Source organism: Leucobacter celer subsp. astrifaciens (genome assembly GCF_001273835.1).
In the GTDB taxonomy this organism is placed as follows: Bacteria; Actinomycetota; Actinomycetes; order Actinomycetales; family Microbacteriaceae; genus Leucobacter; species Leucobacter celer.
This window is the reverse complement of the sequence record NZ_JHEI01000134.1, coordinates 1-57,671: the sequence shown is the minus strand read 5'-3', so window position 1 is coordinate 57,671 and position 57,671 is coordinate 1. Positions and strand designations below refer to the sequence as shown.

Sequence of the window (57,671 nt, the reverse complement as noted above, 5' to 3'; positions counted from 1 at the left end):
CGGCCAAGATCGCCGAGCAGGTCGCGGCCCAGTTCCCCGAACTGTCGGAGAACACCATCGTCGCCTGCGCCGGGGTCAACACGCTCGAGGCCGCTGCGGCGCTCGGCCTGCCGACCGAGGCCGACGATCCCGCGCATCCGCTGTACGCCTCGAAGCGCGCGCTCATCGAGACCGTCGAATCGGTCATCGATCAGAGCGACATGCTCGACTGACGAGTTCCGTCCGAGGGTTCCGCGCTCGCGGGATCAACCAGGGCGACCCCGCGAGCGGAGGCTCGGATCAGTCGCGCACGAGCACGAGGTCCTCGAGGGCGAGACGCGTGCGAGGAGCCGCCTCGCGCTCGCGCAGGGGGTCGGGGAGCTGCTCCAGGTCTCCCAGAGCGCCGATCGCGGTGACGGAGACCGGGCGCAGCCGATCGTCCAGATCGAAGGCGGTTCGGATCGCCTCGCGATCGAAGCCGCCCATCTGGTGGGTGTAGAAGCCCTCAGCGTGCGCCTGCACGCTGAGGTGGGCGACGGCCTGTCCCAGGTCGTACTCGGCCCAGGGACGGGGATTGCCCTCGGCGTCCTCGACCTCGGCGACGTTGACGATGAGGGCCGCGGCCCGTCCCGCCCACTGCTGGTTGAAGCCCATCAGCGCGTCCTCGATGCGCGCGAAGCTCTCGCTGCCGCGACGGGCCACGATGAAACGCCAGGGCTGCGAATTGTTGGCGCTCGGCGCCCAGCGAGCCGCCTCGAGCACCCCGCGCAGGGCACCCTCGGGGAAGGCGTGCTCGGCGTCGAAGGAGCGCGGGCTCCAGCGCTCGGCGAGCGTGTCAAGAACGGGGACGCTGGTCTGTGCGGTGCGCGGGGTCACGGTACTCCTCGGGGTCGTCTGCTGGGATGTTCCGCAGACTTGCAACGCACGTGTTGCGCACGCTATTCCTGGGAGACGGGGTCGAGCGGTGCGACCGCGGCTGCTACCCGAGCAGCCAGGCGACGACCGCGATGACCGGCAGCGAGGCGAATGTGGTCAGAAAGACGGTGTCGCGCACCATGGTCTCGGAGCGGCGGTACGTGGCCGCGTAGTTGTAGACGTTCTGCGCGGTGGGCAGCGCCGCGATGGTGGTGGCGACGAAGGTCTCGTGCGGGCCGAAGCCGAACGCCGTGGCGAGCGCCCAGGCCACGAGGGGCATGATCAGCACCTTCAGTGCGGTGGCCGCGAACACCGCGGCCCGCCCGGTACCGGGCTGCAGCGCGCGCTGGCCGCGCAGCGACATTCCGAAGCTCAGCAGCACCATCGGGATCGCCGCCGCTCCCAGCATGTCGATCGGGCCCATCAGCAGCTGCGGCATCGGCAGGCCGATGAGCGCGACGATCAGGCCGAGCACCGACGCGATGATGATCGGGTTCGAGGCTGCGCGCCCGAGCGCCACGACCGCCCCGCGCTGGTTGCCGCGCGTCGACTCGAGGATCGCCAGGATCCCGGGTGAGAAGATCACCAGCTGCACGAGCAGCAGCGGGGCCACATAGGCGGCATCGCCGAGGATGTAGACCGCCACGGGCAGACCGAGATTGTTCGAGTTGACGTACCCCGAGCAGGTGGCGCCCAGCGTGGTGCCGGCCAGATCCCGGGCGAACCACAGGCGCGACGCGACCACGAACACCGTCGCCACGATGATCGCGGCCGCGCTCGTCACCAGGATGACGGGGGAGAGGATCACACTCGGGTCGCTCTGCCGCAGCACCGAGAACAGCAGGGCCGGCGTCGCAACGAAGAAGGCGACGTTGTTGAGCACACGGCGCTGCTCGCCCTCGACCACGCGGAAGAGCGCTGCGAGGTAGCCCGCACCGATGATCCCGAGGATGAGCGCGAAGCCCTGCAGTACGCCGAGCATCAGCGGGGACCGGGGGTGCCGGATGCTGCGGCGTGCGTCATGGATCCTCCTCGGAGTGCTCCCACCAGCGTAGCGCCGTGCCGCGCTGCATCGCCCGCGTCACCCGAGTGCCGCCGCGGCCTCCTCGACCACGACCGCCGAGAGCGCGTCGAGTGCGGGGGAGCGCAGGTTCCAGCGCTGCCAGTAGAGCGGCAGCTCGATGACGGCACCCGGTGAGAGCTCGACCAGGCGCCCGTCCGAGAGCTCGTCTGCGCACTGCAGCGCCGGAAGCATGCCCCAGCCCATGCCGAGCTCGACCGCGAGTGCGAACTCCGACGACGACGGCACGTAGTGGCGCGGCGGGGTGATGTCGGCGCGGCTGACGCGCCGCAGGAAGCGCTGCTGGAAGATGTCCTGCCGATCGAACTCGATCATCGGAGCCCCGCGCAGCGCTTCCGCGCTCAGGCCGTCGGCGAAGTGGTGCGCCGCGAACCCCGGGCTCGCCACCGCGCGGTAGCGGTCGACGCCCAGCCGCGTGGCGGTGCAACCGGGAACCGGTTCGCGCGTCGCTGTGACCGCGGCCATCGCCGCGCCGCGCCGCAGGTGGTCGGTCGAGAGCGTCTCGTCCGCGCGGATCACCTCGAAGCGGGCGCCGGTCTCGCGCGCCGCGCGGGCGAGAGCGGGCACGAACCAGGTAGCCAGCGAGTCCGCGTTGACCACGATCGGGATCAGCGATCCACCCGCCGGCCCCTGGCCGAGCTCGGCCGCGACGTCTCCGGCGATCCGCTCGACCTGCCGCGCCGCGCGCAGCACCGCCGTGCCGGCCTCCGTCACCTCCACCGGCCGGCTGCGGCGCAACAGCACCGCCCCGATGCGCTGCTCCATGGCGCGCACGCGCTGACTCACGGCGGACGGCGTGATGTGCAGCCGCCGCGCGGCTCCCTCGAAGCTGCCCTCCTTCACGATCGTGGCGAAGGTGGCGAGATGCTCGACCGGCAGATCCATGCGCAGCCTCCTCAGCGGTTCTGGTCGTCCGATGGCCTGTCCGCCGATACCTCGGCTCTCACCGTTGTCTCGGATCGGGATCGATGATTCGAGCCGAAATACCGGTGGTAGCCGAAATGCGGGACGTGAACGGGACTGGGCGCGTGGGATCCTGCTCGCCCACTTATGAAGCAATTCTTATGTTAGTTCAGAATCTATAGGCATGCTGAAGTAGAGATGCGAGGCGCGCAGCCCGTAACGTCATCTGCGTGATCATTCCTCTTCTCGTCGGAGCCGGCAGCGGACTCTCGCTCATCGTGGCCATCGGTGCGCAGAACGCGTTCGTGCTGCGCCAGGGGATCCGCCGCGAGCATGTGCTGCCCGTGGTGCTGATCTGCGGGCTCACCGACGCGCTGCTCGAGGTGCTGGGCGTCGCCGGCATCGGCTTCGTGGTGCAGCGCGCGCCGATCCTGCTCGAGATCGTGCGCTGGGGCGGCGTTGCGTTCCTCCTCTGGTACGCCTGGGCCGCGGCGCGGCGGGCGATGAAACCCGAGGTGCTCGTGGCGGACGAGGGATCCGAGGGATCCCTCAAGCGCACGATCCTCGCCTGCCTCGCCATCACCTATCTCAACCCGCACGTCTATCTCGACACGATGGTGCTCATGGGATCGATCGGCAATGCGCAGGGCGATCCGGCCCGCTGGTGGTTCGTGGCGGGCGGGGCGATCGCGAGCATCGCCTGGTTCTTCCTGCTCGGCTACGGCGCGCGGGCGCTGACGCGCTTCTTCGCGACGCCGCGCTCGTGGCAGGTGCTCGACTGGGTCGTGGCGGGCGTGATGCTCGTGATCGCGGCGCGCCTGGTCTTCGGCGGCGTCGGGGTGTAGCGGCCGTCGTCCTGCCGCCCCTGGGCGGGTTCGTGCGCTCCCGTCATCCTGCGTGCGCGAAATGCTGGGGCAGAACGCGCCAGCGTTCTGCGCATTTCGCGGTGGCGCTACTGCGCCAGCGCATCGCAGGACCCACCCGCCGGTTGAGCGAGCGCAGCGAGTCGAAACCACCCCGCTCTCCGTGGTCGCCGCTCAGCTCTCCAGCCGTACGACGAGGTTGCCGACCTTGCGGCCGCTGTCCACGAAGCGATGCGCCTCGGGGATCGAGCCGAGCCCGTCGAGCGTGCGCACGAGCGGATCGAATCGCCCCTGCGCGACGAGGTCGAGCAGCAGGGCGAAGTCCTCCGGGCGCTCCGGGGCCACGCCCGCGTGGACGCGACCCCGTGCGCGCAGCGTGTCGCCGAGGCCGGCCACCGCGAGCACCAGCGCGCCGTCCGGGCCCAGCAGGCGCGGTCCGTCGGCGCGGGTGATGTTGCCGACGGCATCGAAGACCACGTCGTAGTCGCCGCGCAGTTCCGCGACCGGCGCCGTGGTGTAGTCGATGACGTGCGTTGCGCCGAGTTCCGAGACGAGCCGGCGGTTGCGGCCGCTCGTCACGGCGGTGACCTCGGCTCCCAGCACGCGCGCCAGCTGTACGGCGGCACTGCCGACCGAACCCGAGGCTCCGTTGACGAGCACCCGCTGGCCGGGCTGTACGGCGGCTCGATCACGCAGGAAGTGGAGCGCGGTGGTGCCGCCGAAGAGCGCCCCGGCGGCCTCTGCGTGCGAGACCTCCGCCGGCTTCGGCACGAGCCTGGTCGCTGCGACCGCGAGGTACTCCGCGTGCGCGCCCATGCGGGCGCCCGTCATGCCGGCGACGGCGTCGCCCGGCGCGAGGGCATCGACCCCGGGGCCGACTCGCTCGACGACGCCCGAGCAGACCACGCCGAGCACCGGGCGGCGGGGGCCGCGCATGCCGATGCCCAGCCGTGCGAGCAGGCCGAAGCCCGGTGGGAAACGTCCGGCCCGGATGCGTGCGTCGCCGGCGGTCACCGGGGTCGCGGCGACCCGCAGCAGCACCTCGCCGGCCCGCGGTTCGGGGGTGGGGATCTCCGCGATGCGGATCGTCTCGGGCGGCCCGTACGGCCCGGCGAGTGCTGCCTGCATGACATCTCCTTACGGATGTAAGTCTGTAGGATTCACGATAGCCTTACATCTGTAAGTGCACAAGCACCGGTGCATGAACGATTCGGAACGGAGGCGGCGTGGGCGCTCGTGAACCCCTGAGCCCGGAGAGGATCATCTCGGCTGCGGCAGGCGTTGCCGACCGCGGCGGGCTGACCGCGGTGAGCATGCGGAACGTGGGCCGCGAACTCTCGGTGGAGGCGATGTCGCTCTACCATCACGTCGCGGGCAAGGAAGCGCTGCTCGACGGTCTCGCCGACTGGGTGTTCGCGCAGATCCGCCTCCCGCGTGCGGCGGACTCGTGGCGCGAGGGCATGCTGCGGCGGGCTCGATCTGCGCGAGAGGTGCTGGCGGCCCACCCCTGGGCGCTCGGGCTCATCGAGTCGCGCAGCGCGCCCGGCCCCGCGCTGCTGAAGCATCACGACGCTGTGATCGGCTGTCTGCACCGCGGCGGCTTCCCGCTGCTGCTCGCCTCGCAGGCCTTCTCGGTGATCGACGCGTACGTCTACGGCTTCGTGCTCACCGAGCAGACCCTGCCGTTCGATCCGGCGGTCGCCGAGAACGCGGGTGATTTCGCGCGGCAGGTCGCGCCTGCGCTCGCGGAGTATCCGCATCTCGCCGCGCTGGTCGGCGAGCTCACGACCGACCGGGACTACGTCTTCGCCGACGAGTTCGAAGTGGGGCTCGGCATGATCCTCGACCAGCTCGAGCACCGCCTCGCATCGGTCTGAGCGAGCGCTCCGCGCGCAGGATGGCCGGCTTCGCCGAGCGGATCAGCCCGCGATCGCGGAGAGGAGCGCATCGACGTCGTCGGGCGTCGTGTCGAAGGCGCACATGAGGCGCACGAGCGAGTCGTCGCCCGGCCAATCGTAGAAGTGGAAGCGCTGGTGCGCCCGGGCCTTCGCCGCGGGTGGCAGCTCGGCGAAGACCGCGTTCGACTGCGTCGGATGGGGCAGAACGATATCCGCGCCGTCGGCGATGAGCGCCTCGAGCCCCGCGCGCAGGCGCGCAGCCATGGCGTTGGCGTGGCCGGCTGAGCGCAGCCAGAGATCCCCCTCGTAGAGCGAGAGCAGCTGCGCCGAGATGAAGCGCATCTTCGAGCCCAGCTGCATGTCGAGCTTGCGCAGGTACGGGAGTCCCGTCGCGGCCGCCGGGTTCAGCACGACGACCGCTTCGGCCCCGAGCAGGCCGTTCTTGGTGCCGCCGAGGCTGAGCACATCGACGCCGGCCTCGCTCGTGATCTCGGCGAGCGAGCAGCCGAGGTGCGCGGCGGCGTTGCCGAGACGCGAGCCGTCCATGTGCAGCACCATGCCGCGCTCGTGCGCGTGATCCGCGAGCGCCCGCACCTCCGCCGCCGTGTAGCAGGTGCCGAGCTCGGTGCTCTGCGAGATCGAGACGGCGAGGGGCTGCGCGCGGTGCTCGTCGCCCCAGCCCCAGGCCTCGCGATCCACGAGTTCGGGAGTGAGTTTGCCGTGCTCGGCGGGCACCGCCAGCAGTTTGAGGGCGGCGACCCGCTCGGGCGCCCCGCCCTCGTCGACGTTGATGTGCGCGGTCTGCGCGCAGATCACCGCACCCCAGCGCGGCAGCGAGGCCTGCAGCGAGAGCACGTTGGCGCCGGTCCCGTTGAAGACCGGGAACGCCTCGGCCTGCTCGCCGAAGAGATTCCTGACGATCGCGCCGAAGCGCGCCGTCCAGGGATCGGAGCCGTAGGCCGGCGCGTGGCCGGTGTTCGCCGTCGCGATGGCCTCGAGCACCTCGGGGTGCACACCCGCGTAGTTGTCCGATGCGAAGGAGATGGGGAGGTCGTGCGGTGTTTCGTTGCTCACTCGTCCAGCCTATGCCGCTGTAGCGCCTGCGATCCGCGCCCAGCCCGATCCTCGTGCCCATATCTTCGCGCGCCAGTAGTTGCTACCTCGCGAGAGGTTTGGCGACAACTACTGACGCGCGAAGGCGTCTCTCTCCCGACGAAACCGATCCGATCGTTCGGAGCGAGTACCCCGGCGTCGTGCGCGGGGCTTGCGGTGTCGGCCGGGCATCGCGTGGAAGCATCCACCGATCGGTGGATGCGGAAATCGCACGGTCGGTCGCTGCCGCCGCGCGCGCCCGGAGTGCAGGCTGGAAGCATGAATCAGAGTGGAGCGGCCGTGCGGGTGCGCGGCCTCAGCAAGCGATACGGCGATCGTGCGATCCTGAGCGGGATCGACCTCGACATCGCCCCCGGCGAGACCTACGCCCTGCTCGGGCCGAACGGCGCGGGCAAGAGCACGACGATCGAGATCCTGGAGGGGATCCGGCGCCCGGAAGCCGGCACGGTCGACGTGCTCGGCGAGGATCCGCTGACTGCGAGCCGCGCCTGGCGATCCCGCATCGGCATCGTCACCCAGAGCACCGGCGACCTCGGCCCCTACACGGCGCGCGAGCTGGTGTCGCACTTCGGCTCGCTCTATCCCCACCCGCGAGGCGTCGACGAGGTGCTCGACCTGGTCGGGCTCACGGAGCACGCGGGCAAGCGCGCCGCCAAGCTCTCGGGCGGCCAGCAACGCCGTCTCGACGTGGCGCTCGGAATCGTGGGCCGCCCCGAGCTGCTGTTCCTCGACGAGCCGACCACCGGCTTCGATCCCGAGGCCAGAAGGCAGTTCTGGGACATGCTGGAGAGCCTGACCGGGGAGGGGGCCGCGATCCTGCTCACCACCCACTATCTCGACGAGGCCGCGCACCTCGCCGACCGGGTCGGCGTGCTCTCGAACGGCAGGATCGCGGCAGAGGCGCCGCCCGGCGAGCTCGGGGGCGCCGACGCCCGAGTGCCGCTGGTGCGGTGGCGCGACGCCTCGGGCGAGCTGCGCGAGCAGCGCACCGCGACTCCCGGGCGGCTGGTCGCGCGGCTGTGCGAGGAGGCCTCGGCTGCGGGGCTGCCGGGCGACGAGCCCGCCGAGCTCGAGGTGCGGCGGCCCATGCTCGAGGAGATCTACCTGGAACTGATCGGAGCGGAATCATGAGCACGACACCCGAGACCTCCGGGGCGCGCATCGCGCCGTCCCCCGCGGCCGATGCCAGATCCGGCGCGGTCCCACGCCCGGACGGTCCCGCTCCGATCCCGCGGCATCGTGCTCCCGGGATCCTGCGCGCGGGGTGGAGCACCGTGCTGCTCGAACTGCGCGGGTACTTCCGCACCCCCGACACGGTGTTCTTCACCTTCCTCTTCCCGATCCTGATGCTCGGCATCTTCGGCGTCGCCTTCGAATCGATGGGCGAGATCGCGCCGGGCGTCACCATGGCGGCGTACTACCTGCCCGGCATGGTGGCCGCGGGACTGCTGCTCTCGGGAGTGCAGAACCTCGCCGTCGACATCGCGCGGGAGCGCGGTGAGGGGTGGTTGCGCAGGCTGGGCGGCACCCCGATGTCGCCGGTGTCGTACTTCCTGGGCAAGGCGGGCATGATCCTTCTCACCTCGCTGGCGCAGACGGCGCTGCTGCTCGCCTTCGCGGCCCTGGTGCTGGGCGTGGAGCTGCCGAGCGATCCCGCGCTCTGGCTGCGCTTCGCGTGGCTGTTCGTGCTCGGGATCGCGACCATGACCCTGCTGGGTGTGGCGCTCGCCGCCGTGCCGCGCTCGTCGCGCAGCGCGACCGCCGTGGTGCTGCCGATCGTGCTGCTGCTGCAGTTCATCTCGGGCGTCTACCTGCAGTTCACGATGCTGCCGGAGTGGCTGCAGAACGTGGCCTCGGCGTTCCCGCTGAAGTGGTTGGCGCAGGGCATGCGCTCGGTGTTCCTGCCCGAGGACTTCGCGGCGCTCGAGCAGTCGGGCTCGTGGGATCTGGGCCTCGTGGCGCTGAACCTCGGCGTCTGGCTGGTGGTCGGCCTCGTGGCGAGCCGCCTCACGTTCAGATGGCAGCGACGGTCTTAGGGGCGAACGCGCCAGCGTTCGCCGACCGTCGCTGGTGCGGCCACTGCCGCAGCGCACATAGAGCAGACGCGTCAGCGTTTGCCGTGCGTCGCTGGTGCGGCTACTGCCGCAGCGGTCCTAGGGGTGTAACGCGCCGGCGGTGTCGGTGGCCGTATATCTGGGATCTGCCGATGATATGCGCGTCTCGGGCCAGAACCTCATATCTTCGGCAGATCCCATACGTACAGCGGGCATCTCGGTCGCCTCTCGCAGAGGCGGGGATGCTGCGTGCTGGGCAGAAGCGCGATCTCGACCAGTCGTCAGTGGTCCGTGAGAGGGTGAGAACATGAACGCAGTGACGTCGAGCAGCGCGGGATCGGCCGCATCGCAGCCGCCCGCATCGCAGTCGCTGCCGCACATCGGCGAGGTGGCGAGGCGGCGGCGTCCGCTGCTGTGGTGGGATCTGGGCGTCGCGGCGACCGTCGCGGTGATGGGGGTCATCGGCTACCTCGACGTCGTCCTCGACGAGGACCCCGGCTCGCTCCTCGATCTGGCGACGACGCTCGGAGTGCTCGCGCTGCTGGTCGTCTGGTACCTCTGCCTGGGGCGCTCCGCTCTCCGGCGGGCGGTGTGCGAGGAGCCGGCGCGTCCGTCCGACCTCGTCTACCTGAGCGTGCTCGTGCTGATCGTCGGCGCGGCCACGGCGATCCTGCCGAGCTACGCGACGCTGCAGGCGCTCGCGTATCCGATGATCTGGACGATCATCGCCCGGTACCGCGACGCCGTCATCTGGAGTGCGGTGCTGGCGCTCGCCGTCGGGGCCGGGTTCCTCCTAGCCTTCGAGCGGCATGGGGTGCTCGCTGGATTCGGAGAGGCCTCGGCGATCGTGGTGCTCTCGTTCACCTTCGCCGTGGTGATGGGCACGTGGATCTCGCGGATCTTCGCGCAGGGGGAGCGGTATCGTGCGCTCGCCGAGCAGCTGCGCGCTTCGCAGGCCGAGGTGGCGGCGCTCTCCGAGCAGGCTGGCGCCGGGCGCGAGCGGGACCGGCTCTCGCGCGAACTGCACGACACGCTCACGCAGACGCTCGCCGGGCTCGTCATGCTGAGCGAGCAGGCGCAGCGGGCCCTCGACAGCGGCGATGCGGAGCGGGCGAGGGATCGCCTCTCCCGCGTCGGGGAGGCGGCGCGCGAGGCGGTCGGCGAGGCGCGGGCGCTCGTCGCGACCACGCAGCCGCTCGGCGACGGCGGGCTCGAGGCGGCGATCGAGCGGGTCGCGGCCCGCCTGAGCGCTGATGCGGGGCTGCGGGTGGAGTGCGCACTCGACACCGTCTCGCTGGATCGGGAGCACCAGGTCGTGCTGCTGCGCGCGGCGCAGGAGGGACTGGCGAACGCCCGCAAGCATGCGCGTGCGTCGCGTGTGCTGCTCACGCTCACTGCGCCTGCGGAGGGCGGGGTCGTACTGCTGGTCGAGGACGACGGGGTGGGCCCCGATCCCGAGCGGATGCGGCTCGGGGGCTTCGGGTTGAGCGGGCTCGCCGAGCGGGTGCGCGAGGTGGGCGGCGAGGTGCGTTTCGGGGAGGCCGGAGCGGGCGGTGCCAGGCTCGAAGTGCGGCTGCCGGGTGAGGCGTCTCGGGTACCGTCGGACGTGGAGCCGAGCGCCGCGGGCGCAGAGGAGAAGGCGGAATCATGATCCGAGTACTGGTGGCCGATGATCACCCCATCGTGCGCGCCGGCATCGTGGGCCTGCTCGACACGGAACCCGACTTCGAGGTGGTCGCCGAGGCCGCGTCGGGGGAGGAGGCCGTCGCCCTCGCGGCGCGGGCGCTACCGCACGTCGTGCTCATGGACCTCCGCATGCCGGGTATCGGCGGAGTCGAGGCGACGCGGCGCATCGTGCAGGCGGACCTGAGCCTCGCCGCCGAACCTGGCGGTGCCGAACCCGGCGATGCCGAGCCCGTCGCCGCCGAACCCGTTGGCGCCGAACCCGTCGGTACCGAACCCGGCGATGCCGAGTCCATCCAGGCCGAGCCCATCGGGGCCGGATCGGCGGCGACCGCGCGGTTCTCTGGAGAACGCGATGCGCTTTCCGCCGGTGCGACGAACCCCCGCGTGCTCGTCTTCACCACGTACGAGGACGACGACCAGATCCTGGCCGCGATCGAGGCGGGCGCGAGCGGGTATCTCGTCAAGGCTGCGCCGGCCGAGGAACTGGCGGCCGGCATCCGAGCGGTCGCGGCGGGGCAGATGGTGCTCGCGCCGTCGGTCGCCGCGGCGCTGGCCCAAGCGGCGCGCGGGGGATCTCAGAGCGCGAAGAACGGCGCAGCCGACGGCGAGGCGGGAGCCTCCGGATCCGGCGCTGCTCCCGTGCCGAAGCTGACGCCGCGGGAGCGCGAGATCCTCGCGCTCGTGGCCCAGGGCCTCAGCAACCCGGAGATCGCGTCGCGGCTCTTCATTGGGGAGTCGACGGTGAAGACCCACTTGCTGCACGTCTTCGAAAAGCTGGAGGTCTCGGATCGCACCCGCGCGGTCATCCGAGCGATGGAGTGGGGCCTCATCTGAACGGGTGAAGCGTTCGGGCAGGTCGAGAGGAGGCGCGGCAGAGCGACAGAACGGCAGTGCGACAGCGCGGCTGAGCGACAGTGCGACAGTGCGGCGGGGATCGAGGGATCCCGTTCCGGGCCGTTCCGAGTGCAGGTGTCCACAGCATCCACTCACACCTGTGGATAAATTACAGCGGTGTAATTCGATGGTGACTGCGCGCCGGATCCGCGCGATGCCGCCGCTCGGGCGGGCCTCATCCGCGGTTCCGCGGTTCCCTTCACCACAGTTTCCACACAGCCCCTATGCACACCTGTGGATAAACTACACCGGTGTAATTCACCGCTGGAGCGGGCGGGATCCGCGTGAATCCGCTGCTGAAGAGGGGGTTGTCGCCGAGATCGGCGATCCGGCGCTCTCGGTTACCCACAGGCCCCGGTCGTGCCTGTGGACAAATTACACCGGTGTAATTCGAGGGTTGTGCGCGGTGGATTCAGCCCGCCCGCCAGTACCCGCAGAAGTCGACCGCGGACTTCGCCACACCGCGATCGGCGACGAGGTGCCTGCGCCCGCCCGTCGCGAGCTTCTGCTCGCCGGCGACGAACGCCGAGACCGGCTCGTCCCACGCGGGCAGTCCGCGCAGCGCCTCGAGCGCGGCCGCGCCCACCCCGCCGCTCGTGCGCTCCACCCACTCGACGCGCACGCCGTCGGGGGCCGCGTCGGGCTGGCGATCGGCCGCGTCGGGCACCTCGATGATCGCGTCGCCGACAGCGTCCCGGGGGAGATCGCGCAGAATCCCGAGTACCGCCGGCAGCGCGCTCTCATCGCCGGCGAGCACCACGCGCCGTGCCCCCTCGACGGCACGATAGCCGCACCCCTGGTCGATGAGCGCGACTCGCTCGCCCACCGGCAGCGACTCGGCCCAGGGTCCGGCGATGCCGGAGTGCGCGGGGTCATCCGAGGTGTGCACGACGAAGTCGATGTCGAGCTCGCCCGCCTCGGGCCGGTACTCGCGCACGGTGTAGTTGCGGATTACGGGGCGAGTGGCCTTGGGCAGCGTGAGATAGCGCAGGTAGCCGCGCATGTCGAAGCGCTTCGCGAGTCGCTCGAACTGGGTGGCCTCACCCGCCACCGGCAGCGCGAGGCGGAACCACTGGTCGAAGCCGAGGTGCCGCCAGCCGGCCAGATCCTCGCCGGCCACGGTCACCCTTACGAAACTCGGCGAGATGCGCTCGGCTCGGCTGACCTCCGCGGTGACGAAGCCGAGGTCGGTGTGCGTGACGGCGATGTTGCTGCTGGGCATCGGGATCCTCTCGACCGCTCCGAGCGTCCGCCCGTAGAGCACCCCCAAGCTAGTTCATCTGATGAATGTCCGCAAGGGTGAATGGTCGCGCTCGCGGCCGGAGATGAATAAGCGGCTTGACAGAATCAGCCTCGGTGCGTAGGTTCATTAGTGAAGTAATGAACCAGGGAGGTCGAGTGGGATTCGAGGATCCCCGAGACCCGCGGAGAACGGAGGTGCCGGGTGTTCGACGACACGCGCCCCATCTTCCTGCAGCTCGCAGATCGCATCGCAGACGACGTGCTCCGCGGGGTGTACGAGGAGGAGCAGCAGGTGCCCTCCACCAACGAGCTCGCGGCGTACCTGCGCATCAACCCGGCAACGGCGGGCAAGGCGCTGAACCGCCTGGTCGACGCCGGGGTGCTCTACAAGAGGCGCGGCATCGGCATGTTCGTGTCGACCGGCGCGAAGGCGCTCATCGCGGGCGAGCGTCAGCAGGGCTTCGTGGATCACTACGTCGCCCCGCTCCTCACCGAGGCGCAGGCACTGGGCCTCTCCACCGAAGACATCGTCCGACTCATCGAGAAGGAAGCGAAGGAGTCAGTATCATGACCGCAGCAATCGAGACACGCGGCCTCACCCGTCGCTACCGGGGCGCGACGGCGCTCGAAGACGTCACCCTGGACATCCAGGAGAACGTGATCACCGGGCTGCTCGGCCGCAACGGCGCGGGCAAGACGACGCTCATGTCGCTCATCACCGCGCAGGACCGTCCCAGTTCGGGCACCGTGAGCGTGCACGGGCACGACCCGTTCGAGCGCGCCGAGACCATCGAGCAGATGTGCTTCGTGCGCGACAATCAGCGCTACCCCGACGACTACACGCTGAAGCACACCATCCGTGCGGCGGCGATCTTCTATCCCAACTGGTCGCAGCAGACCGCCGACCGGCTCATCGAGCTCTTCCGCATCCCGACGAAGCCCGTCATCAAGAAGTTCTCCCGCGGTCAGCTCTCCTCGCTCGGCATCGTGCTCGGACTCGCTTCGCGCTCGCCCATCACGTTCTTCGACGAGCCCTACCTCGGGCTCGACGCCACAGCGCGGCACATCTTCTACGACGAGCTGCTGCAGGACTATGCGGCGCACCCCCGCACGGTGATCCTGTCGACGCACCTCATCGACGAGATGGACCGCCTGCTCGAGCGCGTCGTGATCCTCGATCGCGGCCGCGTGGTGCGGCACGCCGACGTGGAGGAGCTGCGCGGCGGTTCCTACCAGGTGGCCGGCCGCGCGTCGGCGGTCGAGGAGTTCGTGCGTGGCCGCGAGGCGCTCTCCACCCGCTCGATCGGCGGGCTCGGCACCGCGGTCGTGCAGGGCGTGCTGAACGACGAGGATCGCGAGACCGCGGCGCGGCTCGCGCTCGAGATCAGCCCCGTGTCGCTGCAGGACCTCGTCGCCGCCTACGGCCTCGGCGAGGCCGAGCAGGCCGACCAGCCAGATTCCGACTCCACCGCACTCACGAGTGCGCGCTAGACAGGGAGCACATCATGAACCGCATCCTCAAGGTGACGAGGCTTCACCTGAACAAGCTCAGCACCTACGTGAGCGTGCCGCCCATCATCCTGGGCTTCGTGCTCGTGGTGACCGTGATCATCCAGATCGCGATCCAGCGCGGCACCGGAGCCGACCCGATGTCTCCCGAGTACATCGAGGGCGCGCGCTGGAACCAGGCGATCCTCTGGTCGCTCCCGGGATTCCTCGTCTACTACGGCGTGCAGGCCGTCGCCACGACCTACCCCTTCGCGCTCGCGCTGGGGACGACGCGCCGCAACTTCATCCTCGGCACGATGCTCGCGAACACGCTGCAGGCGCTCTACATCACGGCGCTGATGCTCATACTGCTCTGGGTGGAGCTGGCCACGAACCACTGGTTCATCGGCGTCTACGTGCTCGACGTGCACCTGACGGGCGCCGGTAACCCGCTGATCCTCGGAGTGAGCGCCTTCCTCGGCGTGCTCTTCTGCCTGACCGTCGGCGGCCTCTTTGCCTCGGTGTGGGTGCGGTTCGGCAACAAGGGGCCGGCCATCATGGGCATCGGCCTGGGTCTCTGCCTCGCGGTGACGCTCCTGCTCATCGCCCCGAACCTGGGCGAGATCTTCATGGGCCTCACCGGAGGCGGGGTGGCGCTCGGAGTGATCGTGGTCATCCTCGTCTCGCTCGTCGGCACCTGGTTCGCGATGCGCCGCGCCTCGGTGCGGTAGGGGGACATCGCCCCGGGTGTTGCGCCCCGGGTGTTGCGCCCCGGCCGTATGCAGACGTGGAGTCCCGAGTGGCTGCTTCCCCCGTAGCGTCAGCAGCCATTCGGGACTCCGCGTGTTCGCGGGACTACGAGCTTCCCGCGGCCTTCGTCTCGAGCAGCGCCCGCTCCCGCTCGTTGCGGGCCAGGGCGGCCGCCTCGGCGAAGGCCGCGCGGGCCTCGTCCTCCCGGCCGGAGCGCCGCAGCAGCTCGGCCCGCGTCGCCGGGAGCAGATGGTAGCCGCGCAGCGATCCCGCCGCTTCGAGCCGATCCAGGATCGGCAGCGCGGCCTCGGGGCCGCGCGCCATCGCGACCGCTCCGGCTCGATTCAGCTCCACCACCGGCGACGGCGCGATGCGCCCCAGCGCCTCGTAGAGCACCACGATCCGCTCCCAGTCGGTGTCGTCGATCGATGCCGCGATCGCGTGGCACTCGGCGATCGATGCCTGCAGCGCGTAGGGGCCGCGCCCGCGTCCGAGCGCGTCGACCCGCGCCAGCGCCGCCCGGCCCCGGGAGATCGCGGAGCGGTCCCACCGCGTGCGATCCTGCCGGTCCAGCTGCACCGGTTCCCCGCTCGCGGTCACCCGGGCGGGGAAGCGGGCCGCGGTGAGCTCCATGAGGGCGAGCAGCCCCAGCGCTTCGGGCTCGCGCGGTGCGAGGCCGACGAGCACTCTGGCCAGCCGCACCGCCTCCCGAGCCAGCTCGGGACGCATCCAGTCGTTCCCGGCGCTCGCGGTGTGCCCCTCGTTGAAGACCAGGTAGAGCACGCTCAACACGCCGGCGAGACGCTCGGGGAACTCGTCGCGCCCCGGCACCTCGAACGGCACGTGCGCCGCCGCGAGCGTCTTCTTCGCCCGCACGATGCGCTGCTGCACGGTGGAAACGGGCACGAGGAATGCCCGCGCGATCTCCTCGCTCGTGAGGCCGCCGACCACGCGCAGCGTGAGGGCCACCTGCGCCTGCTGCGCGAGCACCGGGTGGCAGGCCACGAAGATCAGGCCCAGCACCTCGTCGTCGATGCGGTCGGGATCCCACGGATCGCCGTCCGCGGCGTCGGCCGCACCCGTGGTTCCGGCCGGGTCGCGCTCGAGATCCTGCGCGAGCAGGGCTATCCGCGCATCGTAGCGCTCGCTGCGCCGCCAGTGGTCGATCGCCTTCCGCTTCGCGACCGCGGTGAGCCATGCCGCGGGATTGCGCGGCACACCCGCCTCCGGCCACTGCGCCAGCGCGTCGGCCAGCGCCTCCTGTGCGAGATCCTCGGCCAGCCCGAAGTCGCCGACCGAGCGCGTCAAGGTCGCGACGATCCGCGCGGATTCGATGCGCCAGACCGCCGCGACCGTGCGCCGTGTCTCCTCGGTGTCCATTCGGGTTCCCATTCGGATGCCCATTCGGGTGCCCCGTCCCGTCGAGCGAGGGTCAGGAGCGCGCCTGCTTCTCCTCGAGCTCCTCGCGCCAGCCCTTCTCCTTCTGCACCCACTCGTTGTCCTGAGGGAAGTCCTCGTCGGCGTGGATGCGGCGCACCTCGAGCTTGCTGCCGGGGCCGAGGGGGCAGCGCTTGGCCCACTCCACCGCCTCCTCCTTCGAGGACACCTCGAGGATCCAGAAGCCGTTGAAGAGCTCCTTGGTCTCGCCGTAGGGTCCGTCGGTGATGAGCGGCGGATCGGCCGAGAAGTCGACGACGACGCCCTCCTCGGGCGGGGTCAGGCCCTCGCCGCCCGCCATCACACCGGCCTTCATGAGCGACTCGTTGTAGCGCCCCATGGCCTCGAGGATCTCCTCGAACGGCACCTCCTGCGATGCCGCCAGGGCCTCGTCGCTGTCGCGCATGATCAGCATGTACTTCATGATGTTCTCCATTCGGGTCTCGGGTCTCGGGTCTCGGGTCTCGGGTCTCGGGTTTCTGGTTTCGGATCGGGCCGCTTCTCGACCCTCTCACTGAAGACGTCGATCGGGAACCGCCCGAATCGACACCGTGCTGTACGTTCTCGCGGGCTGCTCGGAATCCCGAGTCTCTCGGCGTTCTAGGACTGCGCCGGCGTGCCCTCCGGCTCCTCGCGCTGCCCCTGCTCCTTCTCCACCCACTCGGCCATCTCGGGGAACTCGTCGATGCTCGGCATGCGGCGCACCTCGAGCTTGCTGCCGGGACCGAGCGGGCAGCGCTTGGCCCACTCCTCGGCTTCTTCGCGGGAGGAGACCTCCAGGATCCAGAAGCCGTTGAACAGCTCCTTGGTCTCGCCGTACGGCCCGTCGGTGACGAGCGGCGGATCGGCCGAGAAGTCGACCACGAACCCCTCCTCGGGCGGTGCGAGTCCGTCGCCTCCAGTCGACACACCGGCCTCGATCAGCGCTTCGTTGTAGCGGCCCATGGCCTCGATGATCTCCTCGAACGGCACCTCCTGCGAGGCCTGGTACGCCTCTTCGGTGTCGCGCATGATCAGCATGTACTTCATGGTGTTCTCCATTCGCGGGGAGGATTCCTCTCGACCCTCTCACTGAAGACGTCGAATGGGAACAGCGGGGATCGACACCCAAGCGGAGGAATCGCGGGCCTCGCCTGCGGCGGGCCCCGGGTTCGTCCGCGAAAAACGCGGAGTCCCGCGTGGCTGCTTCCTCCGATCGGAGGAAGCAGCCACGCGGGACTCCTGAGTTCGCCGGGGCGCTACGCGCGGGTCGCGGGCTCCGGATCCCGGATCTCGTCGGGCGACGGGCCGGAAGCGGAGCTTGCAGCCTCGCCCGCCGCCACATCGTCGTTGTCGAAGGCGAGACCCTTGCGGGGTGCGTTGTAGAGATCGATATCGAGGATCCCCTCGCGCTTCGCCACGATGGCGGGCACGAGCGCCTGACCGGCGACGTTGACCGCGGTGCGGCCCATGTCGATGATCGGGTCGACCGCGAGCAGCAGGCCGACGCCCTCGAGCGGCAGGCCCAGCGTGGACAGGGTGAGCGTCAGCATGACGGTCGCGCCCGTGGTGCCGGCGGTGGCGGCCGAGCCCACGACCGAGACGAGCACGATCAGCAGGTACTGCACGATCGTCAGCTCGATGCCGAAGAACTGAGCGATGAAGATCGCGGCGACCGCGGGGTAGATCGCGGCGCAGCCGTCCATCTTGGTGGTCGCGCCGAGCGGCACGGCGAACGAGGCGTAGCCGCGGGGCACGCCCAGGTTGCGCTCGGTCACGCGCTCGGTCAGCGGCAGCGTGCCGATCGAGGACCGGCTCACGAAGCCGAGCTGCACCGCGGGCCACACGCCCGAGAAGTACTGCCGGATCGAGAGCCCGTGCGCCTTGACGAGTACGGGATAGACCACGAACAGTACGAGGGCGAGGCCGAGGTAGAGCACCACGACGAACCAGGTGAGCGAGCCCATCTTGTCCCAGCCGTACTCGGCGACCGCGTTGCCGATGAGGCCGAGCGTGCCGATGGGGGCGATGCGGATGATCCACCACAGCACCTTCTGGATCACGGCGAGCGCCGACTCGGTGAGGCGGATGAACGGTTCGGCCTTCTCGCCGATCTTGAGCGCCGCGATGCCCACGGCAGCGGAGATCACGATGACCTGCAGCACGTTGAAGCCCGGGCTGGCGGAGAGCGCGCCGGTTTCGAGGTCGGCCGAGCCGCCGACCGTGAGGCCGAGGAAGTTGGAGGGGATGAGGCCGGTGAGGAAGTTCCACCAGGTGCCGACCGTGTAGGGATCGCCGGTCTGGAGCTCCGCCTGCGAGGCCGCGGCGCCCGGCCGCAGCACGACGCCGAGCACGATGCCGATGGTCACGGCGATGAGCGCGGTGATGGCGAACCACAGCAGGGTCTGGCCCGCGAGGCGCGCGGCGTTGGTGACGCGGCGCAGGCCGACGATGCTCGACACGATCGCGGTGAAGATGAGCGGCACGACGGCGGCGCGCAGCAGCGAGACGTAGCCGCTGCCGATCGTGGCGAGGGTGGCGTGCAGGCCGTTCCGGTTGCCCTCGGCGTCGGAGCCGAGCGACATCGCGATGCCGCCGAGCACGAGGCCGAGCACGAGGGCCGCGAGGATCTGCCAGCCGAAGGAGGTGACCCACTTGGGCAGGCGGCGGGCCTGCTGGGGATCTGCCGTGGTTGCGGACACGTTCGAGTTCCTTTCGGAGGGAGTGGGAAAGAAGAAGGGCGCGGGATCCGCCGGCGCGCGCGGATCTCCCGCCCGACCGCGGAGCCACTGCGCCCGAGCCGTCGAGTATCCTAACAAACTATTCGCCCAGATTATGTCTGGCATTGATTTTCGGCCTTCGGGGGTGTGGTGCGCCGACGCGGGGCGGGCGCATGCGCCGCGTGGCGGCGGGTGCACCCAGCTACGAAACGCTCCGCGTTTCGTTTACGCTGGGTGCATGGCTGATTCTTCGTTTGACGTGGTGAGCAAGATCGACTCGATGGAGGTTGAGAACGCGGTGAACCAGGCCCGCAAGGAGGTCGAGCAGCGCTACGACTTCAAGGGTGTGGGGGCCGATGTCTCGCTGAGCGGCGACTCCATCCAGATCAAGGCGAACACCGAAGAGCGCGCCAACGCGGTGCTCGACGTGCTGCAGTCGAAGTTCATCAAGCGCGGACTCTCGCTCAAGGCGCTCGAGAACGGCGAACCCTACGCCAGCGGCAAGGAGTACCGCATCGACTCCAAGCTCAAGGAGGGCATCGATCAGGCCACTGCGAAGAAGCTGAACAAGCTGATCCGCGACGAGGGTCCGAAGAGCGTGAAATCGCAGATCCAGGGCGACGAGCTGCGCGTCAGCTCGAAGAGCCGCGACGATCTGCAGGCCACCATGGCGCTCCTCAAGGGCGCCGACGTGGATGTCGCCCTGCAGTTCGTCAACTTCCGGTAGTCCTGCCCGTCACCCCGCGGCCGCGAGGCGGTTCGCGGGACCTACCCCGATGAGGCTCCGCGGCTCGAGCGGCGCCTCGGGAAGCGAGTGAGAATCATGGTCGGAGAGAACCTGCTGGGCCCAGAGCCCACCCTGCTGGCCGAGGATCCCGCGGCTGCTGCCGCACTGCTGCCGGGCGCGGATCCCGAAGCCGTGGTGCGGGCGCACCCCGAGTCGCCGCTGGCCTGGGCGGTCCTCGCCGATGTCGCGGACGCCGAGGGGCGCGAGGTCGAGGCCTACGCCTTCGCGCGGGTCGGCTACCACCGCGGGCTCGACGCGCTGCGCAAGTCGGGGTGGCGGGGCGCCGGGCCGGTGCCGTGGTCCCACGAACCGAACCGCGGGGTGCTGCAGGCCCTCTACGCACTGCGTCGCGCGGCCGGTCGTATCGGCGAGCAGAGCGAGGTGGATCGGCTCACCGAGTTCCTCGACGGCGCGGATCCGCAGGCCATTGCGCAGATCGAGGCGTCCGCGGGCTGAGGCGGCGTTCCTGGGCGGCCCCGTCGGCGGGTCTCGCTAGACTGGCTCGGTAACTGCCTACGCCGAAGGAAGGGGCTGAGATGCCCGCAGTGCTCATCACCGGTGCCCAGTGGGGTGACGAGGGGAAGGGGCGAGCGACCGATCTGCTCGGCAGCCGCGTCGACTACGTCGTCAAGTTCAACGGCGGCAACAACGCCGGCCACACCGTGGTCGTGGGCGAGGAGAAGTACGCGCTCCACCTGCTCCCGTCCGGCATTCTCACTCCCGGCGTCGTTCCCGTCATCGGCAACGGCGTGGTCATCGACCTCGGTGTGCTCAAGCAGGAGCTCGATGCGCTGAGCAGCCGCGGCGTCGACGTGTCGAAGCTGAAGGTCAGCGCCAACGCCCACGTGATCACGGCCTACCACCGCACGCTCGACAAGGTCACCGAGCGCTTCCTGGGCAAGCGCCAGATCGGCACCACGGGGCGTGGGATCGGCCCGGCCTACGCCGACAAGATCAACCGCGTCGGCATCCGCATCCAGGACATCTTCGACGAGAGCATCCTGCAGCAGAAGGTGGAGGCGGCGCTCGAGTTCAAGAACCAGGTGCTCGTCAAGATCTACAACCGGCGCGCCATCTCCCCGGAGGAGGTCACCGAGGACTTGCTGAGCTTCCGGGAGATGCTCGAGCCGATGGTGTGCGACACTGGGTTGCTGCTGCACGAGGCGATGCAGCAGGATCAGACGATCCTGTTCGAGGCGGGCCAGGCCACCATGCTCGACATCGATCACGGCACCTACCCGTTCGTCACCTCCTCGAACGCCACCGCGGGCGGCGCCAGTACGGGATCGGGACTGCCCCCGCACCAGCTCGACCGCGTGATCTCGGTCGTCAAGGCCTACACCACCCGTGTCGGTGCCGGCCCGTTCCCGACGGAGCTCTTCGACGAGAGCGGCGAGCACCTGGCCCGCGTGGGTCATGAGTACGGCACGACGACCGGCCGTCCGCGCCGCTGCGGCTGGTACGACGCGCCGATCGCGCGTTACGCGGCTCGCATCAACGGCGTCACCGACTTCGTGCTCACGAAGCTCGACGTGCTCTCGGGGCTCGAGACGATCCCCGTCTGCGTCGCCTACGACGTGAACGGGGTGCGGCACGACGAGATGCCGGTCAACCAGAGCGACTTCCACCACGCGAAGCCGATCTACGAGGAGTTCCCGGGGTGGAGCGAGGACATCTCCGGTGCAAGGAGCTTCGCGGATCTGCCGAAGAATGCGCAGGACTACATCCTCGCGCTCGAGGCGATGAGCGGATCCCGCATCTCGGCCATCGGCGTGGGCCCCGAGCGGGAGCAGGTCGTGGTGCGCCACGACCTGCTCGGCTGAGGGGCGGTCGCATGAGCGACCCGACGCCGCAGGAACGACTCGAGCAGTTGCGCGCCAGCATCGACAACATCGATGCGGCACTGATCCACATGCTCGCAGAGCGCTTCCGCTGCACCCAGGAGGTGGGCCTGCTGAAGGCCGACCACGAGATGCCGGCCTCGGATCCCGCGCGCGAGGCGCGGCAGACCGCGCGGCTGCGAGCGCTCGCCGAGGACGCGCACCTCGACCCCGAGTTCGCGGAGAAGTGGTTCAACTTCGTCGTGGCAGAGGTGATCCAGCACCACCGGCACATCGCCGATCGGGCGGGCGGGTAGCGCGGGCCGGCGGCTTCCGCCGGCCACCGGGCCCTTCCTCCGATCGCGTGCTCGGAGTACTCTTGCGGCTGGAGGCATCGTGCTCGGTGTGCGCAAGCGCCTCCGCGCAGCTGGAGCAGTCGCGCGAACGGTGCCGCTCTGTCGGAGCAGGAGAGCGGGACAACCGGAACGGGATCCGGGATCTCGTGCGCCGCGGAACCGATTCGGACGGCGCGACCCCGACGACGGGGACGCGCACAGGGGGTGATGGATGTGGGAGAGACTCGCGGGAAGAGCGGCGCCCCGAGGATGCCGGCGAGCGCGTTCCCCCGGCCGCGCCTGTTGGAGCGGCTCTCCGCCTGGCCCGACGTCACCGTCGTGCACGGTCCGGTCGGGGCGGGCAAGACGACGCTGATCGCCTCGTGGGCTGCCAGGTCCGATACGGCCCTGCTCTGGTGCGAGCCGGACGGGGGCCGGCTGCCGCTGCCCGATATCGAGGCTCTCGCCGCAGCGGGGAGTGGCGTGCTCGTGATCGATGCCGGCGAGCGCATCGATGATGAGCACCTCGAACGGCTCGGGAGACTGGTCGATGAGCACCCGGAGCTCCGCGTGGTGGTGGCCACGAGAAGCGCACGCACCGCTCGAGAGTTGGCGGCGGTCTCCGATGCAGGGCTCGACATCATCGCACCCGCCGATCTGCGCATCACGCTCGAGGAGCTCCGCGACGCCGGTCTGTTCGACGACGATGATGCCCGGCGGGACGTGCTGCAGCGGTCCGAAGGGCTCGCGATCGCGGTGCGCGCCGAGATGGACGACGCCCTTCGACGGACATCGGGTGCTCGAGAACGGCTGCGCCGCCGGTTGCGCGATGAACTCGGCGAGGATCCCGGACGATACGAAGCGGCGTTGCGCGTCTCGCTCCTGCCGCGGGTCGATCGTGCGGTGCTCGAGGCGTGGGGGCTCCCGGAAGACCTGCCCGAATACCTGGACCAGGCGGGACTGGCAGGCTGGGACGGCGACTGGCTGCGCATGCACGCCTTCATGCGCGGCGTGCTGGCTGAGGAGGCCGAACAGCGCGTGGGGGCATCGGAACGCCGTCGTCTCGCCGCCGACGCGGTGCGCGTCTCGCTCATGGTGAGGGCCCCGCTGGAAGCGCTGCACGCCGCACTGGACTGGCAGGACCCCGTTCTGGCGACCGAGGTCGTGCTCGCCAACATGGTCGAGCTGCTGGAGTTGCGCGACGAGACCTACGCGGCGTTCAGGCGGGTCCCGGTATCGCTGTTCCGCGGGTATCCGGCTCTTGTCGTGATGCTCATACTGCTCTCCAACATGGACCCGAGAACCCGTCCGCGCGCCCTGCAGCTGCTCGCCGCGGAGGCCGTCCTCCAACGGGTGAACCCCAGCCGGGGGCTTCACCGCGAACGCGTCGTGTATCGGGCGTTCGAAGCCGCCGCGCTGCGACTCACCCCGTTCTCCAGCCGTTCGCTCCCGCTGGTCCGTCGGGCAGCACAGGATCTCTCTGCGTTGGCCGAGGAGGACTTCGCCGCGCTGGGTCGGATGGGGCCGATGCTGCAGGTCCATTTGGGGATCGCCGCGTTCTACGCGAGGGATCTCGAGCTCGCTCGGTGGAACTTCGAGCTCGCGGACGCCAAGCACATCGAGGCCGGGAGGGCCGATCGGGTCGATCCGCTCTCCCTGCGCGCTGGCCTTGCCGCGCTCAGCGGGGAGCTGCCGCTCGCGCGACGACTGCTGGCCGAGGCCGACGAAGCCGAATGGCCGGCCGGTTGGCGCGACTCGAGCCCGGCCGATTTCTTCAACCTCGGGATGGCGGTGGTGGCACTCGAAAACGGGGATCCGCATACTGCGGAGCGGCACCTCGCAGCGGCCGGCCCGATCGTCGATATCATCGAGCACTGGACGCTCTACGCGCTGGTCCGGGCTCGCCGCGACCGTCTCGCGGGCGATGTCGATGTGGGGCTGATGCGGCTGGAGCGTCTGCGGGAGCAACGGGGGTCGGCACCCGGAACCGCGATGGCCCGGAGCCTCCTGGATGCGGCGGAGGCCGAGCTGCATCTCGCGGCGGGGGACGCCATCGCGGCCAGGCGGATCGCGGCGCGCTCGGCGAAGCACAGCGCGTCCGGCAGGCTCTCCCTTGCACGGACCGAGTTGGCGCTGGATCGTGCCGTGGCAGCCGCGACGAACGCCCAGCGGGTGCTCAATGCTGCCCACCCGACGCCGCGGAACCGCCTCGAGGCCGAGCTGGTGCTGGCGTGCGCGGCGTTGCGAGCCGGTCATCACCGGGACGCCGAGGCGGTGGCTCGGCGCATCGCCGAGCTGATCCGGGCGACGGAGCTGCGTGCTCCGCTGCGAACCGTCGCGGCGCGGGATCGGGACGCCCTGAGCGCGGCGCTCTTCCGGGCGGGTGTCGCCCAGTCGATCGTCGCTCTCGTCGGCGGCGAGTCCGTACCGGCGGACGAGGCAGCGCCGGTGGCGACCCTGACCCCGCGCGAGCACGCGGTGCTCGCCGCGCTCGCGGAGACCGGGGCGCTGGACGAGATCGCCGCGAATCTCTACGTGTCGCGCAACACGGTGAAATCGCAGTTGAGTACGGTCTACCGCAAGCTCGGGGTGTCGTCGCGAGAGGCGGCGCTCACCCGTGCCGCGGTGCTCGGCCTGCTGGAGGAGCCGGCGGCCTGAAGCGACGGGGCGGGCCGTCGTTCCGGGCGGCTCTCGTCCGGATTCTGCGCGTCGGGCCGCGCGTCGGGCCGCGTGCGGCGACACCACGGTCCTTGCCTGCGCGTGATCGCAATGCTGGCCGAAGGGTGAAGAACAGGGTGAATTATTCGACCTTTGTCTAGGCGGCCTGCCCACCCGTCCGATTGGATAGGCGTGGGGATATAGCTCTGCCTGTGAATGGGGTAGGCGGACTATTGGTGTTTTTGTCATGCCGAGGAGAGGGAGCGGAAGTCATCGTGCGAAAACGAGCTTTCAGACGTGCAATAAGCAGTGCCGGGAGGTGGATCGCCGGAGGGCTTGCCGTGGCACTGTTCGGTGGTGCTCTGGTGGTGGGTGGAGCCGGAGCGGCTCCGGCCCAGGCGGCACCGAACCCGGACGTCGAGATTTCGAACATCACATTGACCGACTATGACGGCAATCCGCTGACCGAGCAGCTCGAGGTCGGCCAGGAGTTCGTCATCACGGGTGAGTGGGACGCGACGGACGCGGACCCGCAGCCCGGCGACACATTCACGATCGGGCTCCCCGACGTGTTCGATTTCGTTCCAGGCATCCCGCCGATCAATCTCGTCGGGGACGGCGAGACCTGGGCGATTTGCGACCCCGTCGACGGGGTGCTCACGTGCACCTTTACTGAGGCAGTGAACGGCAAGGATGGGATCCACGGAACCTTCCAGTTCGACGCCCGCGCAGTGCAGGCGACCACCGAGGAGCAGGTGACGTTCGATCTCAACGGCGTCAGCGGTGTCGTGGAACTGCCCGGTGAGGGCGGCATCGACGACGGCATCGACCTGCCCGACGAGGTGTCGAAGACCGGCGTGATGAACGGCAACAACTGGTCGATGACCTGGACCGTCGACATCCCGGGCGCCTCGCTGGTCGCCGCGGGCGGCGACGTGGCGCACATCACCGACACGCTGGGCGACGGCCACCAGCTCTGCGACCCGACCGGGTTCATCGTGCAGACGGTGCGCGGTGACACGGTCGTCGACGTGACCGAGCTCGCCGAGTTCGACGGCACGCCCGGCGACACCTCGTTCGGTATCGACCTGAACGCTCCCGAGGGCGGTTTCGATGCCGGCGTCACCTACCGCATCAAGTACCAGACCTGCACCCCCGACGGTCAGATCGATCCCGCGGGCACGACCTACGACAACTCGGCCGAGATCGAGGGCTGGGGCGAAGCAGGCATCGGCGTCGGACAGGTGACCAACCGTCCGTGGCACCAGAACATCAGCAAGTCGGGCTCCGTGCTCGGCGGCACCGAGCGCAACGGGAAGATCCGCTGGACCGTCACGGTTCCGGGCAGCGAGCTCGTCGGCAAGAACAGCTTCACCCTCGCCGAGTCGCTCGGCAGCGGACACGAGGTCGGCGCCGACACCATCAGCGGTATCACGGTGCACGAGCAGTACGGCCCGAGCGGCGATCGCCGGAGCGAGATCACCGACGAGCTCGAGCGCACGATCAACTCGCAGAGCGGCAACGCGTTCAACGTCACCTTCGCGATCGAGAACACCGAGGACTTCGCGTTCAAGACGTCGGACTGGCGCTACATCATCACCTATGACACGTACGTGACGAGCGACGAGCTGCCCGAGGGCGGCACCCAGTACGCCAACTCGGCCTCGATCGACGGCAAGCTCACCACGGGTACCGCGGAGGTTCCGGGCCGCAAGTACGACAAGGCCGGCAAGCTGAACACCGCGGTGAAGACCCTCGACGGGGTTGAGCACTCGGCGTTCACGACGCTCGACTGGACCGTCACGATTCCGGGTGAGAAGATCGACGGACTCGATGAGATCGTGCTCGAGGACGTGCTGGGCGACACTCACACGGTCTGCACGGCGGGCGATCCCAGCGACGGAGTCGAGGCTCGTCTGGGGCTGAACGTGAGCGTGCAGGATCAGATCTCGGGCGGCGGCATGACGCCGGACCCGGCCAACCTCACCGAGTTCACCGAGGCGACGGTCGATGGCCAGACGCTGACGCTGAAGATCGGGCAGCCGGAGGACGGCGAGTTCAGCCGTGACTACCAGTACGTGATCTCGTACGCCACCTGCACCGCGAGCGGCGGCATCGACGCGCGCGGCACCGAGTACACGAACCAGATCGAGGGCTCGGGCGTCGATCGCTCGGGCAAGACGACCATGAACTACACCGGTTCGGGTACGGGCACGGGCGTCGCCAAGGGTTCGATCGCGGTCTCCAAGAAGATCACGGGCGCCGGTGCGGCGTTCGTGCCCGACGGCACAACCTTCGACGTGCTGGTCAAGGAGTTCGCTCCCGGGTCCTCGGAGCCCGAGAACACCTACACCCTCGCGGTGCCGCTGAATGGCGAGGCCGTGAGCGGACACTTCCAACGCGGCAACGGCTGGACGATCGAGCTCTCTGAGCCCACCTTCCCGAGTGTGCCCGGCGTGTCCTTCGGCACCCCGAAGTTCGCCGAGGGCGATGGGATCGTGCTCAGCGAGAACGGGTCCGTCGCCACGGCGACGATCAGCCCGCAGACGAACGTCGCTCTCGAGCTGACGAACGAGGCGCTGCTCGGTCAGATGCAGATCGCGAAGGTGCTCGAGGGAACCGCTGCCACCCACCCGAACGCCCTGGAGCAGGACTTCACCTTCAGCGCGGCGATCGACGTGAGCGGCCTGGGCGACAACGTCCCCGCGCAGGCGGATCGCACGTTCACGCTCAAGGGCGGCGAGTCGGAGACGCTGGAGAACCTGCCGATCGGGGCCGTCGTGACGGTGACCGAGGCGCAGCCGGCCGATGATGACACGCTCACCTGGGCGACTCCCGTCGTCTCGCCGAATCCGGTCACCATCACCACCGATCACGTCGCCACCGCGGCGGCGGTGACCGTGACGAACTCGGTGTCGCGCACGGTCGGCACCTTCTCGCTCTCGAAGCTGGTGACAGGCGCCCAGGCCGACAACTCGGCGGTTCCCGCCGAGGTCACGGTGACGGCGAGCTGGCAGGAGGAGGGCGGCGAGCCCCAGACCGAGCAGCTGACCGTGCCGACCGACGGTACTCCCGTCGCATTCGGCCACGATCTGCTCATCGGCACCGAGGTCACGCTGACCGAGACGCCCCTCGTGGACGGCTCCAGCATCGCGTGGGCCGCTCCCGGCTGGAGCGGCACGGGCGTCGCGGCAGGCGAGGACAACAGCGCGGTCGTGACGATCGGCCGCTCGGCCGACGCCGCGGTGGTGCTCGAGAACCACGCCGCCACGTCGGTGGCGGGCCTCAGCCTGCTGAAGGTGCTCACCGGCGAGGCTGTCGCCGACGTGCCCGCCGACGCGGAGTTCCCGGTCACCGCGACCTGGGAGGACGCGGAGGGCGAGACGCAGTCGCGCGACCTGCTGATCAACGCGAACGAGCCGACGCCCCTGGGCGTCGAGCTTCCCGCGGGCACCGTGGTGACGCTGACCGAGGGCGAGCGCCCCGCGATCGACACCGTCGAATGGGGCACTATTACCTTCGACGGGACCGACGTCACCGACGCCGGTAACGGCTCGGCGACCGTGGTCGTCTCGGATCAGCAGGACGCGGTCAGCCTCGTCTCGGTGACGAACGAGGCGAACTGGACCGCCGGCACGTTCTCGCTCTCGAAGCAGTTCGACGGCATCCTGGCCGATGACACCGACGTGCCCGACACGATCGAGGTCACCGCGACCTGGAACATTACCGAGGGCGGCGAACTGGTGCCGCAGTCGAAGACGCTCGTGGTGCCGACCGACGGCAGCTCGGTCGAGTTCGGTGAGGATCTCCCGGCGTTCACCGAGGTGACGCTGTCAGAGGCCCAGCCCGCCGCGGGCAGCCGCTTCACGTGGCTCACCCCGGTCTGGAGCGCTGACGACCATCTCGTCGTGCACGAGGACGGCACCGCCACCCTGACGGTGCAGCCCGCGGGCGCGCACGAGCTCCTCCTCACCAACGGCGTGCTGGCATCGGTGGGCAGTCTCGAGCTGACCAAGGTCGTCAGCGGCACCGGTGCGAGCATGGTCGCGAAGGACACCGCCTTCGAGATCGTCGTGGAGTGGACCGATCTGCTCGGCGAGCAGCAGCAGCGCGAGGTCACGGTCACCCCGGAGGAGTCCGTCGCGATCGACGGCTTCCCGGTCGGCACCGAGGTGACCCTCACTGAGAAGCCCGGGAAGAACCCCGACGGCGCCGAGTGGGTCGGTGCCGAGTGGAGCGCCGGTGCCGAAGGGATGACCGTCGATTCCGATGGCCGCACGGCGACGGTCACCGTGAGCGCGGAGGCGCTCGCGTCGGCCAGCCTGGTGCTCGACAACGAGTACCGGGATCGGGGCGACGTTGGTGGAACGGGCGGTGAGCGCGGCAACGGGCTCAGCACCACCGGTGCCACCATGGGCGGGATCATCGCGGGTGCGGTGCTGCTGCTCGGCCTCGGCGCGGCGGCCCTGGTGCTGCAGCGGCGCATGCGCAACCGGGCGTAGCGCGGAGCGCTGCGGGTCGGCCGGAGATCCCTCCTGCCGACCCGCGAGGGCGCGCCCCTTCTCGATGAGGGGGCGCGCTCTCGCGCATTCCGGTCCGGGTTGGACATTCATTCGAACATATGTTCGAATGAATGCATGAGGTGGAGCGGTCAGAGCGTGCGGGCGACGTCGGGCACCGCCCTGCCCGGGCTCGAGCTGGGCGAGGTTGCCGCCGTGCCCGGGCACCTGCGCACGGTGCGGGCTCCCGAGTTCGCCGGGCTCGTCTTCCACGAGGTGCTCGCGAAGAGCGCTCTCAACCGGGTGCCAGGCGAGTCCTCCATGCCCTTCTCGTGGACCATCAACCCGTATCGCGGCTGCTCCCACGCCTGCGTCTACTGCTTCGCGCGGGGCTCGCACCGGTACCTCGATCTCGATACCGGTCGCGACTTCGACTCGCAGATCGTCGTCAAGGTCAACGTGGCCGAGGTGCTGGGGCGCGAGCTCGCGAAGCCGTCGTGGTGCGGCGACCCGGTGGCGCTGGGCACCAACACCGACCCCTATCAGCGGGCCGAGGGTCGGTACCGGCTCATGCCCGGAGTGATCGGGGCGCTCGCGCGTGCGCGCACGCCGCTGTCGATCCTCACGAAGGGCACACTGCTGCGGCGCGACCTGCCGGTGCTCGCCGAGGCGGCGGAGCGGGCGCCCGTCGAGCTGGCGATGTCGATCGCGGTCGCCGACCCAGATCTGCAGCAGTCCATCGAGCCCGGCACGCCGAGCACGCAGGCGCGGCTCGCGACCGTGGCCGCGGCGCGGGATGCGGGGTTCGCGCCCGATGTGTTTCTCATGCCGGTGCTGCCGGGGCTCACCGATTCGGTTGCGCAGCTCGCTCCGCTGCTGCGGGACATCAGGGATGCGGGAGCCCGCTCGGTCATGTACGGGCCGCTGCACCTGCGCGCGCACGTGAAGCCGTGGTTCCTCTCCTGGCTCGAGCGCGAGCATCCCGAGCTGCTGCCGATGTATCGTTCCCTCTACCCGGGTAGCGCCAGTCGCGCCCCGCAGGTCTATCGCATGGAGCTCGCCGCGCGAATTCGACCGCTCATCCGGCGCTACGGCCTCGAGTGGTCGAGCCGGGATCGTGCTTCGCGCATGCCGCCGCCGACGCAGCTCGCGGCCGAGGCGGTTGCGCCGGGCGATCCCGCTCCCACCCTTTTCTGAAGAATCGAGCGGGATCGCTCAGCGTGGCGTGCTCGGTGCGAGCGCTCTCCGCCGCACCGCACGAGCGACCGAGATCGCGTGCAGCACGCGCTCGCGCAGCGCATTGCCGCGCTCGGCGAAGATCCGCTGCCGTCGCACGTACTCCCGCTTGCCCGCGGCCGTCTCGATCGGGATGGGCAGCAGCGGTTCGCCCGAGGCTCCGGAATAGCCCGTGACGTCGTAGGGCGAGGCCTGCATGTCGACCTCGCGGATATCGCGTGCGAGCTCGAAGCAGTCGAGCAGCAGCTCGCCCGGCACGATCGGGCCGAGCTTCGCCGCCCACTTGTAGACGTCCATACCGGCGTGCAGGCATCCGGCCTGCTCCATGTCCGCCTGATTCTCCCGCGTGGGCTGCAGCGCGTTGAGCGGAATCGCCTCCGGCGTGAAGAAGCGGAACGCGTCGAAGTGGCTGCAGCCGATGGGCTGCGTCTCGACCACCCGGTCGGTGGCCGCGTGTCCGATGCGCAGCGGCAGCGAGGTGTGGCGCAGCTGCTCCGGGGTCATGCGGTAGACCATCGCCCACTCGTGCAGTCCGAAGCAGCCGTATCGCGGGGTGCGTTCGAGGGTGGCGGCCAGCAACTGCTGCACGTAGTCGACCGTGCCACCGCGTTTCGCGAAGAACGCGTCGAGGTCCACAGCCGCGTCGCCGTGCGCGGGGCCGCTCGTCGGGCCGGGCACAGTCGCGTAGTAGCGCCAGGACCCTCGCAGTCGACCGGCTCCCTGCAGCACCGTGCCCGCTCCCGGGTGCCAGCGCCGCAGCTCGTTCGGCTTCACGGAGTAGTAGGTCCAGAGGAAGTCCTCGACGGGGTGCGGCTCTCGCCGCAGCCGCCGTTCGCGATGCGCGGCGGTGAGGGCGTCGGCGCGGCCCTCGTGGGCGATCTCGCGTGCGCGCCAGGCCTCCGGGGCGAGCGTCGTCAGCGCAGTCGCTGCGGGAGCCGACAACGCCGCCGTTGCCGGCCCGGGCGCCGAAGCCGCCATCGGCGCCCGTTCCGACGCCGCGGATGGGCCGGGCGGGGCGGGATCGAGAGCGGCAGGAGTCACGCGGAGAGTGTACCGCCGGGAGTCATCGCGGAGCTGGGTCGGCGGTCGGACGCCGGACCGTGATCCCGAGGCGCCCGCCCGCCGGGCTGCGGTCCATGCCGGGACCGCGCTCTGCCGAGCCGATTCTCTGCCCTGCGAAGGTTTCACCCGTTTCTTCACCCTTGCGAACCTCCGCGGAAGCTGTGCGCGCACTACGGTTTTGAAGGTATGCATGTGCGCGCCTGGGGAGCGCCGCGCGTGAGACAACTGGGATGGGCCGAGGGGGACGGTCCGTGGGGAACGTAAGGGAGCACTATGCTCAAGGGATCACGCGCGCTCGGTCGTGCTCGCAAGTTGCTCGGGATGGTCGCGTCGGCGGCCGTGGTCGCCACCTCGCTGGTGGTGGTCGGAGGCACGGTGACGGCAGCGCCCGCGCAGGCGGTGTCTCCGCCGCTCATCTGCGACGGCACCGTGGTCTACGCGAACAACGGGGCTGGGGACGTGCGCGCCTACAACGCCCAGACGGGTGATCGTCTCACCGACGGCGACTTCAACATCCCCGGCTTGGGGGGACGAGCCAACGGCCTCGCGATCGCCCACGGCGGTGCGACGGCCTACGCGATCACCAATAATGCTTCCGATGGCGGTGGCAACCGCCTCGCCGTCTACGACGTCATCAACGAGACCCTCGTGAGGACCGTCACCTCGCCGTTCTCCGAGGTGCTCCGCGGGGCGATCAACCCCGCAGACGGGCGCTACTACTTCGCCAGCGGCGGCGTGAACGCCACCATGGGCGTCTACGATCCCGACACCCAGACCGCGTACCAGGTCGGTACCCTGATGGGGCTGACCTCGGGCAACGGCGACTTCGCCTTCAGCTCCTCGGGCGAGCTGCTGATCGTCGCCGATACCGACATCTTCGTGCTGAACGCCGCCGATGTGCCCACCACGGCCTCGACGACGGCGCAGCTCCACCCGACCAAGATCGCGTCGATCGCCCCCAATTCCGGCAACGGCATCGCCTTCGGGGATATGGGCAACGCCTTCGTGTCGACGGGCGCGCTCATCGCCAAGGTAAACCCGGCGAACGGGCAGGGAGCCGCCGGCTGGTCGCTGAGCACACCGGGCTTCTCGGTGACCGACATGGCGAGCTGCGCGTACCCCAACATGATCACCCTCAAGAAGGACATCCCGAACGAGCGCTTCGCTGCCTCCGACGAGTTCCGGCTGCGCATCGAGGGGCAGGGATATCTCGGCGCTCCCGTCGGCGGCGTGCGACCCGGTTTCGTGTCCGGCGACACCAACGGCCCGGCCACCGGCGTGCAGTCGGTGTCGGCGGGCCCCGCGTTCGTCGCGGGCGGCGACAGCTTCACCCTCAGCGAGAGCGGCCTCAACGGCGCGAAACTGCGCAACTACGACATCTCCATGCACTGCGTCGACCACACCACGGGGGAGGAGATCTCCTCCACCGCGGTCGGGGACGCGCGCGACGGGGGTCCGTGGACCATCGGGCAGCCGACGAACCTGCAGGGCTCCGACGTCGTCTGCACGATCTCGAACGACCGCTCGGACATCACCCTGACCAAGACCACGGATCCCGATCCGGCGAGCTACAGTGCCGTGGGCGACACGATCACCTACGTGCTGCGCGCGGAGAACACCGGCCCGACGGCCCTCACCGAGGTGCTGATCACGGACCCGAAGCTCGGCGAGCTCGAGTTCTCGGAGTGGGCGGGCGCTCCCAACGCCTACGCGCAGACGCTGCAGCCGGGCGAGTGGGTCGAGTTCACCGGCACCTACACGGTGACGCAGGCCGACCTCAACGCGGGTGCGGTCGACAATACGGCCGGTGTGACCGGCAAGTCCCCCGCCGGCGACACCGTCGAGGACGAGGCCGAGCACACGGTGCTCGGTGCGCAGACGCCGGTGCTCGAGCTGCAGAAGGACGCGAGCAAGACGACCGGTGTGCTGGAAGGCGAGACCGTCACCTACACGCTCGTCGCCACGAACACGGGCAACGTCACACTGACCGACGTGACGATCGTGGACGGCCTCGCCGACGCGACGAACTTCCGCTACACCGACTGGCCGGGCCGCAGTGCGGAGAACCCCGCGCAGCCCACGACCTTCACCCTCGATCCGGGCGAGACCCTCACCGCCCAGGTCGACCTGGTGGTCACTCCAGCCCACGTCGTCGCCGGCAGCGTGCTGAACACCGCCACGGCGACCGGCACTCCGCCGACCGGTTCCGATGCGACCGGCACCGACACCGAGACCATCACCATCTCGAGCAATCCGGCGATTGCGATCGAGAAGTCGGTGGCAGCGGATACGACCTTCGCCGAAGAAGGCGATGAGATCGTCTACCACTTCGGGGTCGAGAACACCGGCGACGTCACGCTGACCGGTGTGAAGGTCATCGATCCGCTGCTCGGCGGTGAGATCTCTCTGGCCGGTGCGGTGTGGCCCGAGGGCGGAACGGCGGGCACGCTGAAGCCCGGCGAGAAGATGACCGTCAGCGCCACCTACACGTTGACGCAGGCGGATGTCGACAACGGGTTCGTCCACAATGCCGCGATGTCGCAGGGCGTTCCTCCCGGTGGAGACCCGAGCGATCCGATCGAGCCGGACGAGCCCGCCGAGGTGACCGTGCCCGGCCCGACACGCGACGCGCGGATCGACCTGGAGAAGACCGGCGTGCTCGATCCGTTCGAGGGAGAGACCCCGGTCGCCGGCGACACCGTGTCGTATACCCTCGTGGCCACCAACATCGGCAATGTGACGCTGACCGACGTCTCGATCGCGGACGGACTGCCCGGCTTCGAGGTCGCCGACACCGACTGGTCGGAGGCCACGGCGGAGGGAGTGCTCGCCCCGGGCGAGAAGGTGACGCTCACCGGCACCTACACGCTCACCCTGCAGGATCTCGGCGCGGGCGCCGTGGTGAACGTCGGCACGACGACCGGCACCCCGCCGAACGTGAAGGATCCCGCAGATCCGACCGCACCGGGTACCCCTGCGGACCCGGTGACCGATGAGGATCCCGAGACGGTCACCTACGAGCGCGATCCCAGGATCACCCTCGACAAGCGGGTGCAGGCCGACCAGGCCTTCGCCGAAGAGGGCGACACCGTCGTCTACGAGTTCATCCTGACCAACACCGGCACGACGAGCCTGACCGATCTCGCCATCACGGACGATCTGCTCGGCGCCGATGCGGAGTACACCTACCACTGGAGCGAGAGCGACGCCGATGCGGCGGGCACGCTCGAGCCCGGCGACTCGGTGCGCGTGACGGCCCCCTACGTGCTCACCCAGGCCGATGTCGACCGTGGCTGGGTCGCGAACGAGGCCGAGGCTGAGGGTACGCCGCCGCCGACCATCGACCCGGATGATCCGAACGGCCCCCGGATCCCCAGCGATCCGGTGACCGATGACGATCGGCATGTTGAACCGATCACTGCCGATCCCGAGTTGACGCTCGTCAAGACCGGCGTGCTCGACGACGGCGCCGTCGAGGGCGATACCGTCACCTACACCTTCACCGTTAAGAATGCCGGCAACGTCACCCTCACCGATGTCGAGGTGGTCGACCCGCTGCTGGGCGGCGCGGCGCTGGCGATTCCCGATGATGCATGGCCCGGCACCCCGGGTGTGCTCGCTCCCGACGCGTCGGTGACGTTCGCCGCCCAGTACACGCTGACGCAGGGTGATGTCGACGCGGGTGTGGTCCACAACACCGCGACCTCGCACGGCACACCGCCGCCGACGGTCGACCCCGAGGACCCGGAGAACCCGGAGCCGAAGGATCCGATCGACTCCCCGCCGGCCGAGGAGACGACCCCGCTGCCGAGCGCACCCGACATCGACCTGGTGAAGACCGCCGTCGTCGACATCGACGCGGATGCATTCCCCGAGGTCGACGACACGGTGACCTACACCTTCGTCGCGCGGAACGCAGGCAACGTCACGCTCACCGACGTGACGATCACCGATCCCATGTTCCCCGCGGGCATCACGATCGAGGACGAGGCGTGGCCGAACCGGGTGGGCACGCTCGCCCCGGATGAGTCGGTGACGGGTACCGCGACGCTCACGCTGACGCAGGAGCTCATCGACGCGGGATGGATCGAGAACACGGCCCACACGACGGGCACGCCTCCCGAGACCTACAACCCGGAGGATCCCGAGAGTCCGATCCAGCCGCCGAACCCCGAGGACACCGATCGCATCGTGACGGATCTCGACTCGAACCCTGCGATCCGGGTCGTCAAGTCCGGCGCGCTGGCGGGACAGGCCGAGGCCGACGAACTCGTGGACTACACGTTCACCATCACGAACACCGGGAATGTCACGCTCACGGATGTCGTGCTCGAGGATCCGCTGATCAGCGGGGATCCGATCGCGATCGATGACGCGGCGTGGCCGGATCCCGAGGCTCCCGGCGTGCTCCGTCCGCAGGAGTCGGTGATCGTGACCGCCCAGTACACGCTGACGCAGCAGGATCTGAACTCCGGATCCGTCGTCAACATCGCCTACGTCGAAGGCACACCTCCGCCCTCGACCGACCCGGAGAACCCGGAGGCGCCGCCGGTGCCGAGCCCGAAGGCGGACGACAGCGATCCGCACACGCTGCCGCTGCCCCAGAGCCCGGCACTGCAGCTGCAGAAGACCGGCGTACTCCAGGGAGAGCCCGTCGCGGGCAGCACGGTCGAGTACGGCTTCACGGTGACGAACATCGGCAACGTGACGCTGACGGATGTGCGGATCGACGATCCGCTGCCCGGCCTCGGCGAACTGCGCTACGAGTGGCCCGGCGACGCCGGCGTGCTGGCTCCGGGGGAGTCGGCGAAGGCGAAGGCCGACTACACGGTGACGCAGGCGGATGTCGATGCCGGACAGGTGAAGAACACGGCTATCGCCGAGGGCACGCCGCCCCCGACCGTCGATCCCGAGGACCCCGACACGCCGATCCCCAGCGAGCCGATCGACTCGCCCCCGGCCGACACGACCACGCCGCTCCCGGGGCAGCCCGGCATCGCGCTCACCAAGAGCAGCGAGCTGCAGGGACCCGCCGCGGTCGGAAGCGTGATCGAGTACACGCTGGTGGCGACGAACACCGGCAACGTGACGCTGACCGGCGTCAAGATCATCGACGAGCTGAAGGGTCTGAGCGAGCTGAGCTACTCGTGGCCCGGCTCCAAGGGCGTGCTGGCTCCCGGCCAGTCGGTCACTGCGACGGCCACGTACACCCTGACGCAGGCCGATATCGACGCAGGACAGGTGCACAACACGGCGACAGCCGAGGGCACACCGCCCCCGACGGTCAACCCCGACAACCCGGACGAGCCGATCACCTCCGATCCCGTCGACACCCCCGAGGTCGACAACAACACGCTGCTGCCAGCCGCGTCGCAGATCAGCCTGGAGAAGTCGGCCGAGCTGGGCGGTGGCGCCGGTGTCGGCGGTACGGTCGTCTACTCGTTCACGGTGACGAACGAGGGCAACACGACGCTGCGAGACGTGCGGATCGAGGATCCGCTGCCGGGCCTGAGCCCGCTGCGCTTCGAGTGGCCGGGCGAGCCCGGGGTGCTCCTGCCGGGCGAGTCCGCGATCGCGACGGCCGAGTACCGGTTGACGGCCGCCGACATCGAGCGCGGTTCCGTCGAGAACCACGCGGTCGCCTTCGGCACCGACCCGAACGGCACGGAGGTGGACGATTCCGACAGCGCGATCGTCGACTTCGGCCTGCTCTCGGCGACCGGCGGATCGGCGGGAATGCTGACCCTGCTCGGAGCCGCAGGGGCCCTGCTGCTCATCGCGGGAGGAGTGCTGCTGGTGCGTCGTTCTCGCAAGGAAGCCGCATGAGACTGACGAAGGCACTGGTCGCCGCCGCCACAGTCGTGGTGGCGGCGACCGCCCTCGTCGGCTGCACAGACGCCGAGGATATCGACGGCGGCGCACCGCAGATCGGTGCGCTCGACGAGAAAGTCGTCGACGTGCAGGCCGAACCGGGTTCGGTCGAGGGGTACGCCGGTGCGCTCGACGACTCCGAGGTCACGCGGTGCGAGTCTGCGGACGGCGCCCTGCAGGTGGCGGGGACCGTCACGAACCCCGAACCCGACGCCCAGGACTACCGCGTCTACGTGTCGGCGATGGACGGCGGCGATACCGCGGGCCTCGTGCAGGTCGACGTGACCGGTGTCGGGGCCGGCGAGACCGCCGAGTGGTCGACCGAGATGGCGATCGGCGGAGAAGGCCTCGAGTGCGTGCTGCGGGTCGAGAGGTTCGCGCCGCAGGGCTGAGTCTGCTGCTCGCTGCCTCGCCTCTTGCTGTCCCGCCCCTGCCGCTTCAGTCGTGCGTCTCGCGGCCCCGCAGCCGATCGATCTCGCGGCGCTCGCGCTTCGTGGGGCGCCCGGCGCCGCGATCCCGCAGCACCGCCGCTGGTCGCTCGACCCGCGGTGGCGGTGGCGGTGTGAGATCCTCGAAGTGCTGGGCGGCATCGGCGGCGCTGCCCCGCCGCACCGGCAGCCCGGTGACCTTGTAGATGCGGTCGAAGCCGTGCAGCCGCACGCGCACCTCGTCGCCCAGCCGCACGGGCTGGGCGGCCTTCGCCGTGACGCCGTTGACGCGCACGTGCCCCGCTCGGCAGGCCGTGGTGGCCTGGCTGCGGGTCTTCGCCAGGCGCACACCCCAGACCCAGGTGTCGACGCGCACGCTTTCGGCCATGCTCACGATCGTACCGGGGTCGGGGGTGGGGCCGGGGCGACGGAGCTCGCCGAGTGAGCGGAAATGGTTCGCGGATCGCGGATCCCGAGCCGTTTCCGCTCACTCGCGAGGTGCCGGTGGCTGCCGAGGCGATGCCGAGGATCGCGTGGAGCCTGAGAGGATGGAGGCATGAGCGCGGAGTACGACACCATTGCCGTGCCGGTCGAGGCCGAGATCGAGATCTCCCGCTCCCGCTTCATCGCTCGTCTCGAGCGGGTCTCGAACGAGGCGCAGGCGCGCGAGGTGATCGCGCGGGTGCGCGGCGAGCACCCCCGAGCGCGCCATCACTGCTCGGCGTTCGTGCTCGGCCATGACGGCCGTGTGCAGCGTTCGAACGACGACGGCGAACCCAGCGGCACCGCTGGCGCGCCGATGCTCGACGCCCTCGTCTCGTCAGGTCTCAGCGACGTGGTGGCCGTGGTGACCCGTTACTTCGGGGGTGTGCTGCTGGGCGCGGGCGGTCTCACCCGCGCGTATCGGGCGTCGGTGGCCGAAGCGGTGCTGCGCGCTCCGCGGGTGCGCCGCGGGATGCGTCGTGAGGTGGCGGTGACGTCGAGCTACGAGGCCGCACCGCAGATCGAGGCCGAGGCGAGGCGCCGCGGCTACGGGGTGGGCCTTGCGGACTACGGCGAACGCGTGAGGCAGCACTATGCGGTGGCCGAGGACCAGGTGGAATCGCTTGCGGCGCTCGCGGCGGAGTCGAGCGCCGGGGTGGCCGAGGTCGTGGTGGGCGACGCCGAATACGTGGATCTGCTGTGAACCGGGCAAAGATAAACCCCCGGTGGCCTGGGGGACAGGGCCGGGGGTGATCTTTCCTCGGCGGCGGGGGATTGCCGCTTCGGAGTGAGGTCTTCGGCCCGGGGGGAGTGGGCCTCTGACCGATATCGAGTGTATCGAGCGGGGTTGGAGATATGGGCTTCGGGGCCGCACCTTCACCCGGATCTTCACCCCGCCAAGCCGCTCCATGCAACGCGCAGCGTTGCGCACCCGCGGCTCAGAGGAAAGCGCATCGCGGTCTCCTGCTGCGGGTGCTGAGGCCACTGCCTCAGACGGCGCCGAGCGAAGAGCCGACGGGCCGCGCTGATCTCCCGGAGGGGGTGTCTGTCAGACGCGCGCGATACGCTTCTCGGGTGGACTTCTGGGCTGAGATCGTGGGGCAGGCCGATGCGGCGCGCGCGTTGCAGCAGGCCGCCGCAGCGGATGGATCGCCGGCGCACGCCTGGCTGATCACCGGCCCGCCCGGTTCCGGGCGCTCCAATCTCGCCTTCCGGTTCGCAGCCGCACTGATCGCCCGCAGCGAGGAGCAGCGCGACGCGGTGTACGAGCAGGTGCGGGCTCGCACGCACCCCGATCTCGGGGTGCTCACCACCCAGAAGCTGCTCATCGACATCAAGGCCGCCCGAGAGATCGTGACCACGGCGCACTACGCGCCCGCCGACGGCCGCTATCGGGTGATCGTCATCGAGGATGCCGACCGCATGCCCGAGCGCACCTCCAACGTGCTGCTCAAGGCCCTCGAAGAGCCCCCGGAGCGCACGATCTGGATCCTCTGCGCGCCCAGCGAGGCCGACCTGCTGCCCACGATCCGCTCGCGGGCTCGCTCGCTGCGGCTGATCACCCCGAGCGCGTCGGACATCGCAGGCCTGCTGCACGAGCGCGACGGCATCGACCCGCAGGATGCGGAGCGGGCGGCGCGGCTCGCCCAGAGCCACATCGGCATGGCGCGGCGTCTCGCGAGCGATCCCGAGGCGATGCAGCGTCGGGATCGCACGATCGGGGTCGCCCTGGGCGTGGGGACCCTCGGCGATGCGATGTCGGCCGCCGCCTCGCTCTCGGCGGTCGCCAAGGCGGACGCGGATGCGCTCACCGAGACGCTCGACGCGAAGGAGCGCGAGGAGGCCATGCGCAGTCTCGGCCTGGCGCCGGGCGCGGCGATCCCGCCCCAGATGCGTGCTCAGATGCGTGTGCTGGAGGAGGACCAGAAGCGACGAGCGACGCGCAGCCTGCGCGACGGGATCGATCGCATCCTCACCGATCTGCTGTCCCTCTACCGCGATGTGCTGCTGACCGCGCTGATCGCGGGCGAAGCGGGCGGCCTGCCCGATCGAGGCGCGACGGGCGCCTCCGACGGTGCGGGAGACTGGGCGCTGGAACTGGTCAACCGCGAGCAGCAGGCGCGCGTCGCCGAGCTGGCCGAGGGGTGGGGACCGCGCCGCGCGCTCGCCGCTGTCGATGCGGTCGAGACGGCTCGGGAGCGGCTCGGGCGGGGAATCACTCCCGGCCTGGTGCTCGAAGCGCTGTTCTCGAGCGTGCTCGTGGCCGGTGATCCTGCGTGAGCGAGACGGAGACGACCGCGCGGCGGCGGCCGTGGCGAGCGGTGGTCGCGATCCTCGCCGCCTGCGCGCTGGCGTTCTCGGGCTGCGGGATCCTGCCGCAGCTGCTGTCGGGGTCGGGCGGGTCGGCAGGACCGGGTCCGCTGCCCGCCGAACCCGGCGGAACCGTCGAGGCCTACGGGGCGCAGCAGCCGAACTGGGGCGACTGCGGGAACGGCATGCAGTGCGCCGATGTGCATGCGCCGCTCGACTGGGAGGATCCCGCCGGAGCGCGGATCAGCCTGCGCCTCGTGAAGCATCCCGCCACCGGGGGCGACCCGATGGGCACGCTCTTCGTGAACCCGGGGGGACCGGGGGCGTCGGGTGCGGAGTACATCGCGAACAGCATCGACTTCGTCATCCCGGAGACGGTGCAGCGCGAATACGATGTGATCGGCTGGGATCCCCGCGGTGTGGGGGCTTCGACGCCGGTGCGCTGCTTCGACGCGGCCGACATGGACGATTTCCTCTTCGGGCTCGGCGAGACCGGAGACCTCGAGGTCGGCAGTGACGAGTGGATCGCGGCCGCGCTCGACGAGTCCCGTGCTTTCGGTGCGGCGTGCGAAGAGGGAACCGGGCCGCTGCTCGGCCACGTCGACACGGCATCGACCGTGCGCGACCTCGACATGCTGCGCGCCATCGTGGGTGATTCCGCGCTCAACTACCTCGGCTTCTCGTACGGCACGTACATCGGTGCGCGCTACGCCGATGCGTTCCCGGAGCGCGTCGGCCGGCTCGTGCTCGACGGCGCCATGGATCCGACGACCGAACTCGCCGATGTGGTGCGGGAGCAGACCCGCGGCTTCGAGCTCGCGCTGCGTGCGTACACGACCGACTGCCTGCAGCGGCGCGGGTGCCCGCTGAGCGGCACTGTCGACGACGCGATGGCGAGCATCGGTGCACTGCTGGATCGCGTCGACGAAGAGCCGCTGCAGGGCTCCGACGGGCGCATGCTCTCGGCGGGCACGATGCTCACCGCCATCATCACGCCCCTCTACGCGCAGAGCAACTGGAGATACCTCGATCAGCTCTGGGAGACGGTCGCGCAGGGCGACGCCGACGTGGCGCTCTCGCTCGCCGACTTCTACTACGACCGCGTCGACGGGCGGTACCTCAGCAACTCGACCGAGGCGTTCTCCGCCATCAACTGCCTCGACTACCCGGGTGGGCTGGATCCCGACCGCATGCGCGAGCAGGCGGCGGAGCTCGCCGACATCGCTCCCACGATCGGCCGCTTCCAGGGGTACGGAGACATCTCCTGCGCCGCGTGGCCGGTGCAGGGGGTGGCGGATCGCGTCGGCGTCACCGCTGCCGGCGCCGACCCGATCCTCGTCGTAGGCACGACCGGCGACCCGGCGACTCCCTACCGCTGGGCGGAGTCGCTCGCGCAGCAGCTCGAGAGCGGCGTGCTCGTCACCTACGTGGGAGAGGGGCACACCGCCTACGGGGAGAGCGACTGCGTCGATCGTGTGGTCGACGCCTATCTGCTCACGGGAGCCGTGCCCGCCGAGGATCCGCGCTGCACCTAGGGATCGAGAACGTCAGCGGCTTGCACTGCTGATCGAGCGAGCGCAGCGGCTTGCACCGCCGATTGAGCGAGCGCAGTGGCTTGCACTGCTGATCGAGCGAGCGCAGCGGCTTGCACTGCTGATCGAGCGAGCGCAGCGGCTTGCACCGCTGATTGAGCGAGCGCAGCGAGTCGAAATCGAGAACCCGCTCGTCCGGTCTCCGTGCTCCGCTCGAGCTGTGGCTCGCGCCCGTGATCCACGGGTCTCGAGGCGTACGGAACGACCCCCTCGGCGTGCTAAAGTATTTGCTTGTGTGCGAGAGCGATCCCGCACCGCGCCGCCTTAGCTCAGGGGTAGAGCAGTTCCCTCGTAAAGAACAGGTCGTCGGTTCAAATCCGACAGGCGGCTCTCACTCGAAGCCCCGGTCTCATCGGCCGGGGCTTCATCCGTCTCTGCGGGGTTCCGCGCCGGTCCGCCCCGCGCCCGATACGCCCCGCCGATCCGCCTCGCGCGCCAGTAGTTGTCACCTCGCCGCAAGTTTGGTGACAACTACTGACGCGCGGGTGCCGGGTGCCGGGTGCCGGGTGCCGGGTGGTCGGCTCCGCGTGGGCGCGGCCGGAGCACGGCGAACCGTCGCATAGGCTATGGGAGTGACCGCAGACCCGACCACCGCGACGGCCCGGCCCGCCTCGAAACCGCGCATCCCGGTGTGGGACAACGCCCGCTTCCTGCTGATCGTGCTCGTCGTGGTCGGCCACGCCATATCGACGGTGCGCGGTGACTCCCCGCTCAGCTTCGCGCTGTACGCCTACATCTACCTCTTCCACATGCCGGCGATGATCCTGCTCTCCGGCATGTTCTCGCGGGCCGAGTCGTCGCCCAAGGTGATCCGCTCCACCATTCAGCTGGTCGTGATCTGGCTGACGTGGGAGGCGATCTGGGCCGGGATCCACTTCGCCGTCGAGGAGAAGACACCGGGGCAGAACTTCCTGGTCTCGCCGGCGTGGACGCTCTGGTTCCTCGTGACGCTCGCGACCATGCGCATCCTGCTGCCCTACATCGCGATGCTGCGATGGCCGCTGCTGACCTCGATCCTCATCGCGCTCGTGTCCGGCATCCTGCCCGCGGTCGGCACGCAGTTCTCGGCTTCGCGCACACTCGCCTTCCTGCCGTTCTTCGTGGCGGGCTGGCTGGTCCGCGAGCGGGGCTGGCTCGATGGGCAGTGGTTCGTGCGCCCGTCTCGCGGTGCGCTCGTCGCCGCGTGGACGGCACTCGCCGCGCTGGCGCTCGCGTTCGCGCTGGCCCCGGGGCTGCGCGGGTTCTGGCGCATCGACAGATGGCTGACCTGGCGCGACGACTACACCTGGCTGTTCGCGAACGCGCCCATCGGCGACTGGGTCCCGGATCGGTGGGGCTGGGTGATGCTGGGCGGCGCGGGCGTGACCGCGGTGCTGATGGCCGTCGCGGCGGCGCTGACGCTCGCACTGCTGATCGTCACCCCGCGGCGGCAGGGGGCGATGACCGTGTGGGGATCCCGGACCCTGTACGTGTATCTGCTGCACGGGCCGGTCATCTGGGTGCTCCGCGAGACGGGCGCCATCGATCGGATCGGCGAGCTGGGGGTTCCCGGCGTGCTGGCCATCGTCGCGCTCGGGATCGCGCTCGCGGTGCTGCTCTCGATGTCGTGGGTTCCGAAGGCCTTCAGAGCGGTCGTCGAGCCGCGTTTCGACTGGGTGCTGCGCCGCTCGTGATTTCGGGCGGGATCGCGTTCCGCGGGGATATTCGCGGCGTGCCGCACCCCGTGATTGTCGGAGGAACGCGGTACGTTCGGAGCAGGCACCCCGTCCTGGGGTGAACGAACCGAGGAGAGGCCATGTCGCAGGGCGCTGCAGTGTCTCGCGATCACCGTGGCGCGCGTCGCGCGGTCCGTATCGCGGCGCTCCTCGTCGCCACCGGGCTGCTCGCCGGCTGTGCGCAGATCCCGCCGGTCGCGGGCTGGTCTCCGCCGACCTGGGCCGAGGCCGCCGGCGCGCAGCTCGCACCCGGTGATGCCCAGCCCGACGAGGCGGATACGGCAGGTGGAGCCGACCCCGCCGAAGACGCAGGAGCCGGTGGCTCACTCGCTCCGTCGGCCTCCGAGCTCGGCTTCATCGAGCGGCGCGTGCGCAACGACCACACGCGGTTCCACGCGCGATACGTCGAGATCCCGGGCTGGCACCTCTTCAACGTGCGGGTGTCGGATCTGCTCCGGCAGCAGATCGCGGCGACCGGCGGCACGTTCACGCCCGAGGTGTTCCCCGTGGCGGCAGGACTGTCGAACGCCGGGTGCGTGCAGGGGGCCGCGAGCTGGCCGAGCGAACGGCTGCTCACCGACCCCGAGACCGCGCCCGTGGACGGGGCGGGTGTGGCGGTTGTCTGCGATGTGACGGCGGCGTTCGGCAGCTACGTCGGCGTGGCCATGCGCACGGTGGCGGGGAGCTCGGCCGGGGTGACGCGGGACGAGACCGTCACGTTATACACCGAGCTGACGACGGGCGAGGTGCACGAGGATCGCGATCTGTGGACCGCCGAGGCCGCCGGAGAGCTGTGGCGGAGCGCCGCCGAACTGCTGCGCCGGGACGCCGGCGGGCTGAGCGCTGCGCCCCTGGACGAGCCGGCCGAGGATCAGCTCGCGCTCGCGCAGCGCGCGCTCGAAGCCGCGCAGCTCGGCGAGAGCGGCGCCCGCTTCACCCTTCCCGCAGGCATCGCGGCGCCCGAGCTCGCCGGTCTGGGTATCGAATCGACCCCGGAACCCACGGTGATCGACGTCGACGCCGACACGGTCGCGGGATGGACGAGCGAACTCGGCGCGGCCATGCACGCGCAGCGCGGCGCTCCCTTCGCCGGTTTGCCGGAGTGGAACGCCGGCCAACCGATCGACTGCGGATTGCACGCGTGCGTGGCGGTGACCTACGACGACGGGCCGTCCGAGTACACGGGGCAGCTGCTCGACACACTGCGCGCGGAGCGGTCGGCGGCCACCTTCTTCATGGTGGGCGCTTCGGTCCGCTCGATGCCCGAGATGGCGCAGCGGGTCGCGGCCGAGGGGCACGAGATCGCGAGCCACACCATGACCCACCCCGACCTCACGACCCTCTCCGCGGCGAAGGCTCGCAAGGAGGTGCTCGACGTCGAGAAGCTGCTGGGCGACCTCACCGGGCGCACCGTCACGATGTATCGCCCGCCCTACGGAGCGCTGAATCAGAAAGTGCTCGACGCCGTGGGCCAGCCCGCGATTCTCTGGTCCATCGACACGCTCGACTGGAAGAAACCGGGCCGCGAAGAACTGGTGCGGCGCTCGGTCGGAGCGGCCGACCCGGGCGACATCATCCTCTTCCACGACATCCACGCCGAAACGGTCGAGAACGCGGACGTGGTCATCCGCGGGCTCCGGGATCGCGGCTTCACGCTCGTGAGCGTGACGCAGCTCTTCGACGGCAAGGTTCCGAAGGGGCGGGTGTCGAAGGGATGAGCAGACGGAGCGAACGGAAGCGCGCGGCACTCGCGCACGTCGTGGTGGATTCCGCCGAGCCGCAGCCGGCGCCGGAGGATCAGGGGCCGCGGCGGCCCGGCCGCGCCCGCCGCTGGGTCACCGCGGTGGTGCTCACGCTGCTGCTGCTCGTGGTCGCCGCGATCGCCTACGCCGTCACGTTCGGCCCTGAGCAGTACGCGAAGCTGCAGGCGGAGACGACGGACGGCGCGCGCCCGGTCGAGGTGGGCGATGCGGTGACGGTTCTGCCCGAGCGCGATTGGGTGGTGCAGCCGCTCGTGCGCGATCTCTTCGAGTGGCCGCCGCTCCCGCCGCTGAAGGACTGGTCGGTGCTGTTCGACGAGCAGAGCGGCGTGCTGCTGCTCTCACCCGACCAGCGTCTGCGGGTCGAGCTCGATGTGCTGCAGGGGTCGAGCGAACGTGCAGCGCTGGCATGGTTGCGCGAGGAATCCCGGGCGATCTCCTCGAGCGAGGCCGCGGAGGGGAACGAAAGTCCCTCGGTGCGTACCGAGACGCTCGCCTCGGGGTTCGGCCTGCGTCACGTCGACGGGCAGGAGCGGATCGCCGCCGTCGTCGACACGGGAGCGGGCATGCTCACCCTGCGGGTCGATGCCGGCGGGGATCCGATCGACCCGTACCGGCCGGTCATCTCCGCCCTTCTCGAGAGCGTCGGTGCGCTGCCCCAAGACTGAGCGAGGCGCGCGGAGACGAGTCGAAGCCCGGGCTCTGCCGCTGGTGGAGCGGAGCGCAGCGAAGTCGAAACCAAGGTCTCCGAGACTCGGGGGTTTCGACTCGCTTCGCTCGCTCAACCGGCGTTTTCCTCGGGCACCAGCAGCTGGTGCTGCGCGAGCTCGCGGTAGAGCGGCGTCGAGTCCAGCAGTTCGCTGTGGGTGCCCTCGCCCACCACCCGGCCGTCGTCGAGCACCACGATCTTGTCGGAGTCGACCACCGTCGAGAGACGGTGCGCGATCACGATCAGGGTGCGCCCGGTGGCGACCGAGTCGAGCGCGTCCCGCATGAGGCGCTCGTTGACGCCGTCGAGGCTGGCCGTCGATTCGTCGAGCAGCAGGATCGGCGGCGCCGTGAGCAGGGCGCGAGCGATCGCGAGGCGCTGCTTCTCGCCGCCCGACAGCATGATGCCGTTCTCGCCCACCTGGCTGTCGAGCGCCACCGAGAGCTCGGCGTCGGAGAGCGCGCGGGCCGAGGAGGGCGGCGCGTCCGGATCCCCGGCGACGGCTCCCTGCGACCGCTCGGCCGACTGCGCCGAGCGGTCCAGCAGTCCGCCGAGATTCACCGCGCGCAGCACGCGTTCGCAGGCGGCGTCCGAGGCATCCGGTGCTGCGATGCGCAGGTTGTCGCGCAGGCTGCCGGCCAGTACGGGGGCGTCCTGCTCCACATACCCCAGCTGTGCCCGCACCTCGGCGCGGTCGAGGGTGCGCAGGTCGGCGCCGTAGAGCGAGACCGCACCCTGATCAGGGTCGTAGAAGCGCTCGATCAGCGCCAGAATCGTCGACTTGCCCGCACCGGAGGGCCCCACCAGCGCGATCCGAGATCCGCGGGACACCTCGAAGCTGACCCCGTGCAGCACCGGCGTCGAGATGATCTTGGTGGGGGCGGCCTCGACGTCGCGTCGCGAGGCACCGCGCCCGCTGCGCACGAGTTCGCGGGCATCGGCGCGCTCCGGCGCGGCTGAGCGATAGGTGAAGTGCACGTCGGCGAAGCGGATCGCGGCGGCGTAGTCGAGCCCCGAATCGGCGAGCGGCTCCACCCGGCCGAGCGGCGACAGCTGCTGGTCCTGATCGGTCTCGGTGGGCAGCGCGGTGATCTCCTGGATGCGGCCGAGGGCGCCGAGCGCCTGGTTCACGGCCGAGATCGCGCCGAAGGCCTGGCCCAGCGGCATCACCATGAGGAACAGGAAGATGATGAAGGTGACGAGCTGCGCAATGGTGATCGCGCCGGTCGCGACGCGGAACCCGCCGATGCCGAGCACGGCGAGGAAGGACACCTGCATCGCGATGAACGACACCGGAACGATGAACGCCGAGATGCGGGCCACCCGGATCCCGAGCCGATACGCCTCGGTCGCCTCCCCCTCGATCTCCCGCTGCTCCCGCTCGGCCGCGCCGGCCGCGCGGATCGTGCGCACGGAGCCGATCGCGCGATCCACCGCTGCCGCGAGATCGCCCACCTTCTCCTGGGAGCGCGCGACGGCCGGGCGGATCCTCGCCGAGAGCGCCACCACGACCACGATCGCCACGGCGACCACCCCGAAGGTGACCGCGAAGAGCAGCGGGTCGATGACCAGCATGCCGATGAGCGCGCCCACGAACAGGAGGGCTCCGCCGACGGCCTCCACGAGACCCTGCGTGAGCACGGCGCGCAGCAGGGTCGTGTCGCTGCCCACGCGCGACACGAGATCGCCCGTGCGACGTCGATCGAACTCGGAGATGGGCAGGTGCAGGATCTTGGCGATGAGCCGCTTCCGGCTCGACAGCACCACGCCCTCGCCCATGCACTGCAGCAGGTAGTGCTGGTAGCTGTTGAGCAGGGCGCTCACGAGCACGAGCGCGACGAGCACCCAGAGCAGCCCTCCGAGCGGCAGGGATTGCTGCACGCGCTCGATGACCGAGCCGACGAGCAGCGGCTGGGCGAGCGAGGCGAGCGCCCCGAGCACGCTGAGAGCGGCGATGAAGAGCAGCTTGCCGCGCTGTTCGAAGAGATATGGCAGCAGCTGCTTCAGCGTCGCGCGCGGCCCGCGGGGAGCGGCGCCTCGCGAGGACCGGGGGATGGGCACGGTATCGTTCGCGATGTCGTCTGAGCTGTCGGCCACGGCCACAACTCTAAGCCAGGACGCCTGGTAAAGAGCCGCGCCGGAGGCACTGCCCGACGGGGCGGCCTAGGCTGGAATCCGGAGACGAGGAGCGCGATGACACGGTGGATCGACACGATGTTCGTGCGCGGCGGCACGAGCAAAGGACTGATGTTCGAAGCCGCGGCTCTGCCCGGCGGGCTCGCGCTGCCCGGAGATGCCGCAGCCGATCCGGTCGCGCTGGGCGAGCGCGACGAGATCCTGTGCGCGGCGCTCGGCTCGCCCGACCGCTTCGGCCGGCAGCTCGACGGCATGGGTGGCGGCGTCTCATCGCTGTCGAAGGCGATGATCGTCGACCGATCGGAGCGGGCCGGGATCGATCTCGACTACACCTTCGCGCAGGTGTCGGTCGGCGAGGCCGCGGTCGACTACGCGGGCAACTGCGGCAACCTGTCGTCGGCCGTGGTGCCCTTCGCGCTCGCCGCGGGGCTCATCGTGCGGGGCGATGGTGCACAGCGGTTCGCGCTCTGGAACACGAATACGCGGAAGCGGGTCGACGTGCGACTCACGGTGCAGAACGGATACGCCGCGGTGCAGGGAGGGCTCGCGATCCCGGGAGTCGCCGGCTCGGGATCGCCCATCGAGCTCGTCTACCCGGACCCGGGAGGGAGCCGCACCGTCGGCCTGCGACCGACCGGCCGCTCGCTCGACGAACTCGAGGTCGACGGCCGTACGGTGCGCGTCTCGCTCGTAGACGCCACGAATCCGCTCGTGCTGGTCGCCGCGGCCGATGTCGGCGTCACGGGAGCCGAGCTCCCCGTCGAGCTCGATGCGAACTCCACGGCGATGCGGCTGCTCGAGCAGCTGCGCCGCGCGGGAGCGGTGCGGATGGGGCTGTGCGACGACCCGGAAGCGGCGCCGCTCGCGGTGCCCAAGGTGGTGGTGATCGGCCCCGCCGCGGCGTCGAGGCTGCTGGACGGCGGCGAGTTGCCGGTCTCGGATGTCGACGTGCTCGCCCGCACGCTCTCGATGGGGCGCACGCACAACGCGATCCCCGGTACGGCGGCCATGTGCCTCGCCGCCGCCTCCGAGATCTTCGGCAGCGTCGTGGCGGAGGCAAAGGCCGCAACTGATGCCGCACGCCCGGCCGGGGTGCTGCGCATCGGCACGCCCTCGGGGGCCGTGACCGCCGGAGCGGTGGTGGCCCACTCCCGCACCGCCGATCCCGCGCTCAACGTGCCGCGCGCCATCGAGACCTCGCTGGCGCGTACCGCGCGGATCCTTATGCGCGGATCGGTGGCAGTGGAGACGCGCTCTGCCCGCGCTGCGGACTGAGATTCTCGGACGCCGGGGAGCGAGAGCGGCTCGCGCAGGGCGCCCGGGGCCGGTTCGGATCCGGGTCGCCTAACTCCAGTCGAAGGTGAGTACAGCGGTGCGGGTCTCGGGTTCGAAGAACAGCAGGATGGCGTCGGCGCCCTGGCTGCGCCACGGGTAGCCCGCGGTGCTACCCACGTAGGTGAACGGGCGCCCATCCTTCAGGCGCAGCAGGGGCGTGCCGGGATCCTCTTCGTCCAGCGCGCAGGCCGGTGGCGGCGGAAAACTCGCCCAGTTCCCGTAACCCGGCTCCCCTCCGAGTTCGTCGAGGAGTGCGATATCCGTGCCCCAGCCCTCACGCTGCTGAGTGGGATCCTCCTCATCACCCCACACGAGCGCGCCGAGCCGTTCCCACCGCGATTTCGTTCCCGCGAACTCCGCGGCCGCATCGGCGTAGACCTCGCGCAGCGATGCGGGCACGGCCCCTCCGGCCTGCTCGAACGCCTCGATCTCGAAGAACGATCGCTGCCCGAGGAACCGATAGCGCCCATCAGGCTCGACGCGAAAGGAGATCCAGTTCTCGCCGACGAAATCATTGTGGTGAGCCGCTGTCGATGTACCGAGCAGACCGGCTTCGGGCTCCACCGGACTCAGCAGGTGCACACGACCGCCCCACGACGGATCGAAAGCGCTGAGCTCGATGGAGACCAGCGGGTGCAGCACCCTTGCGAGCCAGCGCTGATCAGCAGGAAAGACCGTGGCCGGGTCCGGCAGCACCGAGATCCGTGGATCCGTGGTCGAGATCTGCTCCCCCTCTCGGCGCTCGCGGATCGACTCGGCATTGGCCGGTAGCGGCCGAACATCGGGTCCGGGATCCGCTGCCGACTCGGCCCCGATACCCCAGGACGCCTCGAAAGCCTCTGCCGAGCCGCGGATCTCGTGCTCGGCTCGGGCAATCAGCTCGCGGGCCTCGTCCTCATTCGCGGCGGCGATCTCGGCGATGACCTCGTGATCGTCGAGCCTGCGGATGACGACGTGCCCGATAGGGCCGACTCCTGCGCCCCAAGAAGAACGGTACGAGATCTCGTACAGGGTATCGGCGGCGATGCTGCTCACATCTCAGATCCTATAGTCGCCCGCTTTCCAGCTCGTCGCCGGGTTCGAGCAGGGTCGCCGGAGAGCTGACGGCACTGCTTCGGGCCGCTCCTCCATTACCTCGCTTCGTACTTCTACGCCAGCCCGGTCTCGCGGATGCGACGTGCGGTGACTGCGAGATGCAGTGCGGCCTCTGCGGCCTCCCGCCCCTTCGACTCGGGCGCACCGGGGCGGCCCGAGCGGTCGAGCGCCTGCTGCTCGGTGTCGGTCGTGAGCACGCCGAAGCCGACGGGCTTGCCGGTGTCGAGCTGTACCCGGGTGAGTCCGTCGGTGACCGCGTTGCAGACATAGTCGAAGTGGGGCGTGCCGCCCCGGATGATCACGCCCAGGCAGATCGCGGCGTCGAAGCCGCCCCCGCCCGCGTTCGCCGGGGTCAGCGCCGCCTGTGCCGCCAGCGGCAGCTCGAAGGCCCCCGCGACGCGGAACAGCCCGTGCTCGGCGCCCGCCTGTGCGAGCGTCTCCCGGGCACCGTCGATCAGCGACGACATGATCTCCTCATGCCAGCTGCCTGCGATGACGGCGACACGCAGATCGCTCGCATCGACGGTGAGGTTCGGGGCTCCAGCTCCGCTCATGATGGCTGCTCCTTCAATGGTGGTCGTTCCGCTGCCGCTGCACGGCACGCGGAGTCTCGGGTGGGGAGGGTCAGGCGCCGCGCACGTCGCCGGGCAGTTGGTGACCCATGCGATCGCGCTTGGCCGAGAGGTAGCCGATGTTCTGCTCGGTCACTCCGACGAGCAGCGGCACGCGCTCGGTGATCTCGATGCCGTGGGCCCGCAGCTGCGCCACCTTGTCGGGGTTGTTGGTGAGCAGCCGAACGCGGTCCACGCCGAGGTCGGCCAGGATCTCGGCCGCGGCCGAGTAGTCGCGGGCGTCGGCGGGCAGCCCCAGCTGCAGGTTGGCGTCGAGCGTATCGAGGCCCTGCTCCTGCAGCTGGTAGGCCCGGAGCTTGTTGGCGAGGCCGATGCCTCGACCCTCATGCCCGCGGAGGTATATGACGATGCCGCCGCGCTCGTTGACGAGGCTCAGCGCAGCGTCGAGCTGCGGCCCGCACTCGCACTTGAGCGAGCCGAAGGCCTCGCCGGTGATGCACTCCGAGTGCACACGCACGAGCGCCTCGGCGCCGGGGAGAGCGCCCTCCGGGGTCGGAGCGACGAGCGCGATGTGGTCGACCCCGATGCGCCGATCGCGGTAGGCGAGAGCCCGGAACTCGCCGTGCTCGGTGGGCAGCAGCGTGTTGGCGCGCAGGCTCACGCTGCGGTGGAGCTGCGCGTCGGCGACCGGCTGGGCGGGCGAATGCTCGTTCAGGTATGCGATGAGGCGCTCGATGGTGATGACCGGCACGTTCTCCCGCGACCCGAGCTCGAGGAGCTCGGGCAGGCGCATCATCTCGCCGTCGTCGGCCACGATCTCGGCGATCACGGCGACGGGGCGCAGACCGGCGAGCCGCATGAGTTCGACGCTCGCCTCGGTGTGGCCGTCGCGTGCGCGCACGCCTCCGTCGACGGCGCGCAGCGGCAGTATGTGGCCGGGGCGGCGCACGTCGCCCGGAGCGGCGTTGAGGTTGGCGAGGGCCTTCACCGTGGTGGCGCGATCGCTCGCGCTGATCCCGGTCGTCACGCCGTGGGTCGCGTCGACCGTCACCGTGTATGCCGTTCCGCGTACGTCCTCGTTGGCCTCGACCATCATCGGAAGCTCGAGCTGATCGGCGATCTCGTTCGTCATCGGCGCGCAGAGCAGGCCGGAGGACCGCTGCACGGTCCAGGCGATCGTCTCCGGCGTCGCGAGTTCGGCGGAGAGGATCACGTCGCCCTCGTTCTCGCGATCCTCGTTGTCGGCGACGATCACGGGGCGACCGGCCTTGATCGCGGCGACGGCCTCTTCGATGGTGGAGATGCCAGGGGTGGTGCTGGGATCACTCATGACGGGTTCCCTTCGGTGGTGGGGACGGAGTTCTCGGAGACGGCGCCCAGGCGCAGCATGCGGGCGACGTGGCGCGCCAGAATGTCGGTCTCGACGTTGACCCGATCGCCGAGTCGCAGACCCCCGAGTGTCGTGGCCGTGAGCGTCTCGGGGATGAGGGAGACCTCGAACCACTGCTCGGGATCCTGCTCAGCCGCGATCGCGGAGACGGTGAGCGAGACGCCCGAAAGCGTCACCGACCCCTTGTCGACGAGCAGGGGCGCCAGCTCGGGGGAGAGCGAGAACCGCAGGGTCCGCCAGGCCTCGTGCGGCGTCACCGAGAGCAGTTCGGCCGTGCCGTCGACGTGGCCCTGCACGATGTGCCCGCCCAGCCGGGTGTCGATGCGCACGGCACGCTCGAGGTTGACGGCGCTGCCCGGTTCCAGGCCCCCGAGCGTGGACATGCGGATCGACTGCTGCATGACATCTGCGGTGAAAGCGCCGCGGCCGTCGGGTGCCGTGCTGCGGTCGATCACGGTGAGGCAGACGCCCGAGACGCAGATCGAGGCGCCGTGCGTCGCGTCCGAGGTGACGAGCGGCCCCGCCACGGTGAGGCGCAGCGAGTCGCCGACCGGTTCGACGGCGACGATCTCGCCGATTTCCTCGATGAGTCCGGTGAACATGGATCAGCCCTCCTCGGGTGTGGTGGTGGAGTCCTGGACGATGGCGGCCTTGATGAGCAGGTCGGCACCGAGCTGCACGGTGCGCGAGACGCGCAGGCGCTTGATCCCGCCCATGCCGCCGATACCCAGGTCGCCGAGTGCGAGACGCGGGCCGCCGAGCAGGGCCGGGGCGAGGTAGACGAGGATCTCGTCGGCGAGCCCCGCTGCGATGAGCGCGCTCGCGACGGCGGGGCCGCCCTCGACGAAGAGACGCCGGAAGCCCTGCGCGTGCAGTTCCGCGAGGTCGCCGGCGAGGTCGTCGCCGGTGAGGCGCAGCGGGGCGTCGAGGCCGCGGGCGGCGAGGGCGGGGTGCTGCAGCACGCGGGCGCCGTCCGGGATCGGGCGGTGACCGAGCACCACCGGCACCGGCTGCTCCGCCGCGGGTACGAGCAGGCCGCCGTGCTCGGCCCGGGCCGTCAGCGCCGGATCGTCGGCGATGAGGGTGCCGGTGCCCACGAGGATCGCGTCGGCCTCGGCGCGGCGCCGGTGCACGTCGGCCCGGGCGTCGACGCCGGTGATCCACCGGCTCGAGCCGTCTGCCGCCGCAGCTCGTCCATCGAGCGTCTGCGCCCACTTCACCGTGACGCGAGGACGGGGGAGCGCTCCGCCGGTCGGATCGCCGGTTGAGCGAGCCGCAGGCGAGTCGAAACCGGATTCGGCCTTGGTTTCGACTCGCTCCGCTCGCTCAACCGGCGGGGCGGCCTGCCGAGCGAGCCACGGCCCCAGCACCGTCCGGGCCTCGCCGGGCAGCACGCCGCCGCGCACCTCGGTTCCGGCCGCGCGCAGGGTGGCGGCTCCACCGCCGGCGTCGGCACCGGGGTCGGCGAGCGCGTAGGCGACGGCGCCGATCCCGGACTCGGCCAGCGCGACCGAGCAGGGCCCGGTGCGTCCGGTGTGGTTGCAGGGTTCGAGGGTCACGACGGCGGTGAGCTCGCCGGCTCGGGATCGCCACGCGTCCGGTAGCTGCGCCAGCGCGTCGATCTCGGCGTGCGGGGTGCCAGACCCCCGATGCCACCCCTCGGCGACGATGCGTCCCTCGGGATCGAGCAGCACGCAGCCGACCTGCGGGTTCGGATCATCCGTGGGGCCCCGGCGCGAGATGAGCAGCGCTCGACGCATCGCGTCTTCGATGTACGCCTGCTCGAGCATCCCGTTTCGCCGTTCTTCCGTGCTGCAACCGGGGTGCTACAACGGGTCTCCGCGTGCGCGGAAACCCACTGTTCCTCTCATCCAGACTCGACCGCGACTCTCGTCGCGGCCATCACTGTCGGCACCGGAGTCTCACCGGTTCGGCCTCGCAGGTGCGAGGTTCGCGGGCTATACCGCCGGTTCGGATTCTCACCGACCCCGGAACATGCTGTCCATCCTACTCCTGCGAATCTCGCGGCGCTCGCATGTGCCGCTCTGTTACGTCGGGCCTTCCCGCATCAAGTCGCCCGCTGAGGGAGGGATCTCGCGGGAGCTTCCGCGGTTCCGGCCCCGTTTCCCTTGCCTATGGCGACTCTCGAGTCCAGCAGGGGATCGGGATCCCGGTGCGCCCGCCCCGCCTATCGGAAGGCCGGAATGACCTGCTCGATGAAGAGCTCGAGGGACCGCTTCTTCTCCTCGTGGCTCAGCGAGTTGTCGTTCCAGAGGCTGTACTCCGTGACGCCGAGCGCCTCGTAGCGGCGCAGCCGCTCGACGACTTCCTCGGGGGTGCCGATCATCGCGGTGCGGTGCAGCGAATCGAGGGAGAACTCGGGCTTGTCGGCGAAGACCTCCTCCGGGGTCGGATCGAGGAAGCCGTTGACAGGGGTCTTCTTGTTGCCGAACCAGGCACCGAAGGTGCGGTAGAACTTGTTGATGCCGGCCGCACCGATCTTCCAGGCCTCGGGCTCGTCGGGCGAGTGCACGTAGGTGTGGCGCAGCACCATGATGTCGGGGCGTTCGGCCACCTCGGGATGGTTGGCGATCGCGGTCTCGTACTTGTTCACGAGATCCTCGACTTCTTCGTCGCCCTTCATGAGCGGGGTCACCATGACGTTGGCGCCGTTCGCGACTGCGAAGTCGTGCGACTCGGGGCTGCGAGCCGCGACCCACACAGGCGGGTTCTTCTGCACCGGCTTCGGCACGCTGGTCGAGGTCGGGAAGGAGAAGACCTCGCCGTCGTATGCGAAGTCGCCGTCCCAGAGATGGTTCACCGTGGCGACGATCTCGTTCATGGCCTTACCGCCGTCGGTGGCGGGCATGCCGCCGGCCAGGCGGTCGAACTCGAACTGATAGGCGCCCCGGGCGACGCCGAGCTCGGCCCGACCGCCGCTGATCACGTCGAGCAGTGCGATCTCGCCGGCCGTGCGGATCGGGTTCCAGAACGGCGCGATGATGGTACCGGCGCCGAGACGGATTTTCGAGGTGCGGGCGGCGAGGTACGCGAGCTGCGGGATCGGGTTGGGTGAGGCGGTGTACTCCATGGAGTGGTGCTCGCCGATCCACACCGTGCTGAACCCGCCTGCCTCCGCGAGCAGGGTCAGCTCGACGAGGTCGCTCCAGTGCTGCTGCTCGGAGACCGAACCGTCGTAACGCTCCATGTGGATGAAGAGTGAGAAACGCATGTGCTGCTCCTAGGTGTCCGTGGGTGGTTATCGCTGCGGCCCGGCAAGGCGCTCGGCGATCGTCTGATTGGTGCGGGACCAGTGCTCGTGCTCGACTTCGCGCACGAGCACGGTGATATTTTCGGGGGCGGCGTCGACGGTGCGTTCCGCGGCCCGGTGCACCGCGCCGATGAGAGCGCGCAGCTGCTCCGGAGTGCGGCCGCGGGCGATGGAGATGTCGATCAGGGGCATCTCGATCAGCCCCGCATCACGAACGGGTCGGCGACGGGGCCCTCATCGGTGTTGATCCACACGCTCTTGAGACGCGTGTACTCGTACATCGACTCGATGCCGTGCTCGATACCGACGCCGGAGTTCTTGAAGCCCTGCCGGGGCGACATGGGCGACATCGCACGGTAGGTGTTCACCCAGATGGTGCCGGCGTCGATGCGGCGGGCGAGCCGGTGAGCGCGTGCCAGGTTCTGCGTCCAGACGCCTGCTGCGAGACCGTACTCGGTGTCGTTGGCGAGCGCGACCAGTTCGTCTTCGCGCTCGAACGGCATGATCGCTGCGACCGGACCGAAGATCTCCTCGCGCACCACCCGCATGTCATTGGTGACATCGGTCAGCACGGTGGGTGCGTAGAAGTACCCGGGCAGTTCGAGCCCCTCGGGCCGGCCGCCGCCGGCGTGGACCGTAGCCCCCTCCGACGCTCCGAGCTGCACGTACGAGTCGACCTTGTCCAGCTGGCCGGAGAACGCGAGTGGGCCGAGCTCCGTCTCCTGCGCGAGCGGATCGCCGACCCTGATCGAACGAGCGCGCTCCGTGACGCGCTCGAGCAGCTCGTCGTACACCGACTTGTGGGCGAAGACTCGGCTGCCGGCGATGCAGGTCTGCCCGCCCGCTGCGTAGATGCCCGCGACCACGCCCATGGCGGCGTTCGCGACGTCGGCGTCTTCGAACACGATGTTCGGGCTCTTGCCGCCGAGTTCGAGGGTGCAGCCGATGAAGCGCGACGCGGCTTCAGAGGCGATGCGGGATCCCGTGGCCGTCGAACCGGTGAACGAGATCTTCGCCAGCGCGGGATGGCTCACGAGCGGGGCGCCGGCCTCGGCGCCGAGGCCGGTCACGACGTTGATGACGCCGGCGGGGAAGCCCGCCTCGAATGCGAGCTCGGCGAGGCGGAGGACGGTGCGAGAGGTGTACTCGCTCGGCTTGATCACCACCGTATTGCCCGCGGCGAGCGCGGGGGCGAGCTTCGAGGTGGTGAGTGTGAGCGGCGAGTTCCAGGGGGTGATGATGCCGACGACGCCGAGGGGCTCGCGCTGGGTGTAGTTGAGGATCTCGAGCGTGGTGGCGGGGATCTGAGAGCCCTGGACCTTGTCGGCGAGGCCGGCGTAATAGTAGTAGTACTCGGGAAGGGTGCGCATCTGCCCGCGCATCTCGCGCAGCAGCTTGCCGTTGTCGACGCTCTCGAGCATGGCCAGTTCGTCGGCGTTCTCACCGATGAGGTCTCCCAGGCGGCGCAGCAGGTGGCCTCGCCTGGTGGGGGTCAGGCCGGCCCATGCGGGGGACTCGAATGCGCTTCGCGCCGCTGCGACGGCTCGGTCCACGTCCTCGGCGGTACCGCGAGGGGCCTCGTAGAGCAGGGCGAGCGTGGCGGGG

General features: G+C 70.0%; 47 protein-coding genes, 1 tRNA gene and 1 riboswitch (1 of these 49 running past the window's edge). Of the genes, 27 read left to right on the top strand and 21 right to left on the bottom strand.

Annotation, left to right across the window (positions count from 1 at the left end; genetic code table 11):
* On the top strand, positions 1–212 hold the 3' end of the coding sequence (locus tag AMS65_RS04315) for a uroporphyrinogen-III synthase (RefSeq protein WP_241489334.1). The gene continues 538 nt to the left of window position 1, outside the view; 212 of the gene's 750 nt are visible here — the last part of the coding sequence; its start codon lies beyond the left edge, outside the window; the stop codon is at positions 210–212.
* A gap of 67 nt (positions 213–279) precedes the next feature.
* On the opposite strand, the gene AMS65_RS04310 is transcribed toward AMS65_RS04315, so the two are convergent.
* From AMS65_RS04310 to AMS65_RS04300, 3 genes are all read right to left on the bottom strand, one after another.
* Positions 280–855 (bottom strand): nitroreductase family protein, encoded by a 576-nt coding sequence (locus AMS65_RS04310; RefSeq protein ID WP_083451477.1) that lies wholly within the window; start codon positions 853–855, stop codon positions 280–282.
* 103 nt (positions 856–958) lie between these two features.
* Positions 959–1,876 (bottom strand): AEC family transporter, encoded by a 918-nt coding sequence (locus AMS65_RS04305; RefSeq protein ID WP_053382949.1) that lies wholly within the window; start codon positions 1,874–1,876, stop codon positions 959–961.
* A 99-nt stretch (positions 1,877–1,975) separates the two neighbouring features.
* Positions 1,976–2,860, bottom strand: coding sequence for a LysR family transcriptional regulator ArgP (locus AMS65_RS04300; protein WP_053382948.1), 885 nt, complete (start codon positions 2,858–2,860; stop codon positions 1,976–1,978).
* A gap of 248 nt (positions 2,861–3,108) precedes the next feature.
* On the opposite strand from AMS65_RS04300, the gene AMS65_RS04295 reads away from it, so the two are divergent.
* Entirely contained in the window at positions 3,109–3,723 is a 615-nt protein-coding gene (locus AMS65_RS04295; protein WP_053382947.1) for a LysE/ArgO family amino acid transporter, read from the top strand.
* A 192-nt stretch (positions 3,724–3,915) separates the two neighbouring features.
* Here AMS65_RS04295 and AMS65_RS04290 read toward each other — a convergent pair whose 3' ends face one another.
* On the bottom strand, positions 3,916–4,869 hold the full coding sequence (locus tag AMS65_RS04290) for an NAD(P)-dependent alcohol dehydrogenase (RefSeq protein ID WP_053382946.1): 954 nt from the start codon (positions 4,867–4,869) through the stop codon (positions 3,916–3,918).
* A gap of 98 nt (positions 4,870–4,967) precedes the next feature.
* On the opposite strand from AMS65_RS04290, the gene AMS65_RS04285 reads away from it, so the two are divergent.
* Positions 4,968–5,618 carry a TetR/AcrR family transcriptional regulator gene (locus AMS65_RS04285; RefSeq protein WP_053382945.1) on the top strand — a complete coding sequence of 217 codons (651 nt, stop codon included), beginning with the start codon at positions 4,968–4,970 and terminating at the stop codon, positions 5,616–5,618.
* A 42-nt stretch (positions 5,619–5,660) separates the two neighbouring features.
* Here the strand turns inward: AMS65_RS04285 and AMS65_RS04280 are convergent, their stop codons facing one another.
* The gene (locus tag AMS65_RS04280; RefSeq protein WP_053382944.1) at positions 5,661–6,713 is read right to left on the bottom strand and encodes a threonine aldolase family protein; all 1,053 of its coding nucleotides are present in this window, start codon (positions 6,711–6,713) and stop codon (positions 5,661–5,663) included.
* Between the two features lie 297 nt (positions 6,714–7,010).
* Between AMS65_RS04280 and AMS65_RS04275 the strand changes: the two genes are divergently transcribed.
* The 4 genes from AMS65_RS04275 to AMS65_RS04260 all read left to right on the top strand — a co-directional run bounded on the left by AMS65_RS04275 (position 7,011) and on the right by AMS65_RS04260 (position 11,326).
* A complete protein-coding gene (locus tag AMS65_RS04275; protein ID WP_053382943.1) occupies positions 7,011–7,883 on the top strand; it encodes an ABC transporter ATP-binding protein in 873 nt (290 codons plus the stop codon).
* Positions 7,880–8,788, top strand: a complete 909-nt coding sequence (locus tag AMS65_RS04270) for an ABC transporter permease (RefSeq protein WP_083451475.1) — start codon at positions 7,880–7,882, stop codon at positions 8,786–8,788. Before AMS65_RS04275 ends, AMS65_RS04270 begins: the two co-directional genes overlap by 4 nt.
* A gap of 325 nt (positions 8,789–9,113) precedes the next feature.
* Positions 9,114–10,457, top strand: coding sequence for a sensor histidine kinase (locus AMS65_RS04265; protein ID WP_083451474.1), 1,344 nt, complete (start codon positions 9,114–9,116; stop codon positions 10,455–10,457).
* The gene (locus AMS65_RS04260) at positions 10,454–11,326 is read left to right on the top strand and encodes a response regulator (RefSeq protein WP_053382942.1); all 873 of its coding nucleotides are present in this window, start codon (positions 10,454–10,456) and stop codon (positions 11,324–11,326) included. Before AMS65_RS04265 ends, AMS65_RS04260 begins: the two co-directional genes overlap by 4 nt.
* 472 nt (positions 11,327–11,798) lie before the next feature.
* Here the strand turns inward: AMS65_RS04260 and AMS65_RS04255 are convergent, their stop codons facing one another.
* Complete coding sequence (locus AMS65_RS04255) at positions 11,799–12,608, bottom strand: siderophore-interacting protein (RefSeq protein ID WP_053383325.1); 810 nt, start codon at positions 12,606–12,608, stop codon at positions 11,799–11,801.
* Positions 12,609–12,830: 222 nt separating this feature from the next.
* On the opposite strand from AMS65_RS04255, the gene AMS65_RS04250 reads away from it, so the two are divergent.
* From AMS65_RS04250 to AMS65_RS04240, 3 genes are read left to right on the top strand one after another with little or no spacing between them, the layout of a single operon-like run.
* Positions 12,831–13,199 carry a GntR family transcriptional regulator gene (locus AMS65_RS04250; RefSeq protein ID WP_053382941.1) on the top strand — a complete coding sequence of 123 codons (369 nt, stop codon included), beginning with the start codon at positions 12,831–12,833 and terminating at the stop codon, positions 13,197–13,199.
* Complete coding sequence (locus tag AMS65_RS04245) at positions 13,196–14,119, top strand: ABC transporter ATP-binding protein (protein WP_053382940.1); 924 nt, start codon at positions 13,196–13,198, stop codon at positions 14,117–14,119. The genes AMS65_RS04250 and AMS65_RS04245 overlap by 4 nt, the downstream gene beginning before the upstream one ends.
* A 14-nt stretch (positions 14,120–14,133) precedes the next feature.
* Positions 14,134–14,847, top strand: coding sequence for a hypothetical protein (locus AMS65_RS04240; RefSeq protein WP_053382939.1), 714 nt, complete (start codon positions 14,134–14,136; stop codon positions 14,845–14,847).
* A 124-nt stretch (positions 14,848–14,971) separates the two neighbouring features.
* On the opposite strand, the gene AMS65_RS04235 is transcribed toward AMS65_RS04240, so the two are convergent.
* The 4 genes from AMS65_RS04235 to AMS65_RS04220 form a co-directional block, all read right to left on the bottom strand.
* Entirely contained in the window at positions 14,972–16,246 is a 1,275-nt protein-coding gene (locus AMS65_RS04235; protein WP_206541964.1) for an RNA polymerase sigma factor, read from the bottom strand.
* Between the two features lie 52 nt (positions 16,247–16,298).
* Entirely contained in the window at positions 16,299–16,727 is a 429-nt protein-coding gene (locus AMS65_RS04230; protein WP_053383324.1) for a YciI family protein, read from the bottom strand.
* A 176-nt stretch (positions 16,728–16,903) separates the two neighbouring features.
* Positions 16,904–17,332 carry a YciI family protein gene (locus AMS65_RS04225; protein ID WP_053383323.1) on the bottom strand — a complete coding sequence of 143 codons (429 nt, stop codon included), beginning with the start codon at positions 17,330–17,332 and terminating at the stop codon, positions 16,904–16,906.
* A 209-nt stretch (positions 17,333–17,541) separates the two neighbouring features.
* Entirely contained in the window at positions 17,542–18,897 is a 1,356-nt protein-coding gene (locus AMS65_RS04220; RefSeq protein WP_053383322.1) for a dicarboxylate/amino acid:cation symporter, read from the bottom strand.
* 343 nt (positions 18,898–19,240) lie between these two features.
* On the opposite strand from AMS65_RS04220, the gene AMS65_RS04215 reads away from it, so the two are divergent.
* From AMS65_RS04215 to AMS65_RS04185, 7 genes are all read left to right on the top strand, one after another.
* A complete protein-coding gene (locus tag AMS65_RS04215) occupies positions 19,241–19,729 on the top strand; it encodes a YajQ family cyclic di-GMP-binding protein (protein WP_053382937.1) in 489 nt (162 codons plus the stop codon).
* 96 nt (positions 19,730–19,825) lie between these two features.
* On the top strand, positions 19,826–20,245 hold the full coding sequence (locus AMS65_RS04210) for a DUF3151 domain-containing protein (RefSeq protein WP_053382936.1): 420 nt from the start codon (positions 19,826–19,828) through the stop codon (positions 20,243–20,245).
* Positions 20,246–20,325: 80 nt separating this feature from the next.
* Positions 20,326–21,612 (top strand): adenylosuccinate synthase, encoded by a 1,287-nt coding sequence (locus AMS65_RS04205; RefSeq protein ID WP_053382935.1) that lies wholly within the window; start codon positions 20,326–20,328, stop codon positions 21,610–21,612.
* A gap of 11 nt (positions 21,613–21,623) precedes the next feature.
* The gene (locus AMS65_RS04200; RefSeq protein WP_053382934.1) at positions 21,624–21,926 is read left to right on the top strand and encodes a chorismate mutase; all 303 of its coding nucleotides are present in this window, start codon (positions 21,624–21,626) and stop codon (positions 21,924–21,926) included.
* Positions 21,927–22,178: 252 nt separating this feature from the next.
* Positions 22,179–24,602 (top strand): LuxR C-terminal-related transcriptional regulator, encoded by a 2,424-nt coding sequence (locus AMS65_RS04195; RefSeq protein WP_162231749.1) that lies wholly within the window; start codon positions 22,179–22,181, stop codon positions 24,600–24,602.
* 341 nt (positions 24,603–24,943) lie between these two features.
* On the top strand, positions 24,944–29,104 hold the full coding sequence (locus tag AMS65_RS04190; protein WP_053382932.1) for a DUF5979 domain-containing protein: 4,161 nt from the start codon (positions 24,944–24,946) through the stop codon (positions 29,102–29,104).
* Positions 29,105–29,239: 135 nt separating this feature from the next.
* Positions 29,240–30,298 carry an Rv2578c family radical SAM protein gene (locus AMS65_RS04185; RefSeq protein ID WP_053382931.1) on the top strand — a complete coding sequence of 353 codons (1,059 nt, stop codon included), beginning with the start codon at positions 29,240–29,242 and terminating at the stop codon, positions 30,296–30,298.
* A gap of 18 nt (positions 30,299–30,316) precedes the next feature.
* On the opposite strand, the gene AMS65_RS04180 is transcribed toward AMS65_RS04185, so the two are convergent.
* A complete protein-coding gene (locus AMS65_RS04180; RefSeq protein WP_075200841.1) occupies positions 30,317–31,315 on the bottom strand; it encodes a 3-methyladenine DNA glycosylase in 999 nt (332 codons plus the stop codon).
* Between the two features lie 357 nt (positions 31,316–31,672).
* Between AMS65_RS04180 and AMS65_RS04175 the strand changes: the two genes are divergently transcribed.
* On the top strand, positions 31,673–37,225 hold the full coding sequence (locus AMS65_RS04175) for a DUF7507 domain-containing protein (RefSeq protein WP_053382930.1): 5,553 nt from the start codon (positions 31,673–31,675) through the stop codon (positions 37,223–37,225).
* Positions 37,222–37,662, top strand: a complete 441-nt coding sequence (locus AMS65_RS04170; RefSeq protein WP_053382929.1) for a hypothetical protein — start codon at positions 37,222–37,224, stop codon at positions 37,660–37,662. Before AMS65_RS04175 ends, AMS65_RS04170 begins: the two co-directional genes overlap by 4 nt.
* Positions 37,663–37,708: 46 nt before the next feature.
* On the opposite strand, the gene AMS65_RS04165 is transcribed toward AMS65_RS04170, so the two are convergent.
* Positions 37,709–38,086: an RNA-binding S4 domain-containing protein gene (locus AMS65_RS04165; RefSeq protein WP_053382928.1), complete on the bottom strand. Its 378-nt coding sequence runs from the start codon at positions 38,084–38,086 to the stop codon at positions 37,709–37,711.
* Positions 38,087–38,254: 168 nt separating this feature from the next.
* Between AMS65_RS04165 and AMS65_RS04160 the strand changes: the two genes are divergently transcribed.
* The 7 genes from AMS65_RS04160 (at position 38,255) to AMS65_RS04130 (ending at position 46,226) form a co-directional block, all read left to right on the top strand.
* Entirely contained in the window at positions 38,255–38,884 is a 630-nt protein-coding gene (locus tag AMS65_RS04160) for a YigZ family protein (protein WP_053382927.1), read from the top strand.
* A gap of 371 nt (positions 38,885–39,255) precedes the next feature.
* Positions 39,256–40,461 (top strand): DNA polymerase III subunit delta', encoded by a 1,206-nt coding sequence (locus tag AMS65_RS04155; RefSeq protein ID WP_053382926.1) that lies wholly within the window; start codon positions 39,256–39,258, stop codon positions 40,459–40,461.
* Positions 40,458–42,026: an alpha/beta hydrolase gene (locus AMS65_RS04150; protein ID WP_053382925.1), complete on the top strand. Its 1,569-nt coding sequence runs from the start codon at positions 40,458–40,460 to the stop codon at positions 42,024–42,026. Before AMS65_RS04155 ends, AMS65_RS04150 begins: the two co-directional genes overlap by 4 nt.
* Before the next feature lie 315 nt (positions 42,027–42,341).
* Positions 42,342–42,413 (top strand) — tRNA-Thr (locus AMS65_RS04145).
* A gap of 242 nt (positions 42,414–42,655) precedes the next feature.
* A complete protein-coding gene (locus AMS65_RS04140; protein WP_241489332.1) occupies positions 42,656–43,756 on the top strand; it encodes an acyltransferase family protein in 1,101 nt (366 codons plus the stop codon).
* 122 nt (positions 43,757–43,878) lie between these two features.
* Positions 43,879–45,516, top strand: coding sequence for a polysaccharide deacetylase family protein (locus tag AMS65_RS19010; RefSeq protein ID WP_053382923.1), 1,638 nt, complete (start codon positions 43,879–43,881; stop codon positions 45,514–45,516).
* Positions 45,513–46,226, top strand: coding sequence for a hypothetical protein (locus AMS65_RS04130; protein ID WP_053382922.1), 714 nt, complete (start codon positions 45,513–45,515; stop codon positions 46,224–46,226). Before AMS65_RS19010 ends, AMS65_RS04130 begins: the two co-directional genes overlap by 4 nt.
* Positions 46,227–46,339: 113 nt before the next feature.
* On the opposite strand, the gene AMS65_RS04125 is transcribed toward AMS65_RS04130, so the two are convergent.
* Positions 46,340–48,364, bottom strand: a complete 2,025-nt coding sequence (locus tag AMS65_RS04125; protein WP_394324717.1) for an ABC transporter ATP-binding protein — start codon at positions 48,362–48,364, stop codon at positions 46,340–46,342.
* A 96-nt stretch (positions 48,365–48,460) separates the two neighbouring features.
* Between AMS65_RS04125 and AMS65_RS04120 the strand changes: the two genes are divergently transcribed.
* A complete protein-coding gene (locus tag AMS65_RS04120) occupies positions 48,461–49,678 on the top strand; it encodes a PrpF domain-containing protein (protein WP_053382920.1) in 1,218 nt (405 codons plus the stop codon).
* Positions 49,679–49,747: 69 nt separating this feature from the next.
* Here the strand turns inward: AMS65_RS04120 and AMS65_RS04115 are convergent, their stop codons facing one another.
* From AMS65_RS04115 to AMS65_RS04080, 8 genes are all read right to left on the bottom strand, one after another.
* Complete coding sequence (locus AMS65_RS04115; RefSeq protein WP_053382919.1) at positions 49,748–50,773, bottom strand: hypothetical protein; 1,026 nt, start codon at positions 50,771–50,773, stop codon at positions 49,748–49,750.
* A 113-nt stretch (positions 50,774–50,886) separates the two neighbouring features.
* Positions 50,887–51,387: a 6,7-dimethyl-8-ribityllumazine synthase gene (gene ribH, locus AMS65_RS04110; RefSeq protein WP_053382918.1), complete on the bottom strand. Its 501-nt coding sequence runs from the start codon at positions 51,385–51,387 to the stop codon at positions 50,887–50,889.
* Positions 51,388–51,457: 70 nt separating this feature from the next.
* Entirely contained in the window at positions 51,458–52,735 is a 1,278-nt protein-coding gene (locus AMS65_RS04105; RefSeq protein WP_053382917.1) for a bifunctional 3,4-dihydroxy-2-butanone-4-phosphate synthase/GTP cyclohydrolase II, read from the bottom strand.
* Positions 52,732–53,397 carry a riboflavin synthase gene (locus AMS65_RS04100; RefSeq protein ID WP_053382916.1) on the bottom strand — a complete coding sequence of 222 codons (666 nt, stop codon included), beginning with the start codon at positions 53,395–53,397 and terminating at the stop codon, positions 52,732–52,734. The genes AMS65_RS04105 and AMS65_RS04100 overlap by 4 nt, the downstream gene beginning before the upstream one ends.
* Before the next feature lie 3 nt (positions 53,398–53,400).
* On the bottom strand, positions 53,401–54,585 hold the full coding sequence (locus tag AMS65_RS04095) for a bifunctional diaminohydroxyphosphoribosylaminopyrimidine deaminase/5-amino-6-(5-phosphoribosylamino)uracil reductase RibD (RefSeq protein WP_053382915.1): 1,185 nt from the start codon (positions 54,583–54,585) through the stop codon (positions 53,401–53,403).
* A gap of 65 nt (positions 54,586–54,650) precedes the next feature.
* Positions 54,651–54,795, bottom strand: a riboswitch (FMN riboswitch).
* Positions 54,796–54,983: 188 nt separating this feature from the next.
* Positions 54,984–56,027 carry an LLM class flavin-dependent oxidoreductase gene (locus AMS65_RS04090; protein WP_053382914.1) on the bottom strand — a complete coding sequence of 348 codons (1,044 nt, stop codon included), beginning with the start codon at positions 56,025–56,027 and terminating at the stop codon, positions 54,984–54,986.
* 27 nt (positions 56,028–56,054) lie between these two features.
* Entirely contained in the window at positions 56,055–56,258 is a 204-nt protein-coding gene (locus tag AMS65_RS04085) for a tautomerase family protein (protein ID WP_053382913.1), read from the bottom strand.
* A 5-nt stretch (positions 56,259–56,263) separates the two neighbouring features.
* The coding region (locus tag AMS65_RS04080; RefSeq protein WP_053382912.1) for an aldehyde dehydrogenase at positions 56,264–57,671 on the bottom strand (1,408 nt) is incomplete at its 5' end.

What these genes read in the sequence shown, in the direction of transcription:
- AMS65_RS04255 (WP_053383325.1), bottom strand. Translation starts at nt 12,608, where the DNA reads ATGCCCAGCAGCAACATCGCCGTCACGCACACCGACCTCGGCTTCGTC.
- AMS65_RS04185 (WP_053382931.1), top strand. Translation starts at nt 29,240, where the DNA reads ATGAGGTGGAGCGGTCAGAGCGTGCGGGCGACGTCGGGCACCGCCCTG.
- AMS65_RS19010 (WP_053382923.1), top strand. Translation starts at nt 43,879, where the DNA reads ATGTCGCAGGGCGCTGCAGTGTCTCGCGATCACCGTGGCGCGCGTCGC.
- AMS65_RS04240 (WP_053382939.1), top strand. Translation starts at nt 14,134, where the DNA reads ATGAACCGCATCCTCAAGGTGACGAGGCTTCACCTGAACAAGCTCAGC.
- AMS65_RS04180 (WP_075200841.1), bottom strand. Translation starts at nt 31,315, where the DNA reads ATGGCGGCTTCGGCGCCCGGGCCGGCAACGGCGGCGTTGTCGGCTCCC.
- AMS65_RS04100 (WP_053382916.1), bottom strand. Translation starts at nt 53,397, where the DNA reads ATGTTCACCGGACTCATCGAGGAAATCGGCGAGATCGTCGCCGTCGAA.
- AMS65_RS04210 (WP_053382936.1), top strand. Translation starts at nt 19,826, where the DNA reads ATGGTCGGAGAGAACCTGCTGGGCCCAGAGCCCACCCTGCTGGCCGAG.
- AMS65_RS04215 (WP_053382937.1), top strand. Translation starts at nt 19,241, where the DNA reads ATGGCTGATTCTTCGTTTGACGTGGTGAGCAAGATCGACTCGATGGAG.
- AMS65_RS04230 (WP_053383324.1), bottom strand. Translation starts at nt 16,727, where the DNA reads ATGAAGTACATGCTGATCATGCGCGACAGCGACGAGGCCCTGGCGGCA.
- AMS65_RS04105 (WP_053382917.1), bottom strand. Translation starts at nt 52,735, where the DNA reads ATGAGTGATCCCAGCACCACCCCTGGCATCTCCACCATCGAAGAGGCC.
- ribH (WP_053382918.1), bottom strand. Translation starts at nt 51,387, where the DNA reads ATGAGCGGAGCTGGAGCCCCGAACCTCACCGTCGATGCGAGCGATCTG.
- AMS65_RS04270 (WP_083451475.1), top strand. Translation starts at nt 7,880, where the DNA reads ATGAGCACGACACCCGAGACCTCCGGGGCGCGCATCGCGCCGTCCCCC.
- AMS65_RS04275 (WP_053382943.1), top strand. Translation starts at nt 7,011, where the DNA reads ATGAATCAGAGTGGAGCGGCCGTGCGGGTGCGCGGCCTCAGCAAGCGA.
- AMS65_RS04200 (WP_053382934.1), top strand. Translation starts at nt 21,624, where the DNA reads ATGAGCGACCCGACGCCGCAGGAACGACTCGAGCAGTTGCGCGCCAGC.
- AMS65_RS04130 (WP_053382922.1), top strand. Translation starts at nt 45,513, where the DNA reads ATGAGCAGACGGAGCGAACGGAAGCGCGCGGCACTCGCGCACGTCGTG.
- AMS65_RS04225 (WP_053383323.1), bottom strand. Translation starts at nt 17,332, where the DNA reads ATGAAGTACATGCTGATCATGCGCGACACCGAAGAGGCGTACCAGGCC.
- AMS65_RS04120 (WP_053382920.1), top strand. Translation starts at nt 48,461, where the DNA reads ATGACACGGTGGATCGACACGATGTTCGTGCGCGGCGGCACGAGCAAA.
- AMS65_RS04305 (WP_053382949.1), bottom strand. Translation starts at nt 1,876, where the DNA reads ATGCTCGGCGTACTGCAGGGCTTCGCGCTCATCCTCGGGATCATCGGT.
- AMS65_RS04170 (WP_053382929.1), top strand. Translation starts at nt 37,222, where the DNA reads ATGAGACTGACGAAGGCACTGGTCGCCGCCGCCACAGTCGTGGTGGCG.
- AMS65_RS04085 (WP_053382913.1), bottom strand. Translation starts at nt 56,258, where the DNA reads ATGCCCCTGATCGACATCTCCATCGCCCGCGGCCGCACTCCGGAGCAG.
- AMS65_RS04090 (WP_053382914.1), bottom strand. Translation starts at nt 56,027, where the DNA reads ATGCGTTTCTCACTCTTCATCCACATGGAGCGTTACGACGGTTCGGTC.
- AMS65_RS04235 (WP_206541964.1), bottom strand. Translation starts at nt 16,246, where the DNA reads ATGGACACCGAGGAGACACGGCGCACGGTCGCGGCGGTCTGGCGCATC.
- AMS65_RS04095 (WP_053382915.1), bottom strand. Translation starts at nt 54,585, where the DNA reads ATGCTCGAGCAGGCGTACATCGAAGACGCGATGCGTCGAGCGCTGCTC.
- AMS65_RS04290 (WP_053382946.1), bottom strand. Translation starts at nt 4,869, where the DNA reads ATGCAGGCAGCACTCGCCGGGCCGTACGGGCCGCCCGAGACGATCCGC.
- AMS65_RS04245 (WP_053382940.1), top strand. Translation starts at nt 13,196, where the DNA reads ATGACCGCAGCAATCGAGACACGCGGCCTCACCCGTCGCTACCGGGGC.
- AMS65_RS04165 (WP_053382928.1), bottom strand. Translation starts at nt 38,086, where the DNA reads ATGGCCGAAAGCGTGCGCGTCGACACCTGGGTCTGGGGTGTGCGCCTG.
- AMS65_RS04205 (WP_053382935.1), top strand. Translation starts at nt 20,326, where the DNA reads ATGCCCGCAGTGCTCATCACCGGTGCCCAGTGGGGTGACGAGGGGAAG.
- AMS65_RS04300 (WP_053382948.1), bottom strand. Translation starts at nt 2,860, where the DNA reads ATGGATCTGCCGGTCGAGCATCTCGCCACCTTCGCCACGATCGTGAAG.
- AMS65_RS04160 (WP_053382927.1), top strand. Translation starts at nt 38,255, where the DNA reads ATGAGCGCGGAGTACGACACCATTGCCGTGCCGGTCGAGGCCGAGATC.
- AMS65_RS04265 (WP_083451474.1), top strand. Translation starts at nt 9,114, where the DNA reads ATGAACGCAGTGACGTCGAGCAGCGCGGGATCGGCCGCATCGCAGCCG.
- AMS65_RS04175 (WP_053382930.1), top strand. Translation starts at nt 31,673, where the DNA reads ATGCTCAAGGGATCACGCGCGCTCGGTCGTGCTCGCAAGTTGCTCGGG.
- AMS65_RS04260 (WP_053382942.1), top strand. Translation starts at nt 10,454, where the DNA reads ATGATCCGAGTACTGGTGGCCGATGATCACCCCATCGTGCGCGCCGGC.